Origin of the sequence: Phycicoccus mangrovi (genome assembly GCF_018729305.1) — a bacterium.
GTDB classification, from domain to species: Bacteria; Actinomycetota; Actinomycetes; order Actinomycetales; family Dermatophilaceae; genus Phycicoccus; species Phycicoccus jejuensis.
The window spans coordinates 1-53,204 of record NZ_JAHHWP010000005.1 but is presented as its reverse complement, the minus strand read 5'-3'; the positions used below and the strand labels follow the sequence as shown (position 1 = coordinate 53,204).

General features: G+C 71.9%; 52 protein-coding genes and 1 pseudogene. 20 read left to right on the top strand and 33 right to left on the bottom strand.

What is annotated here, in order from left to right; translation table 11 throughout:
• The 4 genes from KMZ30_RS02630 to rimP form a co-directional block, all read right to left on the bottom strand.
• A partial coding sequence (locus KMZ30_RS02630) for a translation initiation factor IF-2 N-terminal domain-containing protein (RefSeq protein ID WP_372449516.1) occupies nt 1–401 on the bottom strand: 401 nt, incomplete at its 3' end.
• Between the two features lie 145 nt (nt 402–546).
• Complete coding sequence (locus tag KMZ30_RS02625; protein ID WP_242525806.1) at nt 547–753, bottom strand: YlxR family protein; 207 nt, start codon at nt 751–753, stop codon at nt 547–549.
• 104 nt (nt 754–857) lie between these two features.
• Nucleotides 858–1,922: a transcription termination factor NusA gene (gene nusA, locus KMZ30_RS02620; RefSeq protein ID WP_030528038.1), complete on the bottom strand. Its 1,065-nt coding sequence runs from the start codon at nt 1,920–1,922 to the stop codon at nt 858–860.
• A gap of 3 nt (nt 1,923–1,925) precedes the next feature.
• A complete protein-coding gene (rimP, locus tag KMZ30_RS02615; RefSeq protein WP_215511293.1) occupies nt 1,926–2,447 on the bottom strand; it encodes a ribosome maturation factor RimP in 522 nt (173 codons plus the stop codon).
• Between the two features lie 102 nt (nt 2,448–2,549).
• On the opposite strand from rimP, the gene KMZ30_RS02610 reads away from it, so the two are divergent.
• Together KMZ30_RS02610 and KMZ30_RS02605 are read left to right on the top strand one after the other, a co-directional pair.
• A complete protein-coding gene (locus KMZ30_RS02610) occupies nt 2,550–3,488 on the top strand; it encodes a ferritin family protein (protein ID WP_215511292.1) in 939 nt (312 codons plus the stop codon).
• Nucleotides 3,485–4,378: an aminoglycoside phosphotransferase family protein gene (locus KMZ30_RS02605; protein WP_215511291.1), complete on the top strand. Its 894-nt coding sequence runs from the start codon at nt 3,485–3,487 to the stop codon at nt 4,376–4,378. The genes KMZ30_RS02610 and KMZ30_RS02605 overlap by 4 nt, the downstream gene beginning before the upstream one ends.
• A gap of 49 nt (nt 4,379–4,427) precedes the next feature.
• Here KMZ30_RS02605 and KMZ30_RS02600 read toward each other — a convergent pair whose 3' ends face one another.
• From KMZ30_RS02600 to KMZ30_RS02580, 5 genes are all read right to left on the bottom strand, one after another.
• Nucleotides 4,428–4,904, bottom strand: coding sequence for a (2Fe-2S)-binding protein (locus tag KMZ30_RS02600; protein ID WP_030528034.1), 477 nt, complete (start codon nt 4,902–4,904; stop codon nt 4,428–4,430).
• Nucleotides 4,905–4,914: 10 nt separating this feature from the next.
• Nucleotides 4,915–7,260 (bottom strand): molybdopterin cofactor-binding domain-containing protein, encoded by a 2,346-nt coding sequence (locus tag KMZ30_RS02595; protein WP_215511290.1) that lies wholly within the window; start codon nt 7,258–7,260, stop codon nt 4,915–4,917.
• 127 nt (nt 7,261–7,387) lie between these two features.
• On the bottom strand, nt 7,388–8,449 hold the full coding sequence (locus tag KMZ30_RS02590) for an ABC transporter ATP-binding protein (RefSeq protein WP_215511289.1): 1,062 nt from the start codon (nt 8,447–8,449) through the stop codon (nt 7,388–7,390).
• Nucleotides 8,446–10,041 (bottom strand): ABC transporter permease, encoded by a 1,596-nt coding sequence (locus KMZ30_RS02585; RefSeq protein ID WP_215511288.1) that lies wholly within the window; start codon nt 10,039–10,041, stop codon nt 8,446–8,448. Before KMZ30_RS02585 ends, KMZ30_RS02590 begins: the two co-directional genes overlap by 4 nt.
• On the bottom strand, nt 10,042–11,073 hold the full coding sequence (locus KMZ30_RS02580; protein WP_215511287.1) for an extracellular solute-binding protein: 1,032 nt from the start codon (nt 11,071–11,073) through the stop codon (nt 10,042–10,044). It lies immediately after the preceding gene.
• 149 nt (nt 11,074–11,222) lie between these two features.
• On the opposite strand from KMZ30_RS02580, the gene KMZ30_RS02575 reads away from it, so the two are divergent.
• A complete protein-coding gene (locus tag KMZ30_RS02575) occupies nt 11,223–13,865 on the top strand; it encodes a non-ribosomal peptide synthetase (RefSeq protein WP_215511286.1) in 2,643 nt (880 codons plus the stop codon).
• Here KMZ30_RS02575 and KMZ30_RS02570 read toward each other — a convergent pair.
• Nucleotides 13,781–14,197, bottom strand: a complete 417-nt coding sequence (locus KMZ30_RS02570) for a pyridoxamine 5'-phosphate oxidase family protein (protein WP_215511285.1) — start codon at nt 14,195–14,197, stop codon at nt 13,781–13,783. The two genes, KMZ30_RS02575 and KMZ30_RS02570, sit on opposite strands and share 85 nt — an antisense overlap.
• A 109-nt stretch (nt 14,198–14,306) precedes the next feature.
• On the opposite strand from KMZ30_RS02570, the pseudogene KMZ30_RS02565 reads away from it, so the two are divergent.
• Nucleotides 14,307–14,471: pseudogene (locus tag KMZ30_RS02565) on the top strand (DUF255 domain-containing protein); the annotation flags it as partial.
• 302 nt (nt 14,472–14,773) lie between these two features.
• Here the strand turns inward: KMZ30_RS02565 and KMZ30_RS02560 are convergent.
• On the bottom strand, nt 14,774–15,277 hold the full coding sequence (locus tag KMZ30_RS02560) for a hypothetical protein (RefSeq protein ID WP_215511284.1): 504 nt from the start codon (nt 15,275–15,277) through the stop codon (nt 14,774–14,776).
• Nucleotides 15,274–15,927, bottom strand: a complete 654-nt coding sequence (locus tag KMZ30_RS02555; RefSeq protein ID WP_215511283.1) for a DUF4145 domain-containing protein — start codon at nt 15,925–15,927, stop codon at nt 15,274–15,276. The genes KMZ30_RS02560 and KMZ30_RS02555 overlap by 4 nt, the downstream gene beginning before the upstream one ends.
• A gap of 116 nt (nt 15,928–16,043) precedes the next feature.
• Between KMZ30_RS02555 and KMZ30_RS02550 the strand changes: the two genes are divergently transcribed.
• Nucleotides 16,044–16,898, top strand: a complete 855-nt coding sequence (locus KMZ30_RS02550) for a DUF4393 domain-containing protein (protein WP_215511282.1) — start codon at nt 16,044–16,046, stop codon at nt 16,896–16,898.
• A gap of 118 nt (nt 16,899–17,016) precedes the next feature.
• Here KMZ30_RS02550 and KMZ30_RS02545 read toward each other — a convergent pair whose 3' ends face one another.
• Entirely contained in the window at nt 17,017–19,443 is a 2,427-nt protein-coding gene (locus KMZ30_RS02545) for a hypothetical protein (protein WP_215511281.1), read from the bottom strand.
• A gap of 71 nt (nt 19,444–19,514) precedes the next feature.
• On the opposite strand from KMZ30_RS02545, the gene KMZ30_RS02540 reads away from it, so the two are divergent.
• Complete coding sequence (locus KMZ30_RS02540; protein WP_215511280.1) at nt 19,515–20,783, top strand: competence protein CoiA family protein; 1,269 nt, start codon at nt 19,515–19,517, stop codon at nt 20,781–20,783.
• Nucleotides 20,784–20,816: 33 nt separating this feature from the next.
• Here the strand turns inward: KMZ30_RS02540 and KMZ30_RS02535 are convergent, their stop codons facing one another.
• The gene (locus KMZ30_RS02535; protein WP_215511279.1) at nt 20,817–21,107 is read right to left on the bottom strand and encodes a hypothetical protein; all 291 of its coding nucleotides are present in this window, start codon (nt 21,105–21,107) and stop codon (nt 20,817–20,819) included.
• Complete coding sequence (locus KMZ30_RS02530; RefSeq protein ID WP_215511278.1) at nt 21,104–21,349, bottom strand: hypothetical protein; 246 nt, start codon at nt 21,347–21,349, stop codon at nt 21,104–21,106. Before KMZ30_RS02530 ends, KMZ30_RS02535 begins: the two co-directional genes overlap by 4 nt.
• A 1,485-nt stretch (nt 21,350–22,834) precedes the next feature.
• Between KMZ30_RS02530 and KMZ30_RS02525 the strand changes: the two genes are divergently transcribed.
• On the top strand, nt 22,835–23,308 hold the full coding sequence (locus KMZ30_RS02525) for a hypothetical protein (protein WP_215511277.1): 474 nt from the start codon (nt 22,835–22,837) through the stop codon (nt 23,306–23,308).
• Between the two features lie 320 nt (nt 23,309–23,628).
• Here the strand turns inward: KMZ30_RS02525 and KMZ30_RS02520 are convergent, their stop codons facing one another.
• From KMZ30_RS02520 to KMZ30_RS02510, 3 genes are all read right to left on the bottom strand, one after another.
• Nucleotides 23,629–23,871, bottom strand: a complete 243-nt coding sequence (locus tag KMZ30_RS02520) for a hypothetical protein (RefSeq protein WP_215511276.1) — start codon at nt 23,869–23,871, stop codon at nt 23,629–23,631.
• Nucleotides 23,872–23,888: 17 nt separating this feature from the next.
• Nucleotides 23,889–24,536 (bottom strand): hypothetical protein, encoded by a 648-nt coding sequence (locus KMZ30_RS02515; protein WP_215511275.1) that lies wholly within the window; start codon nt 24,534–24,536, stop codon nt 23,889–23,891.
• A gap of 905 nt (nt 24,537–25,441) precedes the next feature.
• On the bottom strand, nt 25,442–26,158 hold the full coding sequence (locus KMZ30_RS02510) for a zinc metalloprotease (RefSeq protein WP_215519848.1): 717 nt from the start codon (nt 26,156–26,158) through the stop codon (nt 25,442–25,444).
• Between the two features lie 1,117 nt (nt 26,159–27,275).
• On the opposite strand from KMZ30_RS02510, the gene KMZ30_RS02505 reads away from it, so the two are divergent.
• Genes KMZ30_RS02505 through KMZ30_RS02495 form a run of 3 tightly spaced genes read left to right on the top strand, consistent with a single transcriptional unit; the run spans nt 27,276 to nt 28,593 of the window.
• A complete protein-coding gene (locus KMZ30_RS02505; protein ID WP_215511273.1) occupies nt 27,276–28,229 on the top strand; it encodes an AAA family ATPase in 954 nt (317 codons plus the stop codon).
• Nucleotides 28,226–28,390 (top strand): hypothetical protein, encoded by a 165-nt coding sequence (locus KMZ30_RS02500; RefSeq protein ID WP_215511272.1) that lies wholly within the window; start codon nt 28,226–28,228, stop codon nt 28,388–28,390. Before KMZ30_RS02505 ends, KMZ30_RS02500 begins: the two co-directional genes overlap by 4 nt.
• Nucleotides 28,387–28,593, top strand: coding sequence for a helix-turn-helix domain-containing protein (locus KMZ30_RS02495; protein WP_215511271.1), 207 nt, complete (start codon nt 28,387–28,389; stop codon nt 28,591–28,593). The genes KMZ30_RS02500 and KMZ30_RS02495 overlap by 4 nt, the downstream gene beginning before the upstream one ends.
• Nucleotides 28,594–28,863: 270 nt before the next feature.
• Here the strand turns inward: KMZ30_RS02495 and KMZ30_RS02490 are convergent, their stop codons facing one another.
• Nucleotides 28,864–30,171 (bottom strand): DnaB-like helicase C-terminal domain-containing protein, encoded by a 1,308-nt coding sequence (locus tag KMZ30_RS02490; protein WP_215511270.1) that lies wholly within the window; start codon nt 30,169–30,171, stop codon nt 28,864–28,866.
• Entirely contained in the window at nt 30,168–31,079 is a 912-nt protein-coding gene (locus KMZ30_RS02485; RefSeq protein WP_215511269.1) for a hypothetical protein, read from the bottom strand. The genes KMZ30_RS02490 and KMZ30_RS02485 overlap by 4 nt, the downstream gene beginning before the upstream one ends.
• 840 nt (nt 31,080–31,919) lie before the next feature.
• Here KMZ30_RS02485 and KMZ30_RS02480 point away from each other — a divergent pair.
• The 3 genes from KMZ30_RS02480 to KMZ30_RS02470 all read left to right on the top strand — a co-directional run bounded on the left by KMZ30_RS02480 (nt 31,920) and on the right by KMZ30_RS02470 (nt 33,657).
• Nucleotides 31,920–32,360, top strand: coding sequence for a hypothetical protein (locus tag KMZ30_RS02480; protein ID WP_215511268.1), 441 nt, complete (start codon nt 31,920–31,922; stop codon nt 32,358–32,360).
• Between the two features lie 212 nt (nt 32,361–32,572).
• Nucleotides 32,573–32,827: a hypothetical protein gene (locus KMZ30_RS02475; protein ID WP_215511267.1), complete on the top strand. Its 255-nt coding sequence runs from the start codon at nt 32,573–32,575 to the stop codon at nt 32,825–32,827.
• A gap of 410 nt (nt 32,828–33,237) precedes the next feature.
• Nucleotides 33,238–33,657: a hypothetical protein gene (locus KMZ30_RS02470; protein ID WP_226901629.1), complete on the top strand. Its 420-nt coding sequence runs from the start codon at nt 33,238–33,240 to the stop codon at nt 33,655–33,657.
• A 34-nt stretch (nt 33,658–33,691) separates the two neighbouring features.
• Here KMZ30_RS02470 and KMZ30_RS02465 read toward each other — a convergent pair whose 3' ends face one another.
• Both KMZ30_RS02465 and KMZ30_RS02460 read right to left on the bottom strand, forming a co-directional pair.
• Nucleotides 33,692–33,832: a hypothetical protein gene (locus tag KMZ30_RS02465; RefSeq protein ID WP_215511266.1), complete on the bottom strand. Its 141-nt coding sequence runs from the start codon at nt 33,830–33,832 to the stop codon at nt 33,692–33,694.
• An 88-nt stretch (nt 33,833–33,920) separates the two neighbouring features.
• Entirely contained in the window at nt 33,921–34,058 is a 138-nt protein-coding gene (locus KMZ30_RS02460) for a hypothetical protein (protein ID WP_215511265.1), read from the bottom strand.
• A 407-nt stretch (nt 34,059–34,465) separates the two neighbouring features.
• Here KMZ30_RS02460 and KMZ30_RS02455 point away from each other — a divergent pair, with 407 nt between their 5' ends.
• Complete coding sequence (locus KMZ30_RS02455) at nt 34,466–34,975, top strand: DUF2716 domain-containing protein (RefSeq protein ID WP_215511264.1); 510 nt, start codon at nt 34,466–34,468, stop codon at nt 34,973–34,975.
• 21 nt (nt 34,976–34,996) lie between these two features.
• On the opposite strand, the gene KMZ30_RS02450 is transcribed toward KMZ30_RS02455, so the two are convergent.
• From KMZ30_RS02450 to KMZ30_RS02435, 4 genes are all read right to left on the bottom strand, one after another.
• The gene (locus tag KMZ30_RS02450; protein ID WP_215511263.1) at nt 34,997–35,308 is read right to left on the bottom strand and encodes a hypothetical protein; all 312 of its coding nucleotides are present in this window, start codon (nt 35,306–35,308) and stop codon (nt 34,997–34,999) included.
• A gap of 81 nt (nt 35,309–35,389) precedes the next feature.
• Nucleotides 35,390–37,024, bottom strand: coding sequence for a glycosyltransferase 87 family protein (locus KMZ30_RS02445; protein ID WP_215519847.1), 1,635 nt, complete (start codon nt 37,022–37,024; stop codon nt 35,390–35,392).
• 474 nt (nt 37,025–37,498) lie between these two features.
• Nucleotides 37,499–37,849, bottom strand: a complete 351-nt coding sequence (locus KMZ30_RS02440; protein ID WP_215511261.1) for an immunity protein TriTu family protein — start codon at nt 37,847–37,849, stop codon at nt 37,499–37,501.
• A gap of 85 nt (nt 37,850–37,934) precedes the next feature.
• The gene (locus KMZ30_RS02435) at nt 37,935–38,339 is read right to left on the bottom strand and encodes a hypothetical protein (protein WP_215511260.1); all 405 of its coding nucleotides are present in this window, start codon (nt 38,337–38,339) and stop codon (nt 37,935–37,937) included.
• A gap of 139 nt (nt 38,340–38,478) precedes the next feature.
• Here KMZ30_RS02435 and KMZ30_RS02430 point away from each other — a divergent pair, with 139 nt between their 5' ends.
• A complete protein-coding gene (locus KMZ30_RS02430; protein ID WP_215511259.1) occupies nt 38,479–38,898 on the top strand; it encodes a hypothetical protein in 420 nt (139 codons plus the stop codon).
• A 73-nt stretch (nt 38,899–38,971) separates the two neighbouring features.
• Complete coding sequence (locus KMZ30_RS22595) at nt 38,972–39,496, top strand: DUF6959 family protein (RefSeq protein WP_372447492.1); 525 nt, start codon at nt 38,972–38,974, stop codon at nt 39,494–39,496.
• Between the two features lie 715 nt (nt 39,497–40,211).
• Here the strand turns inward: KMZ30_RS22595 and KMZ30_RS02425 are convergent.
• Nucleotides 40,212–40,685 carry a hypothetical protein gene (locus KMZ30_RS02425; RefSeq protein ID WP_215511258.1) on the bottom strand — a complete coding sequence of 158 codons (474 nt, stop codon included), beginning with the start codon at nt 40,683–40,685 and terminating at the stop codon, nt 40,212–40,214.
• Nucleotides 40,686–40,940: 255 nt separating this feature from the next.
• On the opposite strand from KMZ30_RS02425, the gene KMZ30_RS02420 reads away from it, so the two are divergent.
• Together KMZ30_RS02420 and KMZ30_RS02415 are read left to right on the top strand one after the other, a co-directional pair.
• Nucleotides 40,941–41,180, top strand: a complete 240-nt coding sequence (locus KMZ30_RS02420; protein WP_215511257.1) for a hypothetical protein — start codon at nt 40,941–40,943, stop codon at nt 41,178–41,180.
• A gap of 1,238 nt (nt 41,181–42,418) precedes the next feature.
• Nucleotides 42,419–42,730 (top strand): hypothetical protein, encoded by a 312-nt coding sequence (locus tag KMZ30_RS02415; protein WP_215511256.1) that lies wholly within the window; start codon nt 42,419–42,421, stop codon nt 42,728–42,730.
• A 180-nt stretch (nt 42,731–42,910) separates the two neighbouring features.
• On the opposite strand, the gene KMZ30_RS02410 is transcribed toward KMZ30_RS02415, so the two are convergent.
• Together KMZ30_RS02410 and KMZ30_RS02405 are read right to left on the bottom strand one after the other, a co-directional pair.
• Nucleotides 42,911–44,302 carry a tyrosine-type recombinase/integrase gene (locus KMZ30_RS02410; RefSeq protein ID WP_215511255.1) on the bottom strand — a complete coding sequence of 464 codons (1,392 nt, stop codon included), beginning with the start codon at nt 44,300–44,302 and terminating at the stop codon, nt 42,911–42,913.
• Nucleotide 44,303: 1 nt separating this feature from the next.
• Nucleotides 44,304–44,606 carry a hypothetical protein gene (locus tag KMZ30_RS02405; protein ID WP_215511254.1) on the bottom strand — a complete coding sequence of 101 codons (303 nt, stop codon included), beginning with the start codon at nt 44,604–44,606 and terminating at the stop codon, nt 44,304–44,306.
• Between the two features lie 213 nt (nt 44,607–44,819).
• On the opposite strand from KMZ30_RS02405, the gene KMZ30_RS02400 reads away from it, so the two are divergent.
• Nucleotides 44,820–46,811, top strand: a complete 1,992-nt coding sequence (locus KMZ30_RS02400; RefSeq protein ID WP_215511253.1) for a thioredoxin domain-containing protein — start codon at nt 44,820–44,822, stop codon at nt 46,809–46,811.
• A gap of 458 nt (nt 46,812–47,269) precedes the next feature.
• Here KMZ30_RS02400 and KMZ30_RS02395 read toward each other — a convergent pair whose 3' ends face one another.
• Genes KMZ30_RS02395 through KMZ30_RS02385 form a run of 3 tightly spaced genes read right to left on the bottom strand, consistent with a single transcriptional unit; the run spans nt 47,270 to nt 50,050 of the window.
• On the bottom strand, nt 47,270–48,049 hold the full coding sequence (locus KMZ30_RS02395; RefSeq protein ID WP_308279532.1) for an FAD:protein FMN transferase: 780 nt from the start codon (nt 48,047–48,049) through the stop codon (nt 47,270–47,272).
• A complete protein-coding gene (locus tag KMZ30_RS02390) occupies nt 48,046–48,585 on the bottom strand; it encodes an FMN-binding protein (protein WP_215511252.1) in 540 nt (179 codons plus the stop codon). Before KMZ30_RS02390 ends, KMZ30_RS02395 begins: the two co-directional genes overlap by 4 nt.
• Nucleotides 48,586–48,619: 34 nt before the next feature.
• The gene (locus tag KMZ30_RS02385; protein ID WP_215511251.1) at nt 48,620–50,050 is read right to left on the bottom strand and encodes a ferredoxin reductase family protein; all 1,431 of its coding nucleotides are present in this window, start codon (nt 50,048–50,050) and stop codon (nt 48,620–48,622) included.
• Between the two features lie 116 nt (nt 50,051–50,166).
• Between KMZ30_RS02385 and KMZ30_RS02380 the strand changes: the two genes are divergently transcribed.
• Entirely contained in the window at nt 50,167–52,089 is a 1,923-nt protein-coding gene (locus KMZ30_RS02380) for an alpha-amylase family protein (protein WP_215511250.1), read from the top strand.
• Between the two features lie 83 nt (nt 52,090–52,172).
• Here the strand turns inward: KMZ30_RS02380 and KMZ30_RS02375 are convergent, their stop codons facing one another.
• Nucleotides 52,173–53,081, bottom strand: coding sequence for a putative endonuclease domain-containing protein (locus tag KMZ30_RS02375; protein ID WP_215511249.1), 909 nt, complete (start codon nt 53,079–53,081; stop codon nt 52,173–52,175).
• Between the last annotated feature and the right edge of the window lie 123 nt (nt 53,082–53,204).

The window sequence follows — 53,204 nt, the reverse complement described above, 5'->3', positions numbered from 1 at the left end:
GGGGCCTTCGGGCCGGGCGTCGCCGGAGCCGGCGCGGACGGCGCCGCGGCGGCGGGCGCCGCCGGGGCCGGGGCGGCCGGAGCCGGGGTGGCCGGGGCCGCGGGGGCCTTCGGTCCGGGCGTGGCCGGAGCCGGCGCGGACGGGGCCGCGGCGGCGGGCTGCTGGGGGGCCGCCGGGGCGGCGGGAGCGGCCGGAGCCGCCGGGGCGGCGGGGGCCTTGGGGGCGGGCGCCTTGGCGGCGGCCTTCGGGGCCGCGGCCTCGACGGGGAACCGCTCGTTGTAGCGCCGGACCACCGGCGCCTCGATCGTCGAGCTGGCGCTCTTGACGTACTCGCCCATCTCGTTGAGGCGCTCGAGGACGACCTTGCTGGTCTCCCCGCGCTCCTTCGCAAGTGCGCTCACACGGACTTTAGACACATCTCTCCTGTCCAGGTCCGTGCCGGGGCGGCGCGGACCGTCGTTACAGCTGGGGGGTGCTCATCGCTGAGGACTCATCGGGTGCTCATTGCGTTCAAACCCGCTTCCGGTTCTGTCGTGCATCTGACGGTCACTCCTGCTCGAGGCCCTCGACCCAGGCCCGCACCTCGGTGGTGTCCGGGGCGGCACCGGCTCGCAGTGCGCGCCCGAACGCCCTCCGACGGACGGCGAGGTCGAGACACGAGACGCTCGGGTGCAGCCAGGCGCCGCGTCCCGGGCGACGGCGCCCGGGGTCGGGGAGGACCGTGGGGCCCTGCTCCGCCTGCCCGAGTACCACTCGCAGGAGTGCCGACCGGCTATCCGTCCCCCGGCACCCGATGCACGTGCGCACGGGCCCCGACGTCCGGAGTCCAGTCCGGTCGGTTCGCACCAGTCTACCGCCTACGCGGGCCCGGGCGTGTCGCGGGCACCCGTGGACCCCCCGCGGCCGGCGTCGGTGTCGGGCCGGATGTCGATCCGCCAGCCGGTCAGCTTGGCCGCGAGACGGGCGTTCTGCCCCTCCCGGCCGATGGCCAGCGAGAGCTGGTAGTCGGGCACGACGACGCGCGCGGCGCGCAGCGTCGGGTCGACGACCTCGACCGACTGCACGCGCGCCGGCGACAGGGCCGAGGCGATGAAGGACGAGGGGTCCTTGCTCCAGTCGACGATGTCGATCTTCTCGCCCTGCAGCTCGGCCATGACGGCGCGCACGCGGGCGCCCATCGGGCCGATGCACGCGCCCTTGGCGTTGAGGCCGGGGACGGTCGAGTGCACGGCGATCTTCGTGCGGTGCCCGGCCTCACGGGCCAGGGCCGCGATCTCGACGCTGCCGTCGGCGATCTCGGGCACCTCGAGCGCGAAGAGCTTGCGGACGAGGTTGGGGTGGGTGCGCGACAGACCGATCTGCGGGCCGCGGGGGCCGCGCTTGACCGAGACGACGAAGGTGCGCAGCCGCTGGCCGTGCTGGTAGGTCTCGCCGGGCACCTGCTCGGCGAGCGGGAGGATGCCCTCGATGGTGCCGAAGTCGACGAGCACGTGCTGGGGGTTCGGGCTCTGCTGGACGACGCCGGCGACGATGTCGCCCTCGCGGCCCTTGAAGTCGCCGAGGATCGCGTCGTCCTCGATGTCGCGCATCCGCTGGACGATGACCTGGCGGGCCGTCGACGCCGCGACGCGGCCGAAGCCGGTCGGGGTGTCGTCGAACTCCGGGCCGAGCTCGCGGCGCGGGCGGGCGGGGTTGCCCTCCTCGTCGACCTCGCCCTCGGGCGCCGGGACCTCGTGCTCCTCGCGCGCCCAGATGACGACGTGGCCCGTCTTGCGGTCCAGCTCGGCGCGCGCGGAGCGGTAGTGCCCGTCGGTGCGCTGGTAGGCCAGCAGCAGGGCCTGCTCGATGGCGGGGACGATGATGTCCAGCGAGATGCCGCGCTCGCGCTCCAGGGCGCGCAGGGCGGCGAGGTCGATGTCCACGGGTCAGCTCTCCTTCGGGTCGTCGTCGCGGCGCGAGAACTCGACCTGCACGGCGGCGTGGTCGAGGTCGGGGTAGGCCAGCGGGACGGTGCGGGCGGGGGTCTTGGCGGTGGCGGGGACCTCGAGCACGAGGCCCGCGCGGTCGGCGGCCACGAGGCGTCCGGTGGTCTCGCCGTCGGCGGTCCGGACGCTGACGAGGCGGCCGACGTTGCGCTGGAAGTGGCGCGGCAGGGTGAGCGGGCGGCCGACCCCGGCGGAGGAGACCTCGAGGGTGTAGGGCTGCTCCCCCATCACGTCGCCGGCGTCGAGGGCATCGCTCACGGCGCGGGTGGCGTCGGCGACCTCGTCGAGGGAGAGGGGGGTGGTCGGCTCGGTGACGCGGTCCACGTCGCCGAGGTCGCGCTCGATGAGGACGCGCACGACGCGGCGCTTGCCGGCCGGCGTGACGGTGACGTCCTCGAGGACGAGGCCGGCACCGGCGAGGCCCTCCTCGAGGACGGGTCGGACGCTGTCCGCGGTGGCCATGACGCCGGTCTCCTCTCCCTGTGCAGTTCTCGTCCCGGCTCGCGCCGGGGGCACCACTCTAGGGCCCCGCGACGCGTGCTCGCACCGTGGCATGATGGCGCGGTGCCGGCCGACGACCCCCGGCGTCCGGGGCGGCGCCTGCTGCTCGCCGGCACCGGGACCGTCCTCCTGGGCGCGCTCACGGGGTGCGGCGTCCGCCTCGAGGACGACGCCCCACGCCTCCCCCTCGTGCCCACCCGGCGCCCCCTCCCGGCCCAGGACCTGATGACGGCCCTGGTCCGCGACACCGCGGCCCTCGCCGCCGACGCGTCCGCGCTCGGCGACGACCTCGGGGCCGCCCTCGCGACGGCCCACCGGCGGCAGGTGACGGTGCTGCGCACGACGCTGCTGCGGGCCAGCGTGCCCGCGGTCGACCTAGACCCGAGCCCCTCCCCCTCGCCCTCGACCACCCCGTCCTCCTCGACGGACGACGCGCGCCGGCTGCGCTCCGACCTCGCCGCCCGGGAGTCGGCGGCCGCGGCGGCGGCGTCGTCGTTCGCGGCGGCTCCCGCCGAGCTGCTGCCGACCCTCGCGGCGCTGCACGCGCAGCGCGTCGCGGCGGCGGCCCTGCTCGGCGACCCGGCCCGGCCGGTGGGCGACCCGCCGGCGGGAACCGGCCCCACGGACGCGGTGGCCGCCCTCCGGCGCGCCTGCTACCTGCTCGAGGTGGCGGCGGCCCGCTCCGGCGGCACCCGGCGCGAGCGGGCCGTCGTCACCCTGGGCGTGCTGCGCACCCTGCGCGACGACGCCGCGCGCCCGGGGCAGCCCCCGCCGGCCCTCGGGTTCCCGCTGCCCTTCACCGTCCGGACCGGGGCCGACGTCGACCGGCTCGTCGCGCGGGCCACGACCGACGTGCGCGCGTCGCTCGGCGCGGCCCTGCCCGGGCTGCTCGCGTCCGACGCGGGGACCGGTCTCGCGGCCGCGGCCCGCTGGCTCGGTGCCGTCGAGGTCGAGGTGCACCGGTGGGGCGGGGCGCTGGTGCCGTTCCCGGGGCTCACGTGAGCGTCGAGCTGCCTCCGGAGTGGGCGGCCCGGGTTGCCACCTACCCGGCGGACGGCGGCCCGACCGGGGAGGACTGGCTGGCGACCGTCCCCCGGCTCGTCGCGCAGGCACTGGAGCGGTGGGACCTCGTCGTCGACGACGGACCGGCGGGCACCGGGTGGACGGCCCTCGTCCTGCCCGTCCGCCGCGGCACCGAGCGCCTCGCGCTCAAGGTCGGCTGGCCGCACCCCGAGGGCGCGCACGAGCACCTCGCCCTGCGCACGTGGGGCGGGGAGGGCGCGGTGCGCCTCGTCGCAGCCCTGCCGTCCGACGGCCTGCTGCTCCTCGACCGGCTCGAGCGCACCGACCTGACGGACGCCTGGGACGAGGAGGCCTGCGCGGTCGTCGGCGGGCTGCTGCGGCGCCTCCACGTGCCGGCCCCGCCGCAGGTCCCGCGCATCGCCCCCTACCTCGAGCCGCACCTGGAGCGGATGGCCTCACGACCCGCCGTCCCGCGGCGCCTCGTCACGCGCACGCTCGGGCTCGCGCGCGACCTCCTGCCCGGGGCGCCGGAGCTCCTCCTGCACACCGACCTGCACTACGAGAACGTCCTGCTGCACCCGCAGGAGGGCTGGACGGCCATCGACCCCAAGCCGGTCGCGGGGCACCCCGGCTTCGACCTCTGGCCGGTGCTGCGCAACCGGTTCCAGGAGATGGGCACCGGCTCGGCCTTCCGCTGGTCGGTGCGCCGGCGGCTCGAGGTCGTGGCCGAGGCCGCGGGCGTCGACCCCGACGAGGCCCGCGCCTGGACGCTGCTGCGCGCCGGGGTGGAGGTGAGCTGGGCGAGCGCGCTCGAGGGCGACGAGGCCGTCACGGCGTGCATCGCCCTGCACAAGGCGCTCGACGAGTGACCGCGGGTCGCGCCGCCCCCTCGGTGACGGCACGACCCGCGGCGGGTCGTCACATGCGCTCGGCGCCGTCCCGGATCGCCTCCCGGATGCGGGTGTACGTGCCGCAGCGGCAGATGTTGCGGATGCCGTCGAGGTCGGCGTCGGTGATGGCGCGGCCCTCGGCCCGGACGCGGCGCACGAGCGCCACCGCGGCCATGATCTGGCCGGGCTGGCAGTAGCCACACTGCGCGACGTCGTGGTCGACCCACGCCTGCTGCATCGGGTGCAGGTCGGCGTCGACGGTGTCGGCGAGACCCTCGATGGTCGTCACCTCGTCGTCGGGCGCGAGGTCGCCGACCCGGACCGAGCAGGGGTTGAACGCCTTGCCGTTGACGTGCGAGGTGCACGCCTTGCAGACGTTGATGCCGCACCCGTACTTGGGCCCGGTGAGGCGCAGGACGTCCCGGAGGACCCAGAGGAGGCGGACGTCGTCGGCCACGTCGACCGTGACCCGCTCGCCGTTGACGAGGAAGGTGTGCTGGGGCATGGCTGGCTCCTCAGGAGGTGTACGACAGGCCGTCGGTGGGCGACTCGGGCACGGGCGGGACGAAGCTCTTCGGGGTGAAGGAGACCGTCCCGTGGTTGACGGGGAAGCGGGTCGGGACCCTGCCGGTCGCCCGGGCGTAGGCGCACGCGACCGCGGCCACCGAGGCCGCGACGCCCGCCTCGCCGGCCCCGCCGGGCAGCTCCTCGTCGGAGGGCATGACGATGCACCGGAACTCGGGCGGGACGTTCCACTGCCGCGTGTAGAAGTAGTTGTCCCAGCTCGCCTCGAGGAAGCGGCCGTCCTGCAGGTGGTTGCTGCTCGTGAGAGCGAGGGCGATGCCGTCGGCGACGCCGCCCATCATCTGCGCCTCGAGGCCGCGCGGGTTGACGACGAGCCCGGCGTCCACCGCGATGACCGCCTTGGTGACGCGCGGGCCGGTGACGGCCTCACGGATCTTCCGGTTGACGGTCTCGGGCCGCGTGTCGAGCTCGACGAGCACCGCGGTGGCGCCCTTGTACTCGGTGTGGACGGCGATGCCCTGGGTCACACCCTTGGGCAGCGCGCGACCCCACCCGCCGGCCTTCGCGACCGCCTGAAGACAGCGCTTGGCCTTCGCGTTGCGCAGGAACGACATCCGGAAGGAGTAGGGGTCCTTGCCGAAGCGATTGGCGATCTGGTCGACGGCCAGCTCGTTGGCGGTCGCGACGTCCGGGCTGTAGATGTTGCGCATGCTGCCGGTGTTGAACCGGGTGTCGACCTCGTTGAGCAGCTGCGTGACGACACCGAAGTCGTAGGGCAGCTCCTGGGTCAGCGTGAAGATCGACTGCGAGAGGCTGAGCCCGCCGAGGTTGGCCGGCAGCTCGGCCGCGAGGGCGGTGAGCCGCTCCCCCAGCCCGTGGCCGAAGTCGGTGACGACGCTCGTGTGCCGCTGCTCGAAGGTGAGGACCTGGCCGGCCAGCATCGTCGCCCGCACCCGCGAGGTCGCCATCGGGTGCGTGCGCCCCTGGCGCGGCTCGTCGGCGCGGTGCCACATGAGCTTGACCGGCTTGCCCATTGCCTTGGAGATCTTGGCTGCCTCGATGGCGGCGTCACCGAACAGCTTGTGCCCGAACGACCCTCCGCCGGTGACGACGTTGACGGTGACCTTCGAGATCGGCAGCCCGACCGCCCGGGCCACGTTGCGCTGCGCCACGAGCGGCGCCTTGAGGCCGGCCCACACCGTGGCGCGGTCCGTGCGGACGTCGGCGATGGCGCAGTTCGGCTCCAGGGCAGCGCTGCTGCGGAACATGAACTCGAACCGCAGGTCCAGGGTGCTCGCGAGCACCGGCACCTTCGGGACGAGCATCGGCAGCTCGGCCCGGCGCAGCTCGGCGAGGATGGACTCGTCGTCCTCGCCGTCGACCGGCCCACCGTTCCACTGCACGTCGAGCGCGCGGACGGCATCGATGCACTGCCCGAACGTCGCGGCCCGGACGGCCACACCGGTGTCGACGGTGACGACGTCCGTGACGCCCGGCATCGCCTTCACCGTGGCGAGGTTGCGGACCGCACGCGGCGAGCCGTTGAGCGTCGGCGGGCGGCACACCATCGTCGGCAGCGCGTCCTCGACGACGAGGTCCATCGTGAACTGCTTGCGGCCGGTCACGGCGGCGACGGCGTCGTCGCGGCCGTGCGAGGTGCCGATGACCGAGAACTCGCGCCGGGGGGTCAGCGAGACCTCGACCGCGACGTCCTCCGTGCTCGCGGCGAGCGTCGACAGCTGCCCGTAGGTGAGCGTGGCGCCGGTCGGTCCGGTGACGACGCCGGCCTTCGTCGTGAGGGCCGAGAGCTGCGCGCCGAGCTCGGTGGCAGCGGCCCGCAGGAGGGCGCCGCGGGCGGTCGCGGCGGCGACGCGGATCGGCGTGAACATCGACTGCATCGTGTTGGAGCCGCCGGTCAGCTGGTTGAAGACGAGCTCGGGTCGCGCCGGCGCGAGGGTGACGCGCACGCGGTCGACGGGCAGGTCGAGCTCCTCGGCGATGATCATCGCCGCGGCCGTCGTGATGCCCTGGCCGACCTCCATCCGTGGGATCGCGAAGTGGGCGACGCCGTCCTCGTCGAGGTCGATGCGGATGAGCTGCGACGTGGGCAGCGCCGAGTTGGTCTGCAGGTCACCGAGGTCGAAGATCTCCGGCACCTGCGGGGGGCTCGGCACCGCGGCGGACGCGCTCGGCGCACCCGTGGACAGGTCGGCCGCGACGGCCAGGGTGCCGCTCGCGAGGACCCAGCCGATGAGGCGTCGGCGGCTGACGCCGGGGCGGTCCGGTGGCTCCGGGGCGGGGGTCTCGGGCGTCCGGGAGGTCGGGGCGGTCGTCATCGACGGTCCTTCCTGCACCCACCGACCGGACACGTCGTCGTGCCCGCAGGGGGATCGGGCGGCGCGGGTACCGAACGTTCGGAGCCGACCCCCGGACCGGATGGGTCCGGTGTCGGAGCAGGTCCGGTCAGCCGATGCCGGGCGTGCTGCCGGCCGCGAGGAGGTGCGGCCGGCCGTCGACCGTCACCTCGACCCGCGAGCCCACCGGGGGCGGCGGGGTGTGCGAGGTGCGCGCGCGGACGAGGACGTCGGCGGTGTCGAGGTGCACCTCGACGAGCGCGTCGTGACCGAAGTAGGCGACGTGGCGCACCTCCCCCGTCGGCGCCACGGCACCGGTCCGGGCGTCGGCCAGGCGCAGCTGCTCCGGGCGGATCATCACCTCGACCGGGCCCGCGGCGGCGCGGCGGTCGGCCGGGAGGTCGCCGAGCGCGCAGTGGACGACCCCGGCCTCGAGCACGCCGGGGAGGAAGCAGGCCTCGCCGAGCGAGAGCGCGGAGCGGCGGTCGGCCGGCGACGAGTAGACGAGCGAGGGGGCGCCGACCTGGCTGAGCCGGCCCTCGTGCATGACGGCGACCTCGTCGGCGAACGAGAGCGCCTCGGCCTGGTCGTGCGTGACGAGGACGACGGTCGCGCCCTCGTGCGCCAGCGCGTCGGCGACGGCCTCGCGGGTCGTGGCGCGCAGCTCGGGGTCGAGTGCGGAGAACGGCTCGTCGAGGAGGACGACGCGGGGGCGCCGGGCCAGCGCGCGGGCGAGCGCCACCCGCTGCTGCTGACCGCCCGAGAGCTGGTCGGGGCGGCGGGAGGCGGTCTCTGCGGGCAGCCCGACGAGCTCGAGCAGCTCGGCGACGCGCTCGCGCGCGCGACGCTCCCGTCGGGGCAGGCCGTAGGACAGGTTGGCCGCGACGTCGAGGTGCGGGAAGAGGTTGCCCTCCTGGGCCACGTACCCGAAGCCGCGCTTCTCCGGGGGCACCCACGTGCCGGGGCCGGCCACGAGCTCGTCGCCGATGCGGACCTCGCCCGCGTCGGGGCGCATGAAGCCGGCGACGACCCGCAGCAGCGTCGTCTTGCCGCAGCCCGACGGGCCGAGCACCGCGGTCGTCGTCCCCGAGGCGACGGTGAGGTCGATGCCGTGCAGCACGGGCGTGCGAGGGTGCGACGCGGTGATGCCGGTGAGGCGCAGGGCGGTCACGGGGTGTGCTCCTCGGGGCCGCTGCGCAGCAGCAGCCAGGTCAGGGGTGCGGACAGGAGGACCAACGCGGCAGCGTACGGCGCGGCGGCCGCGTAGTCGAGGGAGGCGCTCGCCTCCCAGAACGCCGTCGACAGCGTCCGGGTGCCGGTCGGGGCGAGCAGGAGGGTCGCGGTCAGCTCGGTCGAGACGGCGATGGCGACCAGGGCCGAGCCGGCGAGCGTGCCGCGCAGCATGAGCGGCAGCTGCACCCGCACGAACGTCCGCAGCGGTCCGTCGCCGAGCGAGCGCGCGGCGTCGGAGAGCTCCGGCGGCACCGCGGCGACGGCGGCCCGCGTCGACACCATCGCGCGCGGGATGAAGAGCACGACGTAGGCGAGGACGAGCACCGCCGAGGTCTGGTAGAGCGAGCGGGCCCACGTGATCGAGAGCGTGATGAGCGCGAGGGCCACGACGACGCCGGGCACCGACGAGGCGAGGTAGCTCACCCGCTCGACGAGCACGCCGAACCACGTGCGCCGGCGGGCGAGCAGCCACGCGGCGGGCAGCGTGGCGAGCGTGGTGACCAGGGCCGCGACGAGCGCCAGCCGGACGGTCGACCACAGGGCGGGCCAGAGCACCGTCGGCTCCAGCGCCTCCTCCGGGCGGGTGAGCCACGTGCCCGTGACCCAGGCGGGCACGCCGACGGCGAGCACGGCGAGCGCGGTGACGGCGAGCAGCGCGAGAGGCGTCGCCCGGCCGAGCCGCGCCCGGGCCGGGCGGCGGGCCGCGCCCGAGCCGACCCGGACGTACCGGGTGCGACCGCGGGCGAGCAGCTCGACGGTGAGCAGGGCGACGGCGAGGCCGACGAGGACGAGGGCGAGGACGCTGCCGGAGCGGCTGTCGAAGGCCACGTCGAACTGGTCGAGGATCGCCGTCGTGAAAGTCGGGAAGCGGAGCATCTCGAGCGCGCCGAACTCCGACAGCAGGTGCAGCGCGACGAGCAGGACGCCACCGAGCAGCGCCGGGCGGACCTGCGCGAGACCGACCTTCGCGGCCGTGCGCCACGGGCCGAGCCCGAGGGCACGCGCGGCCTCCTCGAGCCCGGGGTCGGCCGAGCGCAGCATCGCGGCCACCGGGAGGAAGACGAACGGGAAGTACGACAGCGTCGTCACGAGCACCGCTCCCCCGAGCCCCTCGAGGCCCGGCAGCACGGTCGACCACGCGAAGCTGTTGACGAATGCCGGGATGGCCAGCGGCGCGACGAACAGCACGCGCCACAGGCCGGCGAGCGGCAGGCTCGTGCGCTCGACGAGCCAGGCGGCCCCGACGCCGAGGACGGTGGCGAGCGTGCCGGTCAGGGCGACGAGCGCGAGCGTGTTGCGCATCAGCTCGCCGACGCGCGGGCGGAACAGGAGCGCGGCGACCTCGGACGGCCCGGCCTCGAAGGCCTTGAGCGCGACGACGGCCAGCGGCAGGAGGCACACCAGCGCGACGAGGGCCGCGCCGAGGCGCAGTCCGGGGCTGCCGGCACCCGGCCGACGACGCCGCGGGGACGCCGTCGACGCCGACCCCGGCGTGGGGGTCGGCGTCGTGACGGGCGCGGTGGTCGACACCTAGAGCAGACCGGCCTTCGTCATGAGCGAGATGACCTCGGGGCCGTTGAGGGTGAAGGGGTCGATCTGCGGGGCCTCGAGGGTGTCGAGCGGCGGCAGGGCGGGGTCGGAGGCGGCGTCACGGCCGACCGCGTACTCCTTGGAGGCCGTGGTGCCGAGCGCCTGCTGTCCCTCCTGCGAGGTGACGAAGGCGAGGAACTTCTGCGCGTCGGCCTGCTTCGTGCTGCTCTTAAGGACGGCGCCGCCGGAGAGGCTGACGAACGCGCCCGGGTCCTCGTTCTTGAAGTAGTGCAGCTTCGTATTGCCGCTGCCCGACTTGTTGAGCGCCTGGTCGCGGTACCAGTAGTAGTGGTAGATCACGCCCATCGCCGACTGGCCGGCGTTGACGGCCTTCATCGTCGCGATGTTGTTCTGGTAGACCTTCGCGTTCTTCTTGAGCGCGTCGAGCCACGCGGCGGTCTTCTCCTCGCCCTGTGTCGCGAGGACCGCAGAGACGATGGCCTGGAAGTCGGCGCCCCCGGCCGCGGCGCCCCACTGGCCGGCGTACTTCGGGTCGGCGAGGTCCATGAGCGAGGACGGCAGGTCCTGCTCGGAGATCTTCGAGGGGTTGTAGACGAGCACGGTCGAGCGGGCCGCGATGCCGACCCAGTCCTTCGACGACGGGGCGTAGTCCGGGCCGACCTGCGCCAGCGTCGAGGCGTCGACCGGCGCCAGGAGGCCGGCGCGCTCGACGGTCGTCATCGCCGGGGAGTTCTCGGTGAGGAAGACGTCGGCCGGGGAGCTGGCGCCCTCCTGGACGATCTGCGAGCCCATCGAGGAGTCGTTGCCGTAGCGGACCTGCACCTCGATGCCGGTCTTCTCCTGGAACTCCTTGCCCCACTCCTCGGTGAGGTTCTTGTGCTGCGCGCTGTAGATCGTCAGCTTCGAGGAGTCGAGGTCGTCGCCGGCCTCGAGGGTGCTCTCACCGCAGGCGGCGAGGCCGAGCAGCGCGACGAGCGCGGCGGCCGTGGCGGACAGGGTCCGGCGTCTCACCGAGTCATCCTCCGTCTGTGTAGGGAAGGCTTGCCTAACTCGGACCAGCGTAACGGAGCGCGAGGCGTGCCCACGACCGGCCCGGGGCGCGAGACGGATCACACCGCTCGTCTTGCGTTAGGTGTGCCTAACCTTATTGACTGTCCGCCGTGCCCACCCTGCTCGCCACCGCCCCGCTGCCCGGCGCGCCGTCGCCGACGCTCGCGCCCGACGGCGTCAGCCTGACGCGGCTCGCGGCCCTCGGCGGGCGGACCGCGCTGCACACGGCCGACGGGCCGGTGTCGTACGCCGACCTCGCGGCGCGCGCCGCCGACGTCGTCGGGCTGCTGCCCTCGGGGCGCTCCCTCGTCCACGTCCGGGCGAGCGCGACGGTGGCGACGGTCGTCCAGCTCGTGGCGGCGCGGGCCGCCGGGCACGTCGTCCTGCTCTCGGCCCCCGGGCGCCCCGCGCGGTCGCTGGCCGAGGCCTACGACCCCGACGCCGTCCTCGCCGCCGAGGGCGTCGACGTGCTCCGGACGACGAGTGCGCACGACCTGCACCCCGAGCTCGCGCTGCTCATGAGCACGAGCGGGTCCACCGGTTCGCCCAAGCTCGTCCGGCTCTCGCAGCGCAACCTGCTGGCCAACACGGCGCAGGTGCGGGCGGCCCTCGGGGTCCGCCCCGACGACGTCGCGGCCCTCACCCTGCCGCTCAGCTACTGCTACGGCCTGTCGGTCCTCCTGTCGCACCTCGATGCCGGCGCGTCCGTCCTCCTCACGGACCGCTCGGTCGTCGACGACTGCTTCTGGGAGCAGGCGCGCGCGGCCGGCGTCACCACCATCCCGGGTGTCCCCCACACGTTCGAGCTGCTCGAGCGGAGCGGCTTCGCCGAGCGTTCGCTCCCGACGCTGCGGCAGCTGACGCAGGCGGGCGGCCGGATGGACCCCGAGCGCGTCCGCCGCGTGGCCCGGCTCGGCCGCGAGCGCGGCCACGAGCTCGTCGTCATGTACGGCCAGTGCGAGGCGACCGCTCGGATGGCCTGTCTCGCAGCCGATCTCGTCGAGGACCACCCCGACTGCGTCGGCACCCCGGTGCCCGGTGGGTCGGTGCGCATCGACGACGGCGAGATCGTCTACGCCGGCCCCAACGTGATGCTCGGGTACGCCGAGCGCCCCGCGGACCTGGCGCTCGGCCGCACGGTCGACGAGCTGCACACCGGCGACCTCGGCGAGGTGACGCCCGAGGGCCTCCTGCGCGTCACCGGGCGGCGGGCACGCTTCGTCAAGGTGCTCGGCCACCGGGTCGCCCTCGACACCGTGGAGGGTGCGCTGCGCGCCGACGGCCACGACGTGCGCGTCGCCGGGCGCGACGGGCTGCTCGCGGTGTCCGTCCGCGGGGCGTCGTCCGCGCCGGCCCGGGAGCGGGTCCGCCGGGCCGCGGTCCGCGCCTCGGGGGTGCCGGCCGACGCGGTGCGCGTCGTCGCCGTCGACGAGCACCCGCTGCTGCCCTCGGGCAAGCCGGACCACCGCGCCGTCCTCGCGCAGGCCGCGCCCGCCGAGGTCGACGCCGGGGCCGCGACCGTCGAGACCGACGCCGGGGTGGCGGCGCTGTACTCCACCCTGCTGCACCGACCCGCGGCGCCCGACAGCACGTTCGCGTCGCTCGGCGGCGACTCGCTGTCCTTCGTCGAGGTCTCGGTGCGGCTGGAGGAGCTGCTCGGCCACCTCCCCCGCGGCTGGCACCTGATGACCGTCGCGCAGCTGGACGCCGTACGCCGCAGCCCGGTTCGTGCGTCGGGGCTCCGCCTCCCCCGCTGGCGCACCGTCGAGACGAGCGTGGCCCTGCGGGCCCTCGCCATCGTCCTCGTCGTCGGCACGCACACGCACCTGTTCACGCTGCAGGGCAGCGCCAACGCCCTCCTCGTCGTCGCCGGCTTCCAGCTGGCGCGCTTCCAGCTCGCGAGCCCCGACCCGGGCGAGCGCAGCCGGGGGCTGCTCGGCGCCGCGCTGCGGTTGGCCCTCCCGACGCTCGTCGTCGTCTGGGCGGCGCACTTCCTCCTCGGCCTCTACGCCCCGCGCAACCTCGTGCTCATGAACTGGGCGCTCGGCGCCGAGCACCTCGGGCCGCCGTGGCGCTTCTGGTTCGTCGAGGCCCTCCTCGTCGCGCTCGTCGGCCTCGGGCTGCTCGTGCGCCTCCCCGGCGTCACGGCCCTCGACCGGCGCCACCCGCTGCTGTTCCCGGTCGGCCTGTCGGTCGCGGCCTTCGTCGCCTTCCGCCTCCCGGTGCTCGACCTCCCCACGCCGCGGATGCAGGGCGCCGCGCTCGTCGTGCTCCACCTGGTCCTGCTCGGCTGGGCCCTGGCCCGGGCCACGTCCACCGGGCAGCGGCTGGCCCTCACCGCGCTGTCCGCCGCGATGGTGATGACGTTCTCGGGCAACCCGTCCCGTGACGGGCTGACCCTCGCCTGCGTGCTCGCACTGCTCTGGGTCCCGACGGTTCGCCTGCCCGGGCCGGTGGTCCCCGTCGCGCGGGTGCTCGCCTCGGCGTCGCTGTTCGTCTACGTGGCCCACTGGCAGGTGCTCCAGTGGACCTGGGGGCTGCCCGAGCACGGGCCCGCCCTCGGGCTCGTCCTCGGCACGGCCGCGGGCCTCGCCTACTGGTGGCTGTGGACCGGCCCCGTGACGCGCGGCTGGTCCCGCCTCACCGCCCTCGTCCGGGCGCGGGGACCTCAGTCGGCCTTGGCCTCGCCCCAGCCGTGCCAGTGGCTGACCTCGACCCAGCAGCTGATCCGCCGGCGGTCGCGCACCCGGTAGTCCTGGCCGCCGTAGAGGTTCGAGAGCCGGTCGATGTCCGCCATCGCCCGCTCCGGGTCCTCCTCCCACCGCACGATGCGGCCCCGGACGCTCACGTGGGTGTACCAGCTGCCCTCCTCGAGGGCGGTGAGCGCGACCTCGGGCCGCTCGCGCATCCACGCCACGCGCGCCCGCTCGGCGTCCATGTTCAGCAGGACCGTGCCGTCGTCCTCGAGGAGGTACCAGGTGGCGACGGACATCGGGGAGCCGTCCGGCCGCAGGACCGCGACGACGGCCGGGTTGGGCCGGCGGAAGAGCTCGGCGACGTGTGGGGGCATCGGGGCCTTGGGCACGGTGGGTCTCCTCGATCGGCAGCCGGCGGCGGTCGCCTCCAGCATGCCTGCACGAACGCACCGCAGGTGCCCCGGCGCCCGGCCGGTTCACCGCCCGTACGGTGGGGTGATGGCGAACCGGCTCGCGGCATCCCTCTCCCCCTACCTCCTGCAGCACGCCGACAACCCCGTCGACTGGTGGGAGTGGGGCGACGAGGCCTTCGCCGAGGCGCGTCGTCGGGACGTGCCCGTGCTGCTGTCGGTCGGGTACGCCGCGTGCCACTGGTGCCAAGTGGCAAGACCTGTCGTGATTCGTGCCGGGCTGTGCTGAAAATCCCGTATCTCCGGGCTCTTTCGTACTGGCGCGTGCCGCCTCGTCCGCCCCGACCCGGTCGCTCCAGAGGTTTCGCGTGTCTTGCGCGTGTGTCTTCGCAGGGTCTGGACGCCGCCCTGCTCCAGCCTCCCACGCGCGAGCACGACAACGCCCCCGGCCGTCGTCGCGGGGGCGTCAGCCACGGCTGAGGTCTGAGCCACACGTGATGGGCAGGCCCGACACCGCCGGCCAGCGTCGTGCTCGCCAAGGCGGCCTCCAGAGCGCTACCGGCTCCAGTCTCCCGAGCGGGCCGCGTCTTGGGCCCTCAGGCCGTCGACCCCCGCGACGAAGGCGTCGAGGCCGCCGGCCGCTACCAGCCGCGCCGTCAGCGTCGCGATTACCAGGACCGCGGCCTCCCCCTCAGACGCGAGGGCCGCGACCGCGTCGCCGCGCGGGTCAGCGGACCCGAGCGACTGCATCGCCGCGACCACCTGGCTCTCGAGCTCGCCCGGCGGCCGACGGGTCAGGGCGAGGAGCGCCGGGTCCGTGACGGGGTCCACCACGATCTGCAGCCCCCGCTCCCCCGGCCCCCGGCCCCGGTCGTCGACCGCCCTTGCCGTCGCGTCGAGGAGGTGCAGGCCGGCCCGCACCAACGGGATGGTGGGCACTCCGGTGCCAAGCTCGCACACGTCGGCGAGCGAATGCCCCTGGACAACCGCCCCCGCCGCCTTGACGGCCGTGGCGGCGACCGGCGAGCAGCCCCTCAGGTCGACCCGGCGCCCGGTCACCCGGTGGAGTCCTTTCCAAGCCGGGCCGCCCTGCGCCGCTTCAGCCGTGCGGGCGACTGGTACACCTCGTCGAGGACCTCGGCCATCAGCTCGATGACCTCCTCGGCCTCCTCCGCGGTTGTCGGCTCTACGAAGTCCCCGTGTGCCATGCCGTTGCCGAAGTGCCGCACCTCGTGTGCTTGCTCCTTCGTGTGCTCGCGGATGTGGTCAGCCTCTCGGAGCGCGTCGATGCGAGCAGCCAGGTTGCCACCCCCTGCCCCCTTGTCCTTCGCTATTGCCTCGACGACCGCCCGGGCGAGCGACCCGGCCGCGCGGTGAGCGCCCACCGCTAGGCAGAGGGTGGCCTCGCTGGCGGCCTCGGAGATGTGCCGCGGGACGTCGGGGAACTCCCGCTGCTCCCCCCACACGGGCCGCCACGACGGGTTGACCCAAACCTCCTCGTCCGCGGCGGTGGCACCACCGAACACCCCGGGAGCCCTGTTGTCTCGCTCGACCCACTCCGTAGCGACACTCAGATGTTTGCAGTTCCGGCACACGTAGGCGGCCTGCTTCTCGTATCCGTAGTCGCTGAGCGACACCGAAAAGTGGAGCGCGGAGGCCCCCTCCATCTGAGCCAGCCGCCCGCAATGCCCGCACGTCGTGTCCGCCATGCGCTGCACGATAAGCGCCCAAAGGGGTCCGAGGCTCGCGAGGCCGCGGTGTCGGCGCCGAGCCGTAGCATCCCCATATGAGTGGACTAGAGCCGGTCGCGGTCGCAGGCAAGGTGGTGGAGGCCGCCGCCAAGGCCGAGCGGGGAGACCCGGCGGACCGCGCTGCCCTCCGCGAGATCGCCCGCGATTCGGGCGCCCTTGACCCTGCGGCGCGAGCTTTTGCGAAGCGCCTTGCGGTCAAGGAGCAAGTTCGGATGAAGATCTGGCAGCCCCTCGGGATGCTGTTCGGGATCTCGCGCGACTACTTCGAGAACGACTTCGCCGAGGAGATGGCCGACCGCGTCGCGGCCATCCCGGAGGAGAGCCTCGTGACCCCTGCCCTCAACGTCGCCGGGCCTACGGTGCAGGGCATCGCCTTCACGGTCGACGAGCCGGACCTGCGCGCCATGTACCTCAACCTCCTCGCGACGGCGTCGGATTCACGGGTCTCGTCGGGGGCCCACCCGTCCTTCGCCGAGATCATCCGTCAGCTGACATCCGCCGAGGCACGTGCGCTGGCGACGCTGCTCACGGACGTGAACTACCCGATCGTCGAGGTCCGGCTGCAGGGGCCGTCCTCGCCCGACGCCCCCGGCGCGACCGGCTACAACGTGCTGGCCACCCACGTGCTCAACTGGACGTCATCCGGACAGCAGGTGCAGGACCCACAGGGCGCGCTCCAGGTGGTCAACTGGGTTCGTCTGGGTCTGGTCACAGTCGACTACGCGACGTCGATCACCGACCCCGCCGCGTACGAGTGGACGGAGACCCACCCCGTAGTCGTCGCGATGCGCGGGAGGTACGACAAGACCGACGCACCGAGGGTGACCGTAGTGCGGGGAGTCCTCAGCGTCACCCCGTTCGGGAGAGAGTTCGCGCGCGTGGTCATGGGCTCCGAACTAGGCGAGACCTCGCCCCCTCCGGCGGCCTAGACCGGCCAGTCGACCCGCGTCCCGTCGGGCATAAGCGCCAGCCCGACCTCGCCGCGCCCCGGGAGCGCCGGCTCAGCTGCACTTCACGCCATCTGTGGCCCAGTCGGGATATCCCTGCTCAGGCCCGCTCTTGGACCCGGTTCAGGTGCTCGGAGAGGGTGTGAACCGCCCTGAGCACCGGCTCCGGCAGCATGGACAGGTCCGCGCTGGCCAGCAGGGCGCGCACCAGGGACCTCGCGCGTGCGAGCTCGCCGGCTGGAAGCGTGGCGGCGGTGCGGGCCGCGGACAACACGGCGTGCAGCTCGCCGACGTCGGCCACAAGACGCGCAACGCCGACCTGGTCGGGCGAGATGCCTGTGGCGTGAACGTCCAACCAAGCCCTCAGAGTCCGCTCGTCGGTGGCCTGCTCGGCGGACCGGCTCAGGTAGCGCCACCAGGGTCCGGGTGTGGCCACTCGAACCCGGACCTGCTGACTGCGCTGGTCGGCCGCCAGGCCGGCTGCGTCCCGCAGCACCTGCTCGTACGCCTCCCGGCCAATCTCCACTTCCGGCAGCTCCGGAACCGGTAGCAGCGGCTCGTGGCCGTTCTCCCAGGCCCAGCGTCGCCAGGTGACGTGCCGGTCGCCCACCTCGAGGGCCACCGTCAGCGCGCCGCACTCTAGGTCCCCGCACGGGCACATGAGCACCGGCACCCGCGTCGGGTCTTCGAGCCAGTCCTCGGCCGGGACTGCCCCGGTCAGGACCTCGACGGCGCGCTCGTGAGCCTCGAACAGACTCTCGTAGCTGCTGTGCCTGGTGCTGCGGCCCAGGTCCGTCTCGGCGAACTGGTCGCTGACGCCGCGGCCGTCCAGGACGAACTCGACCCTTTGACCGAAGGTGCGCTCGAACCAACGGCCTCGCTGCAGGTCCCGGCTCAGCCGAACCGAGCCCACCGTCAGGTCGCTGGTCACCCGCGTGGCGCGTGGCGGCACCGGGGAGATGCCGGCGTGGAAGGCGACCACACGCCGGGTCTGCTCCGGCAGGGTTGCTCGGGTCAGGAGCTCGGAGAGCTCCGAACGCTGCGCACTCGTCATGGGCTGCCAAGTGTTCGCCGCGTCCCGGGTCAGCCAGGAGGCGACACCGGCGATGCCGACCGCGGCGATGCCCCGGTCGGGGTCGGTAGCGGCGCGCACGTCGGCCAACACGCGATCCCAGCCTCCCGCTGCCCGCTGCAGGCGCCGGGCCGCCCTGCGCGAACCGGCCTGGCTCGAGGACCACGCCTCCCGGGCCAGCGCCGAGCCGGGGTGGGTGCGCGCCAGCAGGCGGGCCGCGCTGGTGGCCACCTTCGGCGAGGGGTCCAGCAACCGCGGCGCCAGGAGCGAGGGCCGCTCGGCGGGGTCAGTGTGCGCCGCCAGCACCGCGAGGGCGGCGGCTCGCACGCGTGGCGAGTCGTTGTTCGACCGTGCCGCGGCGGCGGGCACGTCGCGCCGGTCTCCGGACAGGGAGAGCTCGCTCAGGACCGCGGCCACCTCGCGCGGGAGGGACTGCTCGTCGGCCAGGACCCGCCGGAGATGAGCCTCCACGTCGAGTCCAAGTCGGCGCGCCCGGGAGGCAGCCTGCGCACGCACTCGCGGGGCCCGCGCGCTGAGCAGGTCGGTCAGCACCTCGCGGTCGAGCAGGTCGTCGGGCAGGCCCGTCAGCGCCGCGAGCTGAGCCTCCACCCGCGGGACGTGCAGCAGAGGAAGCAGCTCGCTCGGGGACGCGCTGCGGGCCAGCCAACGGGCCGCCGCGGCGCGCACCCACTGGTCGCGGTCGCGCGTTGCTGCCTCGACGAGGAACGTGGCGTCGAGCAGCCCGGCGCGGTAGGCCTGCTGCAGCGTCCAGCGTCGAACCGACCGACGAGAGCTGCTCCGCAGCAGGGCAAAGCGCGCAGCAGGCTCCTGCGGCAACGCCTCCACCACCCGAGCCATCGCCTCCGGACCGTGACGCCGACCGCTTCCGGCGAGCGCGACATCCAGAGCGACGGCGGCGGCCTCCGCGTCGACCAGAAGCGGGAGCGACGCGGCGGCCGCCCGTACCTGGGGGACGTGGTCCAGCAGCCGGAGGGCGAAGACACCCGCGACCGCCGGCAGAGCCCGCGATGGCACACCGCCGGACAGCACGAGCACAGCATCGGCGCGCACGTACCCCGAGGTGTGCAGCGCAGCGGTGACCGCGACACGAGCGCCCTCGACAGTGCCCAGGTCGGCACGTGCCAGCGCGGCGCCCCACTCCGGACCCGTCACCGGGCGTTCTTGGTCGTGCCATGCCCGCGCGGCCTCGTCGAGAGCCAACCAGTCGGTGCCGTTCAGGTCCGACAGCGCCACCAGCAGGTTCCGGGCCGGCCGGCGCCCGCCGGCGAGGTCGAGCGCGAGCGCGCGAGCTGCCACGGTGTCCACGGCGATCCCCTCCGTCGCGGTCGGTGCGTGTCGAGCCTCAATGGTGCCAGCAAAGGGGCGCACCAACTGGGCCTCTTGGCCAAGGTCCACGTCCCGGCTGACTCCGCTCACCTTCTGGCGCTCGCTCAAGCTGCACTCTTTGGCCCCAGCATCTTCGCCGATCATTCGCGCCTGTCGGCGGCCACCGGTTGACTGCACCCGTGAGCATCGACCCCTGCCGGCGGTACGCCGCTATCGGCGGCCCCGACAGCACCCACGCCGTCGCCATGCCGAGCGACCACGGCCGAGCGCGTGACCTCAAGGCCGCGTGGGTCCGGTTCTGGTGCAGCACAGCCATCGGCGGGTGCGGAACCGAGCTGACCGCCCGCGTCTCCGGGGACCGCATCCCGCACTTCGCTCACCGCTCCGGAGTCCGCTGCACCGGGCTGGGCGACCCACGCAGCCACGCCCTCGCGTGGGAGCACCTGGTGATGCAGCACGCGCTTCAGCGGTGGCTGGAGAGCCTCGGCTACGACGTCGAGCTCGAGAGGAAGGTCGTGGGCGGCCGCGTCGACGTGCACGTGAGCACGGGAGTGGGCGAGCACGTCCTGGAGGTGCAGCGCTCACCGTTGTCGGTGCATCGTCGGGTCAGCCGCACCGAGCTGTACTCGGTGGATGCCCGCACCGTGTCGTGGCTGTGGGACAGCCCTCGCCGCGACGGCGAGGCCGACCTCCAGCTGCGCAGCGACGGCATCGCGTTCACGACTCGGCTCGACGAAGCGGGCGTGGTCCAGGTCGGCACCCTGTGGCGTGTGCACGACCCGGCCGACCCAGCCAAGTCCTGGGACGTGGGCTACGACGACCTGGACACCTGTGACCTCGACCAGCACGGCCTGCGGACTTCCCACCGCACCTTCGCCCTCCAGGCCACCCGCATCTTTCTCGAGGAGCAGCAGGAACGCGACGCGCAGGAGGCACAGCGCCGAGCACAGGAACGAGCGCAGCAACAGGATGCCCGGCGCCAAAGACAAGAAGCGGAGGCCCGAGAGGCGCAGCGCAAGAGGGACCGCGAGCAACAAGAGCTCGAGAACGTGCGAGCGAGACTCGCGGCCGTCCGCGACGGTGACGGGTCACCGCACTCGCGCCCTCCGGCTGAGTGGATGCCGCCTTCGCCGGTCGCGCGTCGACCGACTCAACCCCCGCCGGACAAGGTGGTTGCGCCGCACACCCTCGCGATCGCGCGCATGCAGCGCCCCTTGGGCGAGTGGACCCCGCCGGGCGGCTGGGTCGGCCTCGATGAGCTCCCTGAGCGCCTGCACGAGTCGGCGAAGCACCTCACGCTATGGGTCCGCGAACGGTTCGGCGCCAGCGGCCTCGACGACCTGCAGTGGGACGACGTCCCCGACCCGGAGCGGGAGCAGGTGGCATGGCTGCTGCGCCGCGGCTACATCCTGCTCAACGCCAAGGGCAACCGGTGGCTGCGCGCGTGAGGCCGCGTCGGTCGTCCTCGCGCAGGTCGGCGGCTATTGCGGGGGCCGCAACACGACAGCGGCCATGACCAGCGCCTCCTGGACGTTGGCCGGGGTCACGACGCAGAGGCGAACGGCTACCTGGACGGTGTCGAGCTCCTCCGGTGTGCAGGCCAGCAACGTCTGGCGCAGTTCGGCGAGAAGGTCGATACTCACCGCGGCGTGCCCTGCCCGGTGATGTGACGGGGTCCCGGTCGCCTCGAGCAGGCGCGTGACCTCCGACGGGTCGAGCAGTGCTTCGACGACCCCCGCGAGGTGTGCGATGAGGTCGTCGACAGGACTCACTCCGGCTCGTCAAGCTCGTAGAGCTCGGCGAGACCGGCGCCGGTCAGGCACGAGGCGCCGAGCTCGCGCAGACCGAGGGCGAGGTGCTCGAGCCGGTCCCAGGCCTCTTCGTCGCTCGGGAAGGGCCGGCGGTGCTGGCGTCGCCAGAGCTGCAGGGCGAGGCGGACCGGCACCGTGGATAGGACGTCCGTGTCGGGGCAGGAGCGGTCGTGCAGCAGACAGGTGGCAGGTCGGAAGGTCACGCTCCCGCAGACCACGCAGTGCCGGCAGTCCTGGGCTTCCCTCGAGGCAGGCGCCGTGACCAGCACGCGGGTGCAGGTGTGGGACAGCACCTCGTGGCATCGCTCCCCGCAGAGCTCGTACCCGACGCCGGCGAGAGCGACCACGTGGAGGCGCTGGGGATGGAACGTCATAGTGAGCCTCCGGAGGGTGCGCGATGGAAGTGCGCTTCCCTTGGTGCCGTGATGTTTTCGCATGTCACCGGCGAGCCACGCTGGTCCGCGACACGCCGGGGGTGTCCCCGCGGGGTCGTACTGTGGTCGTGGAAGTACTACGCCTCGGCACCCGGCCGAGGTGGCGGGCTGCGAGGCGTAGGTCGTGCTGTGGACGTTCAAGAGTCACTGTGCCCACGCCGGTCAAGACTGCACGGGGCTGGTCATGGTGACATCGTTAGATGTTGAGGCGGGGGGGCTCTGACCTACTTGCGGTGCTGTCTCTTCTTCTCTAGTCCTTCCTGTGCAGACAGCGGCCAATCTGATTCAGACACAGTTCATTCGCGGTCAGCGGCTGTCCGTGCTGTTGCGGTTCTGCGCTCGTACTGAGCAGCCACCCGTCGCGCTCCCACGTCATAGATCTCGACTCTCCAGGTGTCAGCGCAGGTTGGGCTGCTCAGCAGAGCAGGGCACCTCCGAGGTCAAGGAGCTGCGCTGCGCGGCTCTGGTCTCTTGTAGCGACCAACCATGTGTCACCAGCGATCTGTCGCACTCCACGGTTCGCCAGAAACTCAGTGCACTGGACGTCGGCAAGTGCGATCTGCAGCTCGCCAGGCGAAGAGAACTCCCGGAAATCACCAGTGCTGCAACCCCCGCCATCACAGGCGATTCGACGGGCCTCCTGAGCAGTCCCTACACCCTCGGAGAGTCCGTCCTCGCCGTAGGCCTGTACGGCGCCGACATCGCGAGCAAAGAACAGCGTCGCGCCGACTGACGCTGCAACCAAGGCCAGCGCGGCAACGAGGCACCCGGCGACCAAGCGCCAGCTCCGCGAGCGGATGGAGGTGACGGCAGCGGGTGAGGAGGACGTGTCGGTATCAGGCACCGCGAAAGAGTAGAAGGTGCTGCCATCAACTGAGGGCCAGTCGGAAGAATCCAGTGGCAGTGACATTTTCGGCACCACCCTTGCGGCGGAGATGCCGCGACGAGAACCGCGCGCGCCAGGTCGTCAACTGGCCTTCGCTCTGCATCGAACTTGCCTGAGTACGGTCGGCGCAGCAGCGTGGGCCACCTAGCCGGCATCTTCTGGCACGGCACTCCGCCCGACCGGCTCCTCCATCGTCGGCCCGGTGGCGGCGACGTCCGAACTGGTTCGGGGATGGCGCCAGTCTCGGGTTTGCCTGCGGTGGCGCGCGGCTGGCATCTAGGGTGCTCCAGTTGGTCGCGGTGGTCTGACGGCACTGCGAGGCCGCATCGACGCGACCTGAAGCTGTACCGACTCCCACAAGGACCCTGATGCCCTCTCTGATGCCCCCTGCCAAGTTCGTCGTGTCAGACGGTCGCAACGAGATTCATGTGACCTCGACCCGCGCCAAGGACCCGCGCCCTCTGGCCCTGATTACCGGGCACCTGAACTTCGACGAGGCCTTCTGGCCGGTGGTGGCCGGCAAATATCCCACGGAGGCACTGAAGTGGCCGTGGGAGTTAGCCGAGGTGCTCCACAGAGCTTACGCAGAGGCGGCGAGCGACGTGGGGTGGCGCACCAGGGACACTCTGTTCCGCATCCAAGGCAAGGCGATCGAGGCAGACTTCTTCGACACCGGGGTGCCAGTCGAGGACTGGCGGGCTCTGCGGGAGGTACTCCGCCAACATGGCCAGGACAAGCAGCTGGTGGATCTGGCTGTCGGGATGGTGTGCACCGACCCGGAACTCGGGGTCGTCGACGCTGTCAACGCCGCGGTGGCCGCGATGGCACCATCCAGGGCGTGAAGGTGCGGGTCCGTTGGGCACACGGTGCCCGCACGGCCCACACGCTTCGGCGGGCAGAGCGGCGGCGCCGACTGGCTGCCGCGATTACCGGGATGAAGCGGCGCCCTGTACGGGAGGGGATGTGAGAACGATTAGTGTCCGTTGGATTGCAACAGAGGCGATTTGATCGCAAACACCACGCGAGCTTGGCGGCAGCGTTCGTTGGCATGGCCGACGAGGAGGCCGCGGTCGTCGCCTCCCGGCTGCTCGACGGCGCAGGCTGAGACACGGAAGAGCCCCCTCCGCTCTCGCGGGAGGGGGCTCTTCTGCGTGCTCTGGCGTCAGCCGCTGGTGCCGATGCCGCCGCCGGAGACTCCCGTGAAGAGGGTCAGCGCGACGATCACGAGCAGGGCGATGGCGCCGAGGGTGTAGGCGACCGGCTTGTCACGGCGGAACACGATGGCCGTGACCACCGCGAACACCAGCGCGAGCCACAGGTTGGCCACCGTGAGCAGGATGGCGACCGGCACCGCCCACCACCGGCGAATCGCCGAGTCGTTGCGGTGTGCCACTTGTGCAGTCATGGTCAACCCTTCCTGTCTCAGCCGCCGCTGGAGTGGCCGCTGTTGCTGGAGGACCCATCGTAGTGCCCGTAGGTTCGAGCCGTGATGGTCGCGGCGTTGAAGCAGCCGACCTTTACGACACACTGCTGGAAGTTGTGCGAGGCCTCGGTCTTGACCCCTCCGAGCGAGCGCCCGTTGTAGGTGTAGAAGCCCTCCGAGAACTCCTTGTCCACCCACGCCCAGCCCCCGGCGGCGGCGAGGGTGGCGACGTACTTGTTGTTGGTGGACGACGCGCAGGTGACACGGCTGCCGTTGTAGTAGAACGTGGTCCGCACGACCACCTCCATCAACTTCGTGCCGTAGACGTTCTTGATCCACTGGTTGCGCTGGACCCAGGTGCTCTTGCCTGAGCAGGTGCCGATGCGCTGCGTCCCTGCACCGTCCTTCGTCGTCGTCGTCGTCGGGTTGACCCCCGATGACGAGTCGCCGCCGAACTCCACCGGCGTTGCGGCCACGACCGCCGGGTCCTTGACCGCGGCGGCTGCCTTGGCGCCGTCAACGCCCTTCGCCACCAGGGCGGCGTAGGCCTTCTGCTGGACCGGCGTGCGCGGCTCGGCGCCCTGAGCGCTGGCAACCGGGCCGGCAAGGAGCCCCAGCGCGGCAACGGCCACGCCCACCTGCTTCATCACTGTTCGTCGCATCATCACTGTTCGTCTCAATCCCATCACTTGCGGGGTGGGGCGGAGGGAACAGCTCCCCCCGCTGCTGCGGACCCTCCCATCGAGCCGCCTGCGCCGCCACTCGAAGGCCCAAAAACGGCCGTTAGGGACCCAAGTCGCGATCTCGAGGCTGCGAACGGACGTTGTCAGTTGGTTTGCGCGAGGACCCTCCCGACGCCCTGGTCGATGCTGGCTTCCATCAGCGAGTACTGCCCGAGCGCGTGGACCCAGCTCGAGCCCCCCGGGGTGCGCCGCGTGCGCTCCCTCGCGCGGGTGGACGAGCCGCCACCAGCTCCGGTCGCCGCATCGGAGGTGCAGCCTCCACGGAGGCCGCCGGGTCTGGCGCCGCCGGCGCCCAGGCCGCGCCGGGAGAACAACCCCCTGCGCGACCTTCCCTCCGTGCAGGGTCGTGACGAGCGAGCACGCCACGTCGGTTCCTCCCGCGAGTCACCGGGGGGTCAGGGCGTCCGCATCCAGCGGGCCGGCTTCAACACCCCGGACGAGGCCACGCCGGGCTTGGGAGTACCAGGAGTGGCTCCTCTACGGCTTCGCGGAGGTCGAGCGCGACGCCTGGACGGCCGAGGGCTTGCGTGTCTCTCAGGCCAAGGTGGCGCGCGACCTGCGTGACGCTGGTCTGGTCCCGGCTGACCTGCAGGTGCAGCTCTACGGGTGGAGCGTCGCGGCTCGCGTGGCTAAGGGCGAGGGCGCCAAGCACGTGGCCCGGATGCTGGGTCGGCAACGCGCCGCCGAAGAGAGCGGCTAGACCGGGTGGCCAGGCATGACCCGACGCCTGCCGGGCCACATCGGCCCCTCTTCCCACCCGGCTCCGGCGGCCATTCCTCATCGAGAACGTCCCGAGGTCCGCCCCGGGTTCAGCCGCAGCTGGCGTGGTGGAGCCGGCGCAGCCCGGCGATGTCCCCGGCTCCGAGCCCGGGGGCGCCGTAGGGGCCCATGAGCTGCTGGGTGCGGCTGGGCACGTGGTCCAGGCCCAGGGTGTGGCCGAGCTCGTGGGCCAGGACGCTAGCCATGCCGTCGACCGCGAATCCCGGTCGCAGGTGGGCCTGGGTGTTGACCAGCACCACGCTCGTGCTCAAGCGCCAGTGGGCATTGTCGACGAGCGGCTGGACCTCCGCGGTCGCGGCCGCGAGGGGGTCGTCGAACCCGCGCACGCCGGGGCGGGCGGAGGCGACGAGCACCTCGGGTGCGCCGCCTCCGGGGTGGTGGCCGGCGCGGGTGGGTACGGCCCGGGTGTAGACGACCTTGAAGCGGTACCCGCTGGCGCGGCTGATCCGCCGCACGGCCTCGCGCAAGTCCCGGGCGGTGTGCGCGGGCAGCCCGCGGCGGTTCAGTGCGACGACGATGGTCCGGCAGGGCCAGACCGCCTTGGGGCGGCCGTGAACAGTCCCGTGCAGGAACCGGTAGTCGCGGGCGTGCTTGCGGCTGAGCGCGGCTGGTGCGGGCTTCGTGCGCGCCGCTGCGGCAGCGGCAGGCGCCTTCGCCCCGGACGGAGCACGTTCCACGGTGGCCGGGGCTGCGGGGGCAGCTAGCAGGACGGCCGCGAGAGCGGTCACGGACAGGAGGCGACGCACAGGGGTCTCCTTTGGGGTTGCTGGGATGGCAGCCGGTGAGAGTGCGGCGTTGAGCCTGCGCTGCACTACCTCTGCCGCACCCCTCACCCGTCGTCCCCTGGGCGCGGTTGAGAGAGTGTCGGCCGCTGTGGTGCTGGACCGGTGACACCGCCACGTAGGCAACCCAGCAGGCGAATCGGGTGGCGGTGCGACGGAAGGGGCTGACAAGAGTGCGGCTCACTCGACCGCCTTGGGGGTGTGCCGAAGTGAGTTGAGGCGTTGCCCTGTGGCTTCAGGTGACGTCTGACCCGCGACGCTGCGATGGGCAGCCCCCGTCAACGCGCCGGCTCAGCCACTCCAGCCGCCTGTCAGAACCTATTGGTGTAGCCCGAACGGGTGACGTCGGTCCCTCGGTTCTGAGGCTTTCGACCGACGAAGTGCCTGGACGTGCGGCAGCCCCCGCATCCGGTGGGGTCGCGGGGCTGCCTCGGGGGGAGGGCGTCAGACTAGCGCCAGATGCGTGCCCCGGTCATCGATGCCCCACGGATGGGCTCGAGCTCGGAGCGTGGGGCGGCCGGGGCATCCCCACGGCCTAGACGGGCGGCTGAGTGTCGGCGTCCACCAGCGTGTGACGACGGCCCGAGACGCGCTGGACAGGGTTGCGTCGGCGATTCGGGACGCTTAGACGCCGAAGCGCACCCCCGACAGGCCTGGAACAACCTTGCCCGCAACACGACAGGTGCACCATCGCGCCACACCCTCGCTGTGGGCAAGGTGCGCACCCCACGCGATCCCCTCCTGACCTGCACAAAAACCCCGAAACGCGTCCTGTGCAGCACTCCCAACGGACGTCCCGGCGCGACGCGCAACAAAAGGATGCGATGCACCCCGCGCACCCCGAGGAGCGCACCCTGCGCGCACCACAGGGGCGCACCCCCCTCCAGGTGCAGGCGCACCCCTGGAGCGCACCACCGAGCACCCACTGGAGCCCCCCCTCCCGCCGGCCATCGACCCGCCCCAACAGCCCGTCCGAAGAAAGTTCGGGCAGACCCTTGCGTCCCACGAAGCGGTGCGAACTGTCCCCCCTGTCAGCGAGACCCCACCCCCCACCTACCTCCGCTGACAGAGAGGTTCCACAGTGACCATCCCCCCGCTGCGCACCCGCAAGCCCACGGGCCGCATCCCTTTCCCGCTCGTCCTCCTCGAGGGCGGTGAGGGCTCGGGCAAGACCTACGCCCAGCTCGCCCTGTCGGCCGACCCCCGCATCAAGGAGGCGTTCCACATCGACCTCGGTGAGGGCTCCGCCGACGAGTACGCGACCCTGGGCACCTACCGGGTCGTCGAGCACAACGGCACGATCGAGGACATCCTCGGCCAGGTCCGCGCCGTGAAGGCGCACGCCGTCGAGCAGATGGCCGCCGACCCGTCGGCCGTCGTCGCGCTGACCATCGATAGCGTCACCGCGCTGTGGTCGATGCTCAGCGACGAGGCGCGCGCCACCGCCAAGGCGCGCGGCAAGGAGGACCCGACGATGGCCCTCTGGAACAAGGCCAAGATGAAGTGGCGCGCCGTCATCGACGAGCTGATGACGTTCCCCGGCGTCTGCGTCGTGACCGCCCGCGGCCACGAGGTCGCCGAGGTCCTCAACGGCAAGCCGACCACCGACAAGGTCTGGAAGGTCCAGGCGCAGAAGGACCTCGTGTTCGACGTCAACGTCATCGTCCGCTTCGTCGGCCACCAGCAGGCGCACCTGGTCAAGGCGCGCTCCCTGCGCTCCGAGCTGGCCATCCCGGAAGGCCGCACCCTCAAGATGCCCGGTTTCACCCTGGCCGACCTCATCTTCGACCGGATGGGCTGCGGCACCGAGCCGACGCAGGTCCGCGAGGTCGTCCCGCTGGCCGACACCGATGGCGTGCACGTCAACGACGTGAAGGTCGCGCTGATGGGTGCCGTCACCGGCGCCGACCCGATGTGCGCCGACCCGCGCGCGGTCGCGGCCGAGCGGTGGGGCGCGTTCGTCGCCGAGCACGGCGAGCACGACTTCTACCCGGTGCCCGTCGTCGAGCAGCTCATCCAGGGGGTGGCGGCGTGAGCGAGGACCTGACCTCGAGCGTGCCGTGCGGCCGCACCAGTTGCGGCAACCCCACGGACTGGAGCAACACCGTGCAGGTGGCCGGCTACACCGCCGACGGCGGCCTCATCGCCGTCGAGCTGTGGATGTGCGACGAGCACCGGTTCGGGGGCGCGCGATGAAGCCCACCGCCCGGCTCGTGCACGCCATCCTGCTCGAGCACTGCGACGAGCGCTCCCGCACCACCATGCGCAACGCGGACATCGCGGCCCTGGCCGGCCGGAGCAAGCGCATGTGCGAGATGGCGCTGCGCGAGCTGCGCGAGGCCGGCGTCATCGAGACGACGTTCCACCCGGAGACGGCCGAGCGCACCATCATTTGCTGACCTCGAGCGCAGCTGCCACCCCCGCGGGCACCACGTCTCGCGGGGGTGTTGGCGTGCGCGGCAGGCTCCTTGCGTGACGGGGGGGTGGGTGCGCGCACACAGTCGTCTATGTCCGCGCCGTGGGGGTGTGGGCTGGCCGACGCTGGGTGCTGTCACCCTCCGTCCCGAGGGACCGCCGGTGTGGGGCGGCGGTCCCTACGCATGTCCAGGGGTGCGGGCACGAGGACACCCCCGCACCGGTGAGGGTGCGGGGGTGTCGTGCGGTGCGGGTCAGATGTCGCTGGTGATGGCGCGCAGCTTCGCCCGGTACTCGGCCGTGCGGGCGCTCTCGGCCTGCGGCATCGCGTAGGGACGCACGGTGCGGTTGGACGGATCGAGGAAGCGCAGCTCCGGCCCGATGAAGTCGAGGTCGGCGACGAACCGGCGGCCGTCGCGGTTCTTCACGCACAGCAGCTCGTGGGAGCAGTCGGGGCTGGGCAGGCCGACCTCGGAGGTCTTCCACTGCTTGCCGTCGCCGTCGGAGAACGACGTGGGCAGGGTGGTCCCGAAGCCGCCGGGATTGAAGGTGCCTCCCCCGAACCCGCCCCCACCGAAGCCGCCGCCACCGAAGCCGCCGCCGTCGCTGAAGCCGCTGGCCGGCGGCGTGGCGATGGGGTGCTCGACGGAGTCGTCCTTGCGGTGCAGGAGCAGGAGTACGTCGCTCCATCGGTTGACCCCATCCGACCCGGCAATCTGGAGGGCGTCGGGTCGTGCCTGGGCGTTGCGCGAGTCGGGGCGCTTGAGGTGCGCGAGGAGCCACACCGGCACGCCGAGACCGGTCCCGGACTGCGCCAGCTGCGCGAGCCGCTCCATCACCGCGGTGATGAGCTCGTCGCTGCGCATGCTGTTCCGCACGCCCGCGGGGGCCTTGATGCCGGTGAGGTTGTCGACGAACACGGCGCGCAGGTCGGGGTTCTCGGCAGCGAACTGGCGCGCCGTCGCGTCGATGACGTCCACGCTCTGGCCCGAGACGGGGCACAGGTAGAGACCTGAGGACTCCAGCAGGGCGAACGCGCGCTGGATGCTCTCGACCGTCGCCTTGGTGACGTCACGCTTCATCGTGCTCGACTCGACCTGCGCGAACTGGGCCACGATGCGCTGCGCGACCTCGAGCAGGCCCATCTCCGTAATGAAGTAGAGGACCTTGCCCGTGGACCCGTCCACGCCGGACTGGCGCGTCGCGATGGTGCGGGCCACGCCGAGCGCCCACGCCGTCTTGCCGACGCCCTCACGCGCTCCGAGCGTGACAAGCCGGCCACCCTCCACAACGAGGTACTCGTCGACCTCTTCGAAGCCGGTCCGCTCGCCGGGCACTGCGTCGTTGCCGTACTCCTCACGCAGCTCCAGCTGCCCGATGATGGCGTCGGCGAAGTCGGAGATGTGGCGCACCTCGGCCCGCTGGGCGGGCTTGGCCGGCCTGGACTGCGTGGGACGGAACGCTGCCATCTCCGGCGGGTCGAGGGGGGCATGGCTGGCGTATAGGTGCTGCAGGTCCGCGAACGCCTCCTCGAGGCTGAACGGGCTCTCCTCGGTGCTCACGCGGCCGCCCCGTTCCGGTAGCAGCCCATGAGGTAGGCGATGGGGTTGTTGGCCTCGCTGACCTTGGGGTCCGTCATGCGGACGATGACGTCGAAGCCGTGGGCACGGCGCATGCCGTGCAGGGCGCGGACCGTGCCGTCGGCCAGGCTGTTGCCGTCCCGCGTGAGGAGGCGCTGCGCGGCGTGGGTGACGACGAGGTTGAGCAGCGTGGCCTCGCCGATGCCCTTGACCGCGGCGTACTTGGCGGCGGCCTCCTGCGCTCCGCTGTAGGCGACCTCGTAGGCCTCGATGATGGGCACGTCGTCCTTGGTGGTGGTCGCGACGAGCTTGTCGCACACGGCCCACACGCGGTCCTTGACGACCTTGACGGTCACCTCCAGCTCGTCCACCAGGGCGGGCTGCTCCACGACCTCGACAGGGGGCTGCGTGGACTGCGGCTCGGGCGTGACCTCGACCTGGGCTGCGTGGGACGAAACGGTGGCCTCCTGGCAGGACTGGCACTCGGGCTTCGGGGCGACCTCGTGCTTGCCCTCACGGTGGAAGCGCCGCAGCTGCGACGCCTGGGACGTCTTCGCACGGGTCGTGGAGCCGGCGCGGTCGGCCTGGTTCTTCGACCAGCCGGGGAAGATGTAGAAGTCCGAGTCGTCGGCGTCGAGCTCCAGCAGCCCACGTGCGACAAGCTCCTTGAGGCTGGCCTGCACGCTCTCGATGGTGTAGCTGCGCGGCAGCAGCAGCGCGACGGACTCGGCGTCGGACCACACCCGGCCCTCGCCGGCGTCGTTCATCAGCAGCAGGTAGGGGAACAGGCCGTGGGCGTCCTGGCCCAGGCGCAGCAGGCGCTGGTCGGTGAGCGCCTTGACGCGCCAGACCACCCAAGCGCGGCCGGTCGTCGTGGGGATAGAAGTCATCTCTGCAGGCCCTCCTTGAGCCTGGTGTCGGTGCGGGTGCTCGGGGTGAGCTGCCAGGTTCCGCTTGCGACGTCCGGGGACAGTGCGCACTGCCTTGAGTCGCGCAAGGGGCCTGCGCGAGGACCCCTCCCGTGGTGAGGGAATGAGTGAGGCCCCCACCGCCTGGCAACGGTGGGGGCCTCGGGAGCGGAGATGAAGACGCTCACAGGCCACTGTCCGCGCGGAACGCAGGGCCGCATGGGGGTGGCTGAGTCGGGCTCGTGGGGGCTTGGCCGGCCGCACGGCTCTTCTCTCTTCTTCTCTTCTCTCTTCTTCTCTTCTCTAGTTCAGTCGAGGTCTGTGTCTGACCTCGCGACTGTCAGTCAGGCCAGTTGTCTGACCCCGCGACTGTCAGTCAGGTCAGCTGTCTGACCCTGACTGACGCCTCTGATGTGGCCCGACTCCCAGCACGGCTGCGCGAGATCTCCGCCCACCCCGACGATTGGGACGCCGGCTCCGATAGCCACCATCCGCACACGGCCTCCGCCGTCAGTGCATGGCCGGCACCAGCGGCAGCGAGCAGTGCCGCATCGACGACGACCCGCTGAGAGGGCGGGGGCGGCAAGCTCCTGTCAACGGGCCTGCGAACCATCGCTCATGCCGATGAGCGCTCGGTTGTCGCCGGCGCGGGCAGGCTTGAGGGTTCGGCCAGTCCGGGCGTCGCGATTGGAGCACAATGCGTCGGTGCAATCGAGATGGACAGTCGTCCTACTAGTCGCTGCCCTCTTTGTCGGAGGGTGCGCGGGCGCGACCCCGGTGTCGCCGGGTGGGGGTCAGGCGAACTCGACACCGGAGAACACGATGACGGATGACGACGACTTTCCCGCAGCCGCCCCGGCCTTCGCTGCCCACTTCACCGACGCGGTGTACAGCGACCCCGATGGCGAGTTCGCGCCCTTCGGGACTGACGAGGGCTTCGACATGCTCTACGAGTGGGCCGACCGTCGCGACGAACTCGACTCGAACACCACCGTCGCGGACCTGGTCGAGCAGAGCGGCTTCTCTGATGTCGTCTCTAGACTAGAAACTCAAGAGGGACCGGGGATCCCCGCACCTGGAGGGCAGGTGGACGCGGCGACCATCACCATCGGCGCTGGCTTCACGCTGCTGCGCTTGACGGGCCACATCGATGAGGCGGGACGCAAGAACACACTTAAGGCCCTCGACGTCCTCATCAATCGCTACGACTCGCCCGCGGAACTCCTGCGCCAGCGAGCCGACCTTCAGTCCTGGACCGGCTGAGCCCTTCTCGCGCACTCGCGCGGTCATGCCGCAACGAGGTGCGGCAGGGTAGGGGGGTGGACGCGAGGACTCTGGCATTCGCCGCACTGGCGGGTGACCTGCCGGTGGCTAGCGATCCCCGGCCAAGCCGTCGGAACAGGTACCGCCTCCTGGCCATTAGCCGAGAGGACGACTGCGCCGTTGTTGCCGTCGTGTCGTTCGCTCGGCAAGGGGTGACTGTCACCTACGGCAACTTCAAGCTCGAGCTGGGAACGTGGCGCTGGGTCGGCGGCACCGGCCGTGACTTGGACTGGGACGAGATCCCGCCGCTGCCTCAAGGGCAGAGTCCCGTGACGCTCCTGACCTCGGGTGGTGGCTCCGAGTTTCCGGCTTGGAGTCATGTCCGTCTGCCTCAGCAGAGCGAGCTTGCCGTCACCCCCGGCGAAGGCTCGACGCCCGCGCCTGCCCACCTCATCAGGTTCGACTGAGGCACCAAGACGTCCGCTCATGCCGCAGATCGTCAGGACCGAACGGGCGCAACATCCGCTTAGCGAGCCGGCCGAACCACCGCTAGGACTCGCTGTGCGAAGGCAGCGGCTCGTCCCTCAGCGCCCAAGCCCTTGACCACGTCAGCTAGGTCGTCCACGGAAGCGGTCGACACGCGGCCCTCGCTGCTGACGACTCCGGCGATCCAGGCGTCAAGCGCTGCGGCGAGCACCTCGTCATCGTTCTCCGGTGGTGAGGCCATGGAGTACGCCAAGCCGAGTTCGGACCAGAGGCGTTCGAGGTCGCCTACCTGGGTGGCCGACAAGTGGTGCATGTCGCCAGTGTGTCAGTGCGGTTCGCTTCCGCTCATGCCGCAGATCGCGCGGTCCGATCGTTGAGGAAAGATCGCCTCATGCCGTGGAAGCCCGCGTTCCCTTCATTGCCCCCACACCCGGCGCAGAGCTTCGACTTCCGGGTGGCGGAAGTGCGCGCCATCGGCGACAGGCCTGTTGGGCACGTGCTCGTGTTCGCAGAGCCATATGCGCAGCAGAGTGGTCACCTCTGGTGGAAGAGCTTGTCCCACCCGCACATGACCCTAGAGATCTGGTCGTACATCGACGGCAAGTTCGAGGACACGTTTCTGTCCGACGTTGGAGGCGCTGTCGAACGCCTGCAGCGCGGCGAGTGGCCCGTGTGGCCGACCGACGATGACGATGATGCGCGGACCTACTTGCTGCGGTGGGTGGATGCTGACGAGTCACGCCGAGTGTCAAGAGAAGCGTTCGGTCTGGACCTAGATGACGAACGGCGGCGACGCCAGCGCATCGCGTGAGAGCAAGCGCTCATGCCGCGAGGGGGTCATTAGGTCAACCCCCGTTGGACTCCGTGTCCGGACAGTCAGCACCGACGGGCAGCGTCTGATTGCAGACGCTGCTGGAGTCCGACTCTTTACACCCGGCCACCCCGACGGCCAGCGCCGCAGCAACCAGGAACACGACGATGCGCATTGCACGATGCTAATGAGTTCCCCCTCTCGTGTCGTCCTCTCATGCCGCATCTTGGGCTCACGTAGCGAGCATGTGGGGCGACGTCGGCTCAGATTCTGAAGATGATCAAAGCCGCGACGGAGCCGACAAAGCTGGACCACAGGAGGCCGGTACCGAACGCCGCCATCCGGGGCCGTCGTCGCCCCAGCAACCGGGTCACTCCACCCACGACGAGCATCAGCGCCACCAGGATCACGGTGAGGGCGATCTCTGGGATAGCGCCCCATTCCCTCCGCGGGGGCGAGTTCGCGTAGCCAACGGCAGGCTGCACCACCATCAGAACACCGACGGCAACCCCGAGAAACGCAGGACCCCTCCCACTCACACGTGCGCTGATCGGCGCCGGCTGCTCAACTACCTGTCGATCAAAGGCATCCAACACGGCCACCCCCCAAACTCGTCAAGGCCTCGTCTGAAGTAGGACCCTCCACGTTCCGGGCCGCCTCAGCGGCAACGTTGAGCAAAGCGTTGCCAGTCCGTAATCCGCTGAAGGCGGCAACAGCATCCACGGCCCCCACGAGACGTCCGCTCATGCCGCGTTGAGACTGCAAGTCACCATGCGGGGACGCTTCCCGCGTGGGTACCTTTCGAGGCATGATCAGCCCGTTTGCCGCGGAGGGCATCTGGATCCCCTTGGACTACGCCGTCGCTTGGGCACCCTTCGAGCGATTCCACTTCGAGGCGAACTACTACGAGACCGAGCAACCGGCGATTGCACTTCCGGAGGACGCCCTGGTCGTAGACCTGGCCCCGGTCTTTACCAACGAGGCTGCGATGTTCGCCGCCGGAGAAGCCGCGATCAACGCCTCGGCCCTACGTGCGTTCGTGTCGCTCGCGGGGGACCTCGAGATGACAGCCCTCGACTGGCAGCACACCCCCTACCGGTACTGCCCCGCGAAGCACGCGTCGGCCAACATCGAGGCGTGGCCCGTCCCGGTCTTTCCTAACGGGGACTACTACATCCATCTCGGACCCGACGCTGCGTGGGGAACCTTCGGGCACCCCTGGCAACGAACCATCACGCTCTGGGGACGCAGCCTCACCGAGTCTCTCGGTGCCGACCTTCTTTCGTGGTTGCCCCGTCACCCGCAGAGCCCAACCTGATGTCCTCATCTGCCGCGTTGCTTACTCACGGCCACCATCTGTCAGCTCGGCTAGGAGTTCGTCCCACGTGGGCACTATGACCGTCGAGGGCCACCGAGGGTCGCTCTCCTTCGTCCACGTCAGGTGTACCCAGACCCACCTTCCGTCCGGCACTGCGTAGATGACTTCCTTCCGCAGTTTCCGAACCGCGACAGCCTGGACACTGACGTGCGCGAGCGGATGGTTCGCTGCAACCTCACGCGCCAGTTCTGCCTCGAGTTCGGCGCCGGCCTCCGTGCCGCGCACGTCCGTCCACAGCTCCGAGAGACGGCTGAGATCCATATCCGAGTGCATGCAGCGAGGATCTCAGCCCGCCTTAACTCGCGGGCGATGTTGCGGCTGATGCGACCGCTTTTGCCGCAGTCAGCGCAGTCACTACAGCCGATGTGCGGATGTAGTGCCCGGGTCCGTGGCGCCCCAAGGGCAGGGGCTGGTGACCTTTGCCAAGGCGGCGTCGACGCCCTCGGTGGTGCTCATGGCCCACGTCAGCCATGCTCGGGTGCGGTAGGTCGGCTGGTCGGCGCACGTCCGGTCATAGAGGGTGTAGCGGCTGCTGCTGGTGGTGTTGGTCGCGTTGGCCCAATAGGTGAGGACGTCGGGGTGGATGCCTGTCGATGGCCGTCCCAGAATCATGCCGTCGCCGGTCTCGAGGTAGGGATTGACGGCGTCATGCCAGCTGCCGTTCGTTCGTCGTTCTTGGTAGAACCCGCGGCTTGGCCTGACGCCGGGCAGGTCGTACGTAGTGCCCGTGACGTCGATCCAGGTGGTGCACCCAAGCTCGAGATTGCGGCTGAGTGTGTCCGTCGCGATCAAGACGGTTGGGTCGTCAGTGGTCAGGCAGCCGTCGACCGCCTGCACAGCCGCAGTGAACCGCGGTGCCACGGTGCGCCCGGTGCCGAGGGTCAGCGACATGGTCGCGCTGACCGCCAGGGCGCCGACCAGCACTCGGCGGGACCAGCCCCGGCCAACGGCTGCGCCGATGCACCAGGCGAGCGGGACCGCCAGCAAGGCGCCGTACTGCAGGAAGTGACTGGGGCTGACAACGAGCACCGCCGTGCAGGCCAGAAGCAGCGCGACGGGAAGCGCCAGTCGGGCCCGCACCGTTCGCATCACCACCGCCACGAGTACTGCCGCCACGATGACAAACACTGCCCAGGTCAACGCCTGGGTGTACGGGCCGCCGTGGCCCTCGTATCGCGGCAACCCGAACAGCTCCGGCAGGCGAATCGCGAGGCCGCGATTGCCGTCCGGTCGCCCCAACTGGTCCAGGACCACCATCCGCCACATCGCTGCTGGTGCGGCGGCGAAGAACGGCAGGCACACCGCCGTCACGGTGCCGACCGCGCCGAGCAGGATCCTGCCCCCGACGGCGCGCCCGTCGCGGTGCCACAAGAACGCGACGATGACCAGCAGCGGCACCACGCCCCAGATCTTGGTCGCCGTCGCGACACCCAGCAGGGCCCCCGCAGCCCACAACTGGCGCGCCTGCGGGCGATGCACCCCGACCGACAGTGCCAGCGCGCCAGCCAGCAGCAAGTTGGGCAGGGCCTCCAAGGTCAGCGAGGAGTCGGCGTACACCGCCGGCACGAACACGGCGTACGTGGCGCCGGCAGCCCACATCGCAGCGCTGCCGCGATCGCGAATCAGCCACGTCACCAGCGCGGCCGCAACCCCACCGGCCAGCATCACCACGACCTTGCCCACCACGAGCGCAACCGGATCCCCGAACGGCCCTGCGATAGCGGCGAACGGTGCCAAAGCCAACACCACCCCGGGCGGATGCAGCATCACCAGGTCGCGATATGGCAGCTGCCCGTGCAGCAGAGACATCGAAATTCCCAGGTACACCCCGTCGTCATACCTGCCCAGACCGAGCCAACCACCATGCATCAGCGTCGGCACGAGCCGGACGACGACAGCCAACACCGCAACACCGATCAGCACTCTGCAGCAGACCCGATTGGCGTCACTGCGTCGCAAGTCGCGCTCGCCACCGGCTTCGAGCACCATCCCCACCCTCACGGCGCAAACGTACCCGGCACTCGAAGCACCTCGCGGCACGTCCGCTACTGCCGCCGGGCGCAGGTCGATGCGGCGATCATCAGGCCTTGGCCCAGAGCCCGCGCTACGGTCCGATCCATGAAGCGCGTCGCCATCCCAGTGCTGGCCGTGCCGGCTGTCCTGCTCGCACTTGCGGGTTGGGGGCTCGGAGCACTTCCACTCAGTGCAGCGGAGCCCAACGGCATCTACGTGGAGTGTGGGCCGGCCCTCTTTGGTCGGCCCTCCCCGTTGCCAGACCCTTCCTGCGCCGCCGCGTACTCGCCCCTCCCGATACTCAGCCCCGCTTTGCTACTCGCCGCCCTCGCAGCATTCGCTGTCATAGGCAGCCGGTATGTCAAATCTCGGGCACCGCAAGCAGCCCGCTGACGGCCGACGCATCCGCTCATGCCGCGAGTTGGGAGTCGCCCTGATGACGCTGGGCGGTCACTCGTTAGGTCGATCGAGCCACGAGGTCATGGCCTCCGGCGGTGGGAGGCCGTCTCGGAGCAAGGCGACGAGCTCCACGAGCACCTCGTCCAATCCGTCTAGCGAGTCCAGGTTGTAGTGCTTTGTGACCAGCCAACCGTCTGCCTTGCGGCCCGCGTCCAAATCGAGCTCTCCGGTCTCCCAAACAATTACGCTCGCAAGCCATCCGGCACTGTCGAACTCCGCCGACGTGACCGCCTTTCCGTGATTCGGTGAGATCGGCGTGAAAGCGACATCTGCCTCAAGCGCATCCCAGCGCTCGACGTGTGCGCGAACGCGTTGCTCAAAGTCGGTAATGTGGAAGGCCACGATCGCAGGCTGCCACGGAACGTCCGCTTATGCCGCAGAGAGCGCGGCCAACCCTTCGTTCGTCAACGCGGTGGGCGGCGGCGCTTCACGCCGCGGAAGATGAAGCCTTCGCCGATCGCAGGCCGAGCACACCAATGGTGACGAGGCCGACGGTGAACAGGCCCCAGATTGACAGCGCGGTGGTGAGGTCGGCGCCAGTCGGTCGAAGCGTCACCTCGCCCGGCATCCACCCGGAGTCGATGACCAGCGCGCCGAGCACGGCGCACGTGCACCCACTGACAAGCACCACGGCCGACGTCGCAATAGTCACGAGCACCGTGCCGCCCGCCCGATGGAGAAACACCTGCACCAGGCCCGCGAAAGCTGCAACGACCAGGGCGGGGCCCACCAGCATCGCAACGACCGCGACTTGCGGCGTCCAGCTAGATCCAGAGCGCAGAGGCCAGGCGGACCACCACAGGTAGAGAGCGCCGGCGGCACCGATCGCCACACTCACCCCGACGGCATGACCGCGACTACGCACGAAAGCAACCTAACCGGACCGTCACGGAAGTACCCGCTCATGCCGCCGACCGTGCGTATCTTCATCCCGGCGTCGCGCCCCAATCGCTGGCGGCAGACTCAGGCCCGTGATTGCCGAGCGATGGTCCGATCTGGTGTCGGAAATGTACGTACTAGTACATGAGCAGGCTGCTCTGTATGAGGTGACCCACGAAGTCAGGGATCTTGGTTCTGAGACTCCGGACGTCGTACACGGGCCGTGGCTGGCAAGTGAGTGCCAAGCCGCTCTGATCCCGTGGCATGAGGCGGGCTGGCTGGACCTCGTGGCCGACGAGAACCCTCCGCAAATGCTCGCGGCCGCCGAGTGGCGGCACCGAGCCACACAAGAAGGTGCCTACATGGTTCTTGCTGCCAAGGATGCGACGAAACTCCTTCAGGACACGTCCCTTTGGACCATCGACAGCGCAGACGGCCACGTCATGCTCTCGCTGAACGACGAGGGCGTTCGGCACGACTACCCGGAGTGGCTGGCCCTAGCGCAGCCCTGAACACGTCCTGCAATGCCGCGGAGCGGACACGATCAGCAGTCCTCATCCTGGGCCCGAGAAGCGCCGCGAACACATGCTCGCCTCGTCACGCCGGCCAGTGTCTTCCTCCCAGATGCAAGCCGCGCAGCGACTTAGGTCTTCTCGGCCTGGCCGAGGATGGGCCGACTCATCGTGCCCACAGTCGGGGCATGACTTGTCGACGACCGGCGGACATGCTCGCTGCGAACGACGCCAGAAGGGCATGAATCCATTGTTGGCCCGCTGGCTCCCTGGACCATCCGAAATGGCCGCACCTCGGTCGCTTCGAAGTCCAGCGCCGAAGGTGGTGGCCGCATGGGAGGCTCCCGTCATGGAACGTGCCACTGAGATTGAACTCCTGTCGCCCAAGACCAATCGAGTCGTCGTCCGAACGATGGGCCGGCGATACGCGGGCATCGTCGTACAGGGTGACCGTCTCAGTGAGTGGGTGACCATGGCGCGCTCCACGAACCCTGAGGACCGTGACGAACTCCGTCAAGAACTAGAGGAGTCCCTGCGGGAAGTCATCCGAGCGTCCGAAGCCGCGGGCATCGGCGTGCCTCACCTGCCGCCAATCTGACACTTCCGGAGACGTGCGCACATGCCGCGGAGCGATGCGACCTTGTCGATTCCAAGTGCCCAGTGGCGAGGCATGGAACACTGCCGCTCGTGACGTCCACCGGGGAGCAGCGCAGGCGTCAGTTCTGGTGGGTCATCGATCGGCGGTTCCTTGACCGGTGGCCGGTACGCCTAAGCGCGGCGTTCTTGGTCGTTCTTGGCTTCACGCTTGCCGCTCACAACCAAGGGGAGCCGTGGGTTATCGCATTTGCGATTGCCTTCCTTTGCATCGGTTCTGCGTTGACGAGCCGCGGCAGTGACCGCGCGCCAAGGCGGTCCCGCCGGCTCACGCTGCTGACGGTGGTCTCAGCGGGCTCATGTTTGGCAATGGCCTTCCTATCGGGAGTGACGGAGTCCGACGGCGTCAGGCTGGTGTCAGCCATGGGCGCGGCCGTTGGAGCGATGACGACGATCGATCTCCTGTGGGATTCCTTTCGAGCCGTACGACACGACAGAAGCTCAGCCGGTAGTCCCCAGTAGCAAAGAAGCTCCCCGGTCCGAGTCGACCCCTCATGCCGCGATCCGCATGAACTGCTTATGGTCGACCGCGAAGGTCTGGTGCGCACCGATGCCAACCCAGGGTGCGGCCTGTGGAAGCGCATCAGCTAGGGACCTGACCACCACGTTGCGCGGCCCGGCGGCTCCCGATGTGGCCGCTGCCGGGGGCGATGGCCCGGTCAGGCCCGCCACTTCGCCCGAGCGCGACGAGCCATGCGGAAGAGCCCGTGCCAGTTGTCGAGGTCGCGCAGCAGCTCCTCCAAGTTCGCGTAGCGACGCCGCAGCTCATCCTCGGTCAACGCCCCGCCGTACGGCGCCTGGCGCTCGGGCTCTGCCGCCACTAGGCCGTGCATGTACACGCTGGTTCCCTCACCGACCTCGAAGACGTAGTCGTCCCACAGCCGCTGATGCTTCCTCCAGTCGAGCACAGGCGGGGAGTCGCCCTGCCTGTGCCACCGGGCCACCTCGAGCAACGCCGGCAGGTCCTCCAGCGTCTGCTCCGGGTGGCGCGCGTGCGGCCGTAGCTGTTCAAGCTGGACGCGCGCGGCGACGAGGGCGCAGCGCATCTCTGCGCGGTCCTCCCGTCGCCGCACCCGGCCGTCCGCACCGAACGTCCAGGCGAACGTGGCCAGCGAGATGACGATGGCCATCACGTCGAGATGGTCCCTGAGCCAGCTCAACGTGGTTCCCCCCGTAAGTACATGCGTCGAGGCTAGCCAGCGGTCCTCGCGCCCAGCCGGGGACACGCAGACGCGCCTTGGCTCCCGTCGGCGCGGTGCGCTCTCACGGTGTCGTCCATGACCGGCGAGCCGCCCCTCGCTGCCTACCGCCGCTGCACCGCGACCATCGGCTCAGCCTAGGCCGTCGCCGAACCGCCGCGCCGGGTCCGCACGGCCTACGCTCTCCGCGTGAGCAAGTCCTGGCCGCCCCGGCCCAGCCCGCAGGAGTCGCGTCTGGTCGCGCAGAGCTCTGGCGCTGCCATGCTCACGATCCTGGTGCTTTCCTCGGTTGGATCCGTGGACCTGCGCGACCTGGGAACGCTGGCCGTCCCTGCGCTGCTCTACGTGATCCTGCAGGTCTTCTTCCGCGTCGGCGTGCGCGTCTCAGGGCTCCCTCGGCGCAAGCGGGCCTGGGCCTTCCTCGTCTGATGCCGCACCGCCGCCGTCCCGACTTCAGGCGGTGCGGCGCAGCGAGCGCAGCCGGGTGGTGACCGACGCGCGCCCCAGTGTCGTGAACGACTGGCCGCTGAGGGCTGCCGGGTGCGGCCGGCCTCCTGCAGGGCCTCGAGCGCCTTGGCCTCCAGCCGGTCATCGCTCAGCTGGCCCGTCGCCCCTGGCACGCGCCAGCTGCCCGGCCAGCGGTCGGTGGGCCGCGACCGCGCGCCGGCGGGCCAGTGCCGGGCGGTCTGGCGCGCTGGAGCGCCGGATCACCATCGTCGCGACCGTCCCGTGACCTGTGCGGGCGGCCAGCAGCTGAGGCCGCCATCGGTGATTGCTCGCCGGCGCGCGAGGTGGACGGGTCCCGTGGCGTCCTCCGCTTCCGACCGGAACAGACCCCCTCTCCTGCCCTCGCCCAGCCCAGCCCCGCCCCTCCCGGTCCGCGCCAGCCGTCAGGTCACCCCGGCCTGCTCCTTGACCCGCGACGCATCGTCTACCGGGTAGCGCTGTAGGGCGGGTGTGCGGGCCCTGCTCGGTGCGAAGCTCGCCGTCGTCGTCTACAACGCGCATGCGTTCACGACCGGGTGGGCGCAGTGGGCGCGTAGGTGGCGCGACGGCGTGCGCTGCTCGAGCTCTCAGTGGGCCTCTACGACACGGCGACGGCCGAGCTGGTGGCGATGGTCGACACCTGCCATTGCGACCCACGAACCGCTGCCACGGACTAGTGCCACGGGCGGGCCGCGACCCCACCGTCACGCATGACCACCCGCCGACGGGATCCTGGAGGCTGCCGCGCCCATCTACCGCTACCGCGTCCGCATCACCCCGCGCGCCCTGGACCGTGCCGGCCCGGTCCTCTCGTTCTGCGCCCCCGACTGCGCCGACCTGTGGCGTGCCACCGACCCGCGCCCGGCCGTCCTGCAGGACCGCCCCCCAGAGCCCGGCCCCACCTGCGTGCACTGCGCCTGGTCCGCCCTCCTCATCGCCGAGCCAGCCACGTGCGCCGTCCACCCGTCGTTCCCGCCCCTGAACGTCCTGCAGTCAGCGCCGGCGCACGTCACGGCGCGGCACTGGCGCTCTCGCACCGGCGTCCCGTTCCCCGACACCGACGATGCATCGATGGCCCTGGAGGTCGCCGCGTGCGACCCGTGTGAGCCCTCCCGCTCCGCCTACACCCCGGCCGACCTCACGGCCTACGTCGAGGCCCTTTTTGCGCCCGGTGACCGCCCGTGAGCATCAAGACTGGCATCGACCTCCCTCGTCAGCTCGGCCTCGCCATCCTGGCTCTGTTCGACCGGGCCGACTTGGAGACCCTCCTCGGCTTCATCGAGGAGCGTGCCGGCGCGCTCGACGCTGGCACCGGCTTGACCGGCGAGGACGTCGCCGCGGTCCAGCTCGTCCTGTCGTGGACCCTCGACGAGCTGGCCCTGCCCGGCGGGACCGACCTGGTGCATCTGGCCGGCCGCTTCGCCCACCTCGGCGAGTTCGACTGGCCCATCGCCCTGGAGAAGGCCCGCATCACCCTCTCGCCGCCGCGGTGAGCGCGCGCCGCCCGCCACAACCAAAGTGCCCCCGCATACAGCCACGTGACGGGCTGGTGCGGGGGCGGGTGGTGGGTGCAGGAAGCGGTGGTCCCTGCTCCCGGCCACCTCACTCGGCGCTGCTTTCGACGTTGAGGTCGTGGGCGTCTTTTCTTGGTCACGGCCCGAGAGCAGCCGCGGTCAGTAGTTCTCCAGGGTGGTCACGGCGTTGCGCAGCGCGTCCGTGCCCGAGCGCACGTAGTGGTTCAGGACCGTCTGCAGCTTGTCTCCGAGCCACGCAGCGACGTCTTCCCACTCCGCGTTGAGCTCAGCCCGCCAGAACGACACGGCGTGGTGGCGCATGTTCCGCACAACGATGACGTCCGGCCACGCGTTGTCCGGGTCGCGCCGCTCGAGCTCGCGCCGCGTCTTGTGCCAGACGGTGTTCAGGAACTCCTGCGATGGCGGCAGTCCCGTCGACCCGTCGACGAAGAGCCACTGCTCCTCGGCCGGGTCGACCTCGACAGCCCACCACGGCGTCTTGCCCGAGGACGCGCCGAGCTTGGTCCGCCGCGCCCGCTCGCGCAGCTGCGCGTTCACGACCTGCTGCTGTGACGCGTTCTCCTGTAGGCCGAGGGAGCGCGCGATGACCGGTAGGAGCTCGAGCATGAGGGAGCCCGGAAGCGGCACCCGGTGCAGCTTCCAGTTCTTCACCGGGCCGCGGTGCTCGACCTCGGGTGCTCGCGGGTCGACCCATGAGCCGTTGACCTCGAGCCATCCCTGGTCGGGGAAGATGTCGACGGCGCGCAGCCCGAGCTGCTCCGCCAGGCGCAGCCCGCCGTAGCCGGCCACCCGGAGCAGCGTTCCGTAGTTCGCGATGCGGAGGACCGCCTCGTTGCGGCCCGTGCCGTTGACGCACAGGTCGGTCGCGACGGCGGCGATGGCGTCGACGTGACGGCGCTCGGGGCGCAGCTCCTCGGGCACGTAGCTCGCGTGCTGGCCGAGCTCGGACGTGGTGCGCGGCATGGTGACGCCCAAGAGCGGATCGACCGTCGCTGCGAGCCATCCACGCGCATGGGCGAGCTTGCGCAGCGCGGCCAGGTCGGAGCGGATGTCCTCCCGCCCGGACGCGGAGAAGACGGACTGTGCTGCGGTCGACATGACGGTGCGGGAGTGCGTCGCCCGCCACTTGGACACGCGCACGGTGCCGATGTTGCCGACGACGTGCTTGCGCAGCCGGCTCTCTCGGTTCTGCCACGTGTTCACGGCCAGCCGGCGCTCCTTGCAGTCCTCGATGTAGGCCTCGCACAGTGTCGCCATCGTGACGGACGCGTCGGCCCTGTCCGGGAGCGGGACGGGCGTCTCGGCGTCGAGGGCGGCCTCGATCTGGTGGAAGAGGGCAACGGCGGCGGTGCGGGTCGGCTGCTCGGGGCTGCGGGTGGTCCAGACCAGCTCCCCGGTCTTGGGGTGGGGTGCTTTGAACTTGACTCGCCAACGGGTGTAGCTGCCGGCGGGCGCGTACAGGGTGGCGCACCAGGTGCGCGAGATACCGGGCGTGGAGCGCGGCGTGCCCTTCATCTGAGCGGCGGACATGTCAGGCCACCTTCGCCGAGCGGCGGCGCGGTGCCGGAATGCCGACGGGGACCCCGGCCTTGGAGGGGGCGCGCGAGGGGAGCTTGGGCTCCACGTCGCCAGCCAAGACGGCCTCCTCCCACGCGAGGATGGTGTCGAGCCGGTAGCGGCCACCCACGGAGCGGGGGAAGCCGGTGTGCTCGGGGATGAGCATGGAGTAGCCCTTACTGCGTCCCCAGCCGAAGTAGGTGATGACCTCCTTTCGGGACAGGTACGTGTGGCGCGGGTCGGTGTGCTGGTGGCGCTCTGCCAGGTGCGTTGTCATGTGTGGGCAAGGTGACGGTCTGGCACGACGGCGCAATCCCCGATGTCGTTCCGCGCCACGACGTGAGTCACAAAAGCGTGCTGATCGTCTGGCCGGGCCGGTCCTGAGCGGGGGCGCGCAGCAGTCTGTGACACGCTCGTGTGTCCCGTTCGTGTGTCGTAGCGGGCCTGCCGCGACACATCTCGCACTTTCAACAGTGATGGAGCCCCACGGATGCCGAACCGACTTGCAGGCTCGTTGAGCCCGTATCTCCTTGCGCACAAGGACAATCCGGTCGACTGGTGGCCGTGGTGCGACGAGGCGTTCGAGGAGGCGCGCCGCCTCGACCGGTGTGTCTTACTGTCTGTCGGCTATGCCGCGTGCCACTGGTGCCACGTCATGGCCCACGAGTCCTTCGAGGACGAGGAGGTGGCGCGCGTCCTCCTCGACGGGTTCGTCGCCGTCAAGGTCGACCGCGAGGAGCGCCCCGACGTCGACGCCGTCTACATGGCCGCGACCACCGCGCTGACCGGCCAGGGTGGCTGGCCGATGACCTGCCTGCTGACCCCCGACGGCGACCCGTTCTTCGCGGGCACCTACCTCCCCCGGGCGCACTTCCTCGGCCTGCTCGACAACGCGTCGCGGGTCTGGCGCGAGCAGCGCGAGCAGGTCCTCGCCTCCGGCGCCCACGTCGCGCAGCGGCTGCGCGAGGTGACCGGTCCTCCTGCCCCGGCGCCCATCGCGGCCGACGTCCTCGACGGGGCCGTCGTGCGCCTGCGCAGCCAGTACGACGAGGTGCGCGGCGGGTTCGGCGGCGCCCCGAAGTTCCCGCCGTCGATGGTCCTCGAGCTCCTCCTGCGCCACCACGCGCGCACCGGGTCCGCCGACGCCCTCGCGATGGCCCGCCACACCGGCGAGACGATGGCCCGCGGCGGGATGTACGACCAGCTGGCCGGCGGCTTCGCGCGGTACGCGGTCGACGCCTCGTGGGTGGTGCCCCACTTCGAGAAGATGCTCTACGACAACGCGCTCCTGCTGCGCGCCTACGCGCATCTCTGGCGGGCCACCGGCGACCCCCTCGCCCGCCGCGTCGTCGAGGAGACCGCCGACTTCGTCGTCCGCGACCTCGGCACCCCCGAGGGGGCGTTCGCCTCCGCCCTCGACGCCGACACCGTCGTCGACGGCACGTCGCACGAGGGCCTGACCTACGCCTGGACCCCGGCACAGCTCGCGGAGGTGCTCGGCGCGGACGACGGCGCCCGCGCCGCGGACCTGCTCGCCGTCACCGACGACGGCACCTTCGAGCACGGCAGCTCCACCCTGCAGCTGCGGCGCGACCCCGAGGACGCCTCCTGGTGGTCCGCCACCCGCACCCGGCTGCTCGAGGCCCGGGGGTCCCGCCCGCAGCCGGCCCGCGACGACAAGGTCGTCACCGCCTGGAACGGCCTCGCCATCGCCGGCCTCGCCGACGCCGGGGCGCTGCTCCCGCGGCCCGACCTCGTCGCCGCCGCGGCGCGCGCCGCCGACCACGTCCTCGCGACCCACGACGTCGACGGGACGCTGCACCGCACCTCGCGCGCCGGTCGCGTGTCGGCCGCACCCGCCGTCCTCGACGACCACGGCGACCTCGCCGAGGGGCTCCTGGCCCTGCACCAGGCCACCGGCCAGGCGCGCTGGCTCGTCCGCGCGGGCGACCTCCTCGACCGCGCCCTCGCGGGCTTCGTCGACGCCGACGGCGCGCTGCACGACACCGCCCACGACGCACCGGGGCTGTTCGCGCGCCCCGCGAGCCGCAGCGACAACGCCGAGCCGTCGGGCGCCGCGGCCCTCGCCGGGGCGCTCCTCACGTACTCCGCGCTCACCGGCTCCACCGCGCACCGCGAGGCCGCCGACCGTGCGCTGGCCGCCTGCGGCTCGGTCGCCGCGTCCGAGCCTCGCTTCGCCGGATGGGCCCTGGCGGTCGCCGAGGCCGCCGTGGCCAGACCGCTCCAGGTGGCGGTCGTCGGCGAGGGCCCGGAGGCCGACGCGATGCTCGCCACGGTCCGGGCGGCGACCTCGCCCGGGCTCGTGCACGTCGCCGGCCGGCCGGACGCCCCCGGCATCCCCCTGCTGGCCGACCGTCCCCTCGTGGACGGCGCGGCCGCCGCCTACGTCTGCCGCGGCTTCGTCTGCGACCGGCCGGTCACCGACGCCGAGGCGCTGGCCGAGGCCCTCGCGCGGGGCTGAGCGGGTGGCTGCCGTCCGTGGGCCGGGGCCCACGGACGCCGGGCGGCACAGAGGGAAGGCGACCGGCGCTCGGCGCGGCCACCGCCGTCCCGGCGCCCGCCGACCCGCGCTGCAGCCACCCGTGGGCGACCGGCGCCGGGCCGAGCGAGCCCCGCGGCGACGCCGCGGGACCCGCCGGGTCCGAGGGAGCCGACGACCGGCACGGCGGAGCAGCGGCGGCGCACCGCAGGTGCGCCACCCGACGGGCCCGGGGCGTCGGCGGGTGCGGACGCGGGAGCACGCGGAGCTGCGATCGGACCATGACCCGGCCTGTGGCTGGAGCCGGGACCCCCTGCTGAAGCCCGGCGTGGTGCGTCGAACATAGCAGCGGCCGCGCGGCGGCGGCAGGGGCATCCTGCGGCGGTGGACAACCCCCGGAGGCCTCGTAAACCCCGCTGTGCCACAGGCGCGGACGTTCGTCAGAGGACGATGAGCGAATACTCCGGGTCGCGCTCGGGGAGCATCCGGGCCACCCGCTCGGGGTCCACCCACGCGGCCGTCGCCCACACGTCGGCCCACGTGAGGTCGGGCCCCACGACCGTGCACGAGCCGGGTCGCGCGATCCCTCGCCCGGTCCGCGGGTCGACGACGTGGGCGCCGCGCGCGGCCGCCCCGGAGGTCGCGACCCCGCCGCGACGCACGGCCACGACGTCCGCGACCCGGCCCGGCGTGCGGGGGTCCTCGAGCCCGATCCGCCACGTCGGCGCGGTGACGGACGGCCCGGGTCCCACCCCGACGGCGACGTCGCCGCCGGCGCCGAGGCTGTAGGCGATCTCGGGCACGACGGCGAGGTGCTCCGCGGCCCCGGCGGCGGCCCAGCCCTTGACCAGACCGGTCGGGTCGAACACCGGGCGGCCACCGTCGCGCGAGCGCCAGGCGGAGAACAGGCCGTCGGTGCGCTCCTCGGCCTCGAGGCAGAGGTCGACGACGTCCGCGACCCAGCCGTGCACGTCGTCGACCTCGCCGTGCTGGAGGCGCAGCAGGTCGCTGTCGGCGCGCCACGTCGAGAGGACCGCGTCGGCCCGCCGCAGGTGCGCGAAGGCCCGCTGGACCGCGGCCTCGATGTCGGGGCGGGTCGGCTCGACGGCCCGCACGTGGATGCTCACCGCGGTGCCCATCACGTGCTCCACCCAGGCCCGGCGGGCGAGGACCGGCGGCGTCGGCGCTGCGGGGGCCACGGGGATCTCGGCGGTGATCACAGGTTGGCCTGGTCGATCGCGGACTGCAGCGACTGGATGTAGCCGTCGGAGGTGAACGTCGCCCCCGAGACCATGTCGATCCCGGCGTCCTGCGCCTGCACGGCCTCGTCGTTGAGGATCGGCACGGCGTAGCCGTTGATCTCCTGGTCGCGGTGGTCGCTCCACGGCACCTGCGTCACGGCCGACTTCGTGATCCTGCCGCCCTTGACGGTGATCTCGACCTGCACCGGTCCGTACCGCGTCTGGATCGCGTCGCCCGTGTAGGTCTTCGCGGCGGACGACGAGGACTTTTTCGTCGTCGAGGGGGACGGTGTCGCGCTCGAGGAGTCCGAGGACGATGACGACGACGAGGACGAGCCGTCGCTCGAGCCGCTCGACGTCCCGTCGCCGCTCGCGGTGTCGGGCGCAGCGGCGCCGTCGGCGTTGGCGTCGCCGAGCGCCACGGTGGTCGCGCCCTGCCCGGTCGAGGTGTGGTAGCTGAAGAGCAGGACGAGCGCCGAGACCGTGCTCAGCAGCCAGGTGGTGATGCGTCGCATCGTGGAGGTCCTCGCGGGTCGTGGGGGTTGGGGGTCAGTAGCCGAAGCGCTCGAGGTGGATCGCGTCGCGCGGGACGCCGGCGGCGTGCGCGGCGTCGCGCACCGCGTCCATCCAGCCGTCGTTGCCGCAGACGTAGACCTCGTGGTGGTCGATGTCGTGGACGATCTCGCGCAGCGCCTCGGCGTCGCCGAGGTGCGCGGCCTGCTGCGGCAGCCAGCTCGCCCGGCCCCCCACCCGGGGGCCCTCGACGAGGAGGTAGCGGGCGCCACGGGCGGCCGCGAGCGAGCGCAGCTCGTCGGCGAGGACGGCCTCGGCGCGCGAGCGCACGCGGTGGACGACCGTGACGTCACCGGGGTGCTGGGGCAGCTCCTCGAGGAGGGCGCGCATCGGGGTGATGCCGATGCCCGAGCCCATGAGGAGCACCTTGCGCCGGGTGCGGACGCCGCCGTGCATCCGGCCGTACGGGCCCTCGACGAGGACGCGGGTGCCGGGCCGCAGCGCGGCGAGCCTGGCCGACCCGTCACCGAGGTGCGCGACGGTGATCCGCAGGGTGCGCCCGTCCGGGGCGGCCGAGATCGAGTAGGGGTTCGCGCGCGTCCAGCCGGGGCCGTCGAGGAAGCGCCACTGGAGGAACTGGCCGGCGCGCACCGGCAGGTGCCGGACGCCGTCGCCGCCGACGGTGACGCTCGTGACGCCGGGTCCCTCGGCGCGGACGTCGAGGACGCGGATCGGGGAGCGCAGCGAGCGCCACAGCGGCAGGCCGACGCGGAAGACGAGGACGGAGGCGGCCGTGACGGCCCACAGGCCCCACCAGAAGACGGTGGCGGCGCGGGAGTCGAGGAAGTCGGCGCCGGTCCAGAGCTGGTGCGGCAGGACCAGCCCCGCTCCGAGGTAACCGTAGAGGTGGATGAGGTGCCACGACTCGTAGCGCAGCCGGCGACGGGCCCGCTTGACCGAGGTGACGACGACCATGACGAGCGCGGCGGTGCCGGCCCACGCGAGGAGCATCCCCGGGTAGCTGACGACGAAGTCCCACGTCGTGCCCCAGAGGCCGAGGGGCCCGCTCGCCGCGTACCCGAGGGTGATGAGGCCGATGTGGACCACCAGCAGCGTGAACGACGTGAAGCCCACGAGGCGGTGCACGCGCGCCAGCTCGTCCTGCCCCCAGGCCTGCTCGACCCACGGGACGCGGGCCATGAGGACGACCTGGAGCAGCAGCAGCGCGGAGGCGACGAGCCCGGTCAGCCGGCCGGTCGACGTGAGGGCCCCGGCGAGGGTGCCGAGGTCCTGCACGCCCCCGTCCTGCACCCAGAGCGCCGTGACCCCGAGGAGCACCGCCCAGCCGGCCGCCGCGGTCGCGTCCCGCCACCAGCGCGGCACGGGCACGACGGCGCGACGGGGACGGCGGAGGGCGGCGTGGGGGCGGCGGTAGGCCTCGTCGGGCGCCGCCGTGCTCGTCGTCATGCCTGCACTGTCGGGTGGCTCCCTATGCGTCACCTGTGCGCCGTCTCGGGCCGCCGTGTGAGTGCCGGGGACACGCTCCGTGGAAGCTGTGGAAACGCTTGCGCGGATTGGGCAGGATGGCGCCCGTGACCGCACCGGTGCCGCCGCCCCCCGCCCTCCCGACCTCCGGGTGGGACCCGGAGCGCGCCGGGATGCTGCAGGCGCGGCTGGAGCGCTGGTGGCCGGACCTGTGGAGCGGGCTCGTCGCCGTCTACGGCGAGGACCGGGCCGCGCAGACGGCCTCGGAGCTCGTGACCCGGGCTGCCCGGGCCTACGCCCGCCGTCCCGACCGGCTGCACCGCCGCGACCTCGAGCGGATGCTGCGCCCCGACTGGCTCCAGGAGCCCTCGATGGTCGGGTACGCCGCCTACACCGAGCGCTTCGCCGGCGACCTGCGCGGGGTCGGCGAGCGCCTGGGCTACCTCGAGGAGCTCGGCGTCACCTACCTCCACCTCATGCCGCTCCTGCGCCCCCGCGACGGCGACAACGACGGCGGCTACGCCGTGGCCGACTACCGGGAGGTGCGCGCGGACCTCGGGACGATGCAGGACCTCACCGCGCTCGCCGACTCGCTGCACGAGCGCGGGATGAGCCTCGTCCTGGACCTCGTCCTCAACCACGTCGCCCGTGAGCACGAGTGGGCGCGCAAGGCGCGCGAGGGCGTGCTGCGCTACCGCTCGTACTTCCACGTCTTCCCCGACCGCCGCCTCCCCGACGCCTACGAGCGCACGCTGCCCGAGGTCTTCCCCGACTTCGCCCCCGGCAACTTCACGTGGGACGAGGAGCTCGACGGCTGGGTCTGGACGACCTTCAACGAGTGGCAGTGGGACGTCAACTGGGGCAACCCGGACGTCCTCGTCGAGTACGCGCAGGTCGTGCTCGACCTCGCCAACCGCGGGGTCGACGTCCTGCGCCTCGACGCCATCGCCTTCATGTGGAAGCGCCTCGGCACCGACTGCCAGGGGCAGCCCGAGGTGCACGCGCTGACGCAGGTGCTGCGCGCGGTCACGCGAATCGCCTGTCCCGCAGTGGCGTTCAAGGCCGAGGCCATCGTCGCCCCCACCAAGCTGCTCGCGTACCTCGGGGAGCGCGAGCACACCGGCAAGGTGAGCGACCTCGCGTACCACAACAGCCTCATGGTGCAGGTCTGGTCGATGCTCGCGGCCCGCGACGTGCGGCTGGCGGCGCACGCGCTGGGGTCGCTGCCGCCCAAGCCCGCGAGCGCCACGTGGCTGACCTACCTGCGCTGCCACGACGACATCGGCTGGGCGATCATGGACGAGGACGCGGCGGCGGTCGGCGTCACCGGCCCGGGGCACCGCCACTTCCTCGCCGACTGGTACTCGGGCGACTTCTGGGGCTCGCCGGCGCGCGGGCTGGTCTTCCAGTTCAACCCCGAGACCGGCGACCGGCGCACGTCCGGCACCGCGGCCTCGCTCGTCGGCATCGAGGGTGCGGGCACGCCCGAGCAGCTCGACCTCGCCGTCGCGGCCCTGCGGCTCGCGCACGCCGTCGTCGTCGGCTGGGGCGGCATCCCGGTCATCTGGAGCGGCGACGAGCTGGGGCAGGTCAACGACCCCGACTGGGCGTCGGAGCCGGGCCACGAGGACGACAACCGGTGGGCGCACCGGCCGCGGCTCGACCTGGGCGCGATGGCGACGCGGCACGACCGCTCGACGGTGTCCGGGCGGGTGTTCGGCGACCTCGTCGGGCTCGTCCGGGCGCGGGCCGCGCTGCCGCACCTGCACGGCTCGGTCGAGACGCGCATCGGCCCGGTCGACGACCCCGGCGTGCTCGTCACCCTGCGCGAGCACCCCCTGGGGCGCTTCGCCGGCGTCTACAACGTGACGCCGCAGGAGCGGGTCTGGCCGGGCTGGCGGGTCCACGAGCTCGGGCTCGACGCGGCCGTCGACGCCCTCACCGGGCAGCCCCTCGCCTGGCACCCCGACGGCGACGTCCACCTGCCGCCCTACGCCGCCCTCTGGCTCACCACCCCCTGACCCGCCCTCGCCACCTCCCCTCCCCCGCCCCGCCCTTCCCTTCCCGCGAACGTGTGTTGAATCGCCGGGGATCCCCGGCGGTTTCACACGCATCCGCCGAGGCCGGCGCGGACCTGGGCCATGACGGTCGACTCCTGCAGCCGCAGCGCCAGCAGGTCGAAGCGCAGGACCCGGTCGCTGCCGAGCGTCACGGCGTTCTGCCGCAGGTTGTCGTCGGTCAGGGCGAGCCCCGAGCGATGGCCCGACCCGTCGATCTCGACGACCAGTCGGGCGAACGCCCACCGCACGTCGAGGTAGATGCGCCCCGTCGGCCCGCGGCGCACGACCTGGCGGTCCGGCTCGGGGATGCCGTGGCGCCGGCACATGGCCGCGAAGTCGAGCTCGCCGAGGGACTGCGCGCCGTCCGCGACGTCCCGCACGACCTGTCGGATGAAAGGGTGGCGACCCCGGGTCCGCACCACCTTCGCCGCGGCGACGAGGTCGGCCCCGGAGACGAGCCGCTGCTGGACGGTCATCGCGAGCACGAGGGCGGCCTGCCGGTCGCTCCTCGCCCAGCCCGCGGCACGGACGGCCGCCACCGCCGGTCGTGTCCGCGGCAACGAGTCGCCGTCGACCAGCTCGTCCGGCCGTCGCCGCACCCGGTGGATGCGCACGTCGTCCACCCGCGGACACCGGGCGTTGCGCGTCACAGAGACGTGGACGTCGTGCTCGGTGAAGCCGGTGAGCCCCGCGGCGACCAGGCTGCTGACACCGTCCACGACGGCCACCGCATGCCCGACCTCCCAGACCGCGAGCCACGGCCTCGCCGTCTCCGACAGCGGGCCACGATGCATCGCGACGGTCAGCCGGCCGGGCAGCGCCCACCGGTCGGCCGCCACCTGGCGGGCCACGGCGTCCCGGTCGACGCCCAGCCCGCGCAGCAGCGACCGCGAGAGGATGCCGCCGTACGGTTCGGCCAGCCTCTCGACTCCTCGTCGGTGCTCGGGGTCCATCCGCGCAGCCTGCACCGCCGGGCGGTCGGCCCGCAGTCGTCATCCACAGCCCCGCGAACGTGTGTGAAATCGCCGGTCATCCTCGGCGATTTCACACACGTTCGCGGAGAGGGAGGGGCCGGG

Coding starts and splice junctions, on each gene's coding strand:
- KMZ30_RS02450 (WP_215511263.1), bottom strand. CDS start 35,308: ATGCACTCGGATATGGATCTCAGCCGTCTCTCGGAGCTGTGGACGGAC.
- KMZ30_RS02525 (WP_215511277.1), top strand. CDS start 22,835: ATGCCCTCTCTGATGCCCCCTGCCAAGTTCGTCGTGTCAGACGGTCGC.
- KMZ30_RS02390 (WP_215511252.1), bottom strand. CDS start 48,585: ATGCGACGCATCACCACCTGGCTGCTGAGCACGGTCTCGGCGCTCGTC.
- KMZ30_RS02405 (WP_215511254.1), bottom strand. CDS start 44,606: ATGACAACGCACCTGGCAGAGCGCCACCAGCACACCGACCCGCGCCAC.
- KMZ30_RS02410 (WP_215511255.1), bottom strand. CDS start 44,302: ATGTCCGCCGCTCAGATGAAGGGCACGCCGCGCTCCACGCCCGGTATC.
- KMZ30_RS02470 (WP_226901629.1), top strand. CDS start 33,238: ATGCCGTGGAAGCCCGCGTTCCCTTCATTGCCCCCACACCCGGCGCAG.
- rimP (WP_215511293.1), bottom strand. CDS start 2,447: ATGGCCACCGCGGACAGCGTCCGACCCGTCCTCGAGGAGGGCCTCGCC.
- KMZ30_RS22595 (WP_372447492.1), top strand. CDS start 38,972: ATGCTCGCCTCGTCACGCCGGCCAGTGTCTTCCTCCCAGATGCAAGCC.
- KMZ30_RS02465 (WP_215511266.1), bottom strand. CDS start 33,832: ATGCGCATCGTCGTGTTCCTGGTTGCTGCGGCGCTGGCCGTCGGGGTG.
- KMZ30_RS02480 (WP_215511268.1), top strand. CDS start 31,920: ATGACGGATGACGACGACTTTCCCGCAGCCGCCCCGGCCTTCGCTGCC.
- KMZ30_RS02385 (WP_215511251.1), bottom strand. CDS start 50,050: ATGACGACGAGCACGGCGGCGCCCGACGAGGCCTACCGCCGCCCCCAC.
- KMZ30_RS02495 (WP_215511271.1), top strand. CDS start 28,387: ATGAAGCCCACCGCCCGGCTCGTGCACGCCATCCTGCTCGAGCACTGC.
- KMZ30_RS02485 (WP_215511269.1), bottom strand. CDS start 31,079: ATGACTTCTATCCCCACGACGACCGGCCGCGCTTGGGTGGTCTGGCGC.
- KMZ30_RS02400 (WP_215511253.1), top strand. CDS start 44,820: ATGCCGAACCGACTTGCAGGCTCGTTGAGCCCGTATCTCCTTGCGCAC.
- KMZ30_RS02555 (WP_215511283.1), bottom strand. CDS start 15,927: ATGGCGGACACGACGTGCGGGCATTGCGGGCGGCTGGCTCAGATGGAG.
- KMZ30_RS02380 (WP_215511250.1), top strand. CDS start 50,167: ATGGCGCCCGTGACCGCACCGGTGCCGCCGCCCCCCGCCCTCCCGACC.
- KMZ30_RS02375 (WP_215511249.1), bottom strand. CDS start 53,081: ATGGACCCCGAGCACCGACGAGGAGTCGAGAGGCTGGCCGAACCGTAC.
- KMZ30_RS02455 (WP_215511264.1), top strand. CDS start 34,466: ATGATCAGCCCGTTTGCCGCGGAGGGCATCTGGATCCCCTTGGACTAC.
- KMZ30_RS02600 (WP_030528034.1), bottom strand. CDS start 4,904: ATGCCCCAGCACACCTTCCTCGTCAACGGCGAGCGGGTCACGGTCGAC.
- KMZ30_RS02595 (WP_215511290.1), bottom strand. CDS start 7,260: ATGACGACCGCCCCGACCTCCCGGACGCCCGAGACCCCCGCCCCGGAG.
- KMZ30_RS02515 (WP_215511275.1), bottom strand. CDS start 24,536: ATGAAGCAGGTGGGCGTGGCCGTTGCCGCGCTGGGGCTCCTTGCCGGC.
- KMZ30_RS02520 (WP_215511276.1), bottom strand. CDS start 23,871: ATGACTGCACAAGTGGCACACCGCAACGACTCGGCGATTCGCCGGTGG.
- KMZ30_RS02445 (WP_215519847.1), bottom strand. CDS start 37,024: ATGGTGCTCGAAGCCGGTGGCGAGCGCGACTTGCGACGCAGTGACGCC.